A 57215-nucleotide genomic window follows, 5' to 3' on the forward strand; every position below is an offset into this window, starting at 1 on the left:
TTCCACCGCGGCCGGAACAAGTATGTCGCACGGCAACGTCAGCATCTCCATTGAATCCAAAGCGAGCTCGCTGGAATAGCCGTTCAAGCTGCCTCGCGAGGCTGCATGTCTGACCAGCTCGGGGATGTCGAGGCCCGCAGGCCGGTAGAGCGCGCCGGTGTGATCGCTTACCGCGATCACGTTGACTCCCATATTGTGCAGCTCGAGTGCGGCGATCGAACCGACATTGCCGAATCCTTGTACAACTGCGGTTGCGCCATCGAGACGGATATTGCGTTCATCTGCAGAACGACGGACCAAATGAGCGACACCTCGCCCTGTGGCTTCGCGACGTCCCAATGTCCCGCCGGCGCTGACGGGTTTTCCCGTCACGATTTCCGTGACTGTTTGCCCCTGATACATCGAGTACGTGTCCATGAACCAGGCCATGATCTGCTCGTTGGTCCCCATGTCGGGCGCCATCACATCTGTATGCGGACTAACGAATGGAATCATTTCCTGCATGTAACGGCGCGAAAGCGCTTCAAGTTCGTGCTTGGACAGACTTGACGGGTCGACGCTAATTCCTCCCTTCGCGCCGCCATATGGCAATCCGACTAGCGCGCACTTCCAGCTCATCCAGATGGCCAGTGCCGCGACTTCACCGAGATCAACGCTCTTGGCGAACCGCGTGCCACCTTTCGTGGGGCCCAGCGTTAGGTGATGCTGCACACGATAGCCCTCGAAGACCGCCGTCGTGCCGTCGTCGCGATGTATCGGACATGAGACCGTCACCGCTCGCTTCGGCATCAATAGCCGAGCTCTCGCGTCCTGCGGTATAGATAGATAATCTGCGATGACTTCAAATTGCTTCGCGGCCATGTCAAAGACCGGCCCACCGTATACGGTCACGTTCGCTCCTTAGCGTGAAGTTACATACATGTTGGGGGAAGACGCGGCGTCTGCGTTGTAGTTTCCGAACAACCTCATTCGGCGATGCGATGGACCCACTCTCTATTGCGATCGCAGCCGTCGGTCACGCGCGCGACAGCGCGCCAGCTGCAACGCTCCAACAGCCAGCAGATGCGTCTGAGACCACCGGTTGGCGCCTGTGTGTCAACTTGCACCCGCCTTGCGCTTTCAATGGAATTCCTTCGCAGGCCATTCGACGCTCGAGAATTGAGATAGAGGCAAAGCGTTAGCAGACTGACACCAAACTGCTCGATAGGCGACAACAATCTGCGTCAGCGACGCCTCAGACTTGTGTGAGTTTTACATTGTTCACGTTCGTCATTTGGGGGCGCACTGAGAATGCCACCGCGTAGGCTATTCCGCCTCCGCGTTTGCACGTTAGCTTGATCGATTGCGCTCATGCAAACTTCGTACGGAACGGACCAATCTGTGCTCTTCAAGTCTCTGACGGCGCCAATTTTGCCCGTGGACCAAGCTTCGTCAGTCTCAATGGCGAAGTCTTACAATCATACCTAGACGTTTGATGCTCTTGCAATCGACGAGAGATTTTGCAAACAGAGTTTTGTCTTGTCGGGAATGACGATTCTTGATTCTTGCCGTCGCCGTTGTTTTCAGGTTGACGATGCATCTGAAAGCGGTTCCAGCAATTAAATTCGTCGAACGGCTTGAAGCGCAGTTGCCTCGCAACAGAGCTACGCGCGTTGCTGGCTCGAGCCGAGCTTGGTTTGTAGACGACAGAGGCCATAGCCAATCCGGCTCGACGTTTGTCCCCTCGATGCACAACAGGCGTAATAGTATCTCCTCTTGTCTGCGGTGCCGGAACATGATGACGCTTGCTTCGCAGGGAACGAACAAAAAGCCGCCGCTGCTTCAAATGCGAAACATCCCAGTAACGTCTCCCTCGCTACCCTCCCCGGCATTCTCTATGAATCTGGGCGGCGGGTGAATAAGCTTCGCCACGTAAGATGTACGCACACTCAGTGAAATGGCCCACTTCGAGACCTCGGTGTCGACGATGATCTCCGCGCGATTGAGATGCGCGCCGTGGTTCTTGCTACGACGCGCGCTTTGGCTTGCGCTTGTCGCCGGCCTTCGCCAATCCGACGTTACCCGCCCGTCGAATACAAAGGCTGGCGGAGAACGATCATGACTGCAGGGGGCGCTGAGAGCGACAATTGCTGCCTTGCTGTCCGGCTGGCTACCCTGCCAATCTTGAGCGCATTATTCCTGCGGTTTCTTGGGAATGGCGCAGTTTTTGGCAGGTCAGCCGATTACGTCGTCTTGCGGCAAGCCATGTAGCTTGCGAAACTCTGTGAGATTGAGGAGTAGGCCTTCCGCGTTTGCTCGCGGACCGATGCCTTAGAAGAAAACATCCCCCCGGCACGCGAGCCACTTCAAAATTGCAGTACAATTTTTTGGATTGAAATGCGTGGACTCCTAATCCTTTTTGCGACCGTAGTAATTGTGTTGGCGACACGCGGCCAGCACCAATCCGGCTTCGTGCCGCGTCCGACCGCAGCCCTGCCCCCGGTGAACGTGCCATAACGAAGGCTCAGCTCAAGCTGTAGCTGACGCTGTGGATGTTTTTCAAACGTGTGGCAGCTGCCACCGTTTCCCGCGGGGTCAGTTCGCTAAGCGCTGGAGCAGCTCCGCGCCAGCTAATGCCACGGAACGATCAACAGCTATGCCTCCTCCAGCCGTTGAGATGTTGCAGAACTGGGCCGGCTATTCGGAGGATCCTATGCGATAGGAGCGCGCAGAAATCACGTCGGCGATGAGGACCATTTCGTGGTCCGCTCACTGCGACGTCATGACTGCCATGCAGCAGGGTCATCGCTCGGATTAAAGGCGATCGAGGCATCGCAGTTGCCGCCCACGCCGATGTTTGAACGCGATATCGCGCCGGGAACATGCTTGTGATTCGTACCAGACTCGATTTATGGTAGATCACACCGAGCCGATATGATCGATTCAGCTAAAGTCCTGACGCGTAGCGCCGATGGCATCACAACGCCGCTGAGGCACGCGACCTTCCGGCGCATCTGGTTCGCGAGCCTCCTCTCCAATCTCGGCATCTTGATTCAAGGTGTTGGCGCAGCCTGGGCGATGACGCAGATGGCGCCCGCGGCCGACAAAGTTGCGCTGGTGCAGACCGCGCTGTTGCTTCCAGTGATGCTGATTTCGATGCCAGCCGGTGCGATCGCTGATATGTATGATCGCCGGATCGTCGCGCTGTTCTCGCTCGGTATTGCGTTTGCCGGCGCAACCGCCCTCACGGTAGTTGCCTGGCTGGGGCTGGTCACACCAAATCTCCTCCTTGCGCTCTGCTTCGTCGTCGGCAGCGGCATGGCGCTGATGGGGCCGGCCTGGCAATCGTCGGTCAGCGAACAGGTGCCCTCTGACGCCTTGGTGCCTGCAGCCGTCGCGCTAAACAGCGTCAGTTACAATATCGCGCGCAGCGTGGGTCCGGCGATTGGCGGGGTCGTGGTAGCAACCGCGGGCGCAGTCGCAGCATTCTCGCTAAACACGTTGCTTTATCTGCCGCTGATGGTCGCGTTGTTCCTATGGAAACGCATCAGCGCGCCCTCGCGGCTGCCGCCTGAAGGGCTGAACCGCGCCATGGTGTCCGGTGTGCGCTACATCACCAATTCGCCGTCGATCAAGATCGTGCTGGCCCGCGCCATGGTGACCGGCGTCGTCGGCGGCGCGATCACTGCTCTAATGCCGCTCGTAGTGCGCGACCTTTTGCATGGCGACGCCCAAACGTACGGCATCATGCTTGGCGCCTTTGGCGTGGGAGCGGTCGTTGGCGCGCTGAGCATCACCGAACTCCGAAAGCGCATGAGCGGTGAGGCTGCGATCCGCACCTGCGCGCTGTCCATGAGCGCGGCGGTCGCGGCGGTCGCGCTCAGCCGTCAACCGGTGTTGACGGCGGCAGCACTGGTCCTGGCGGGAGCCGTGTGGATGGTGGCGTGGGCCGTATTCAACATTGGCGTGCAGCTGTCGGCACCGCGCTGGGTGGCCGGACGCTCACTTGCCGCCTATCAGGCGGCGAGTTCAGGCGGGATTGCCGTCGGCAGCTGGGGTTGGGGCCATCTGACCGACGCGGCCGGGGTCGAAACCGCGCTGCTGGTGTCGGCCACCATGATGCTCGCCTCACCACTCATCGGCCATTGGCTGCCCATGCCTCGCATCGGCGCGCGGGGCGAGGAGTCTGAGCCGCTCGCCGATCCCGAGGTACGGCTCGCCTTGACCGGTCGCAGCGGGCCGCTCGTCGTTGAGATCGAATACCGGGTTGCACAGGAGAATGCACGGGCGTTTCATCATGTCATGCAGGACGTGCAGTTGTCCCGCCAGCGCAACGGCGCCTATGGCTGGTCGATTGCGCGCGACATTGCCGATCCTGAATTGTGGACCGAGCGCTATCACTGTCCGACCTGGTTCGACTACTTGCGCTGGCGTAACCGCTCGACCCAGTCGGAGCGCGCACTGGATCAGCAGGCCATCCGCTTTCACATCGGCCCCGCCCCGGTTCGTGTCCGCCGCATGCTGGAGAGGCCATTCGGCTCGGTACGCTGGAAGGACGACACGCCAGACAACGCGACCGCCGAAATGCTGCCGGAGGTCCCAAGTACCAAGGGCAGTAGGGAGCCGGCTGCCCAGATGACCCAGCGTGCGGGGACGTACCGGAAAGCCGCAAGCGGTTCGAAATGACAGATGCCCAAATTAGCCGCGGGTTTGACGTCGATCGGTGCACCATACGACAGCTGATTCAACCCTAATGTCGCCGATGCCAATGGCGGGAAGCAGGGACTGACTGATGTCAGTCGTCGGCATGATCTGCTACCGCTATCGCGCTGGCTAATGTTCGACGCGACATGTCATAAGGATTTGCCAACCATGCAGGCTTACCGATCTGGTCGCTAACCAATCGAAAATTGTTCTGGCACACTTTCCCGCCGGGATCGAATGGGGAGATTCGAACATGTCCGGGTTGGCCGTTATGGAAAACGTGCGCCGCTACCGCGCAATAGCTTCGCTGTGCCGTCAGGCGGCGACATTTCGACCGATTCAACGAATCTCGTTGCTAACGCAGGCCGAGGAATGGGAGCGACGAGCGGTTGTCGAGATCGAAGGATATTTTGGCGCTTTAAACGGATGTGGATCTGAGATGGGAGGGCCCAGCCAGCTCTCGTCAGACTTCCCTGGCCCGATTTAGGGTCGCTCGGGATCGCCAATCTCGAGCACGTCCGCGTACGTCCCTAACCAGCGGCCCAAGGCACATGGGTAATGCTTGAGAAATGGCGGAAACACCAGCAATACAAAGCAATGCTTTGGTGTTCCGGAAACCCGAACGCGGCGTCCATCAGGTCGCAAGTGATGCTCATGAAGTCAAGTCGGACCATAAACGAGCAGGTCGTCGGAATCCTGTAGGGAAGCAGGAGGCGGGCCCGAGCACGGCCATCCTGATCAGCTTGGGTGCGCTTGGCCGATCGCGCGAGGCCCACAAGCGGCGCATCGAGTGCCAGTGCAACGGCGAGACGCGTCCGTCATGCGCGGGCCACCTTCGAGCTGAGCGAACGGGGAGATACGAAATTCGCGCGTGAGTTGGCCGGCCATTCAGGCGTCGCTATGAAAAAGGCAAGCCCGCTGCTCAGGTGGGAGCCCCTTGCACAGTCAAACGTTTAGGAAAATCTTTGCTTCGCCGACGCTTCAGCTGCGGCCCTCATGATGCGGTCAAACGCTTCCAACGGTGTGCGACCTTTTTCAAACTCGTCTCGACAATGCTCTGGATGGAGCTCGAATTGCGAATACACTTGCTCGATCTCGAAACGGAGCTGGCGTAGCCATTCTTTGAAGGCTTCTTCAGACATACAGCTTCGGCTCTACGGTATTTCACTGCTCAACCCGGGCTTAGCGCACAGTCTAACTGCTCGCAACCCTTGAAGATAGAACGGTATCCTGATGCAACCGTGCTGGTTTTCAGCAGCGGCGTGCTTAAAGGATCAAGTTGCAGATCGACGAATCGCGACCATCGGACTGCACATGAAGTTCAAGGCACCCACCGATGCGCTGGCTCCGAGTTGCCGGACGGCAGACGTGACATGGATTCAGCGACCGCCTAACGCTGCTTCGATCTCGTCTTGGTTGCCGTCCCATCGAGCCAATTCAATGTGGCGTTTATCCTTATGAGCAGGCGGGCAATTTCGTCTTGCTCATGCAAACCGGGCTCCATTTGCAGCCGCTCCAATAGCTGCTGCTTTTGCGCAAGGAGTTCAGCAAGTGTCCGCGTCATTACGATCTCTCGTTTAGGGACAAATGGCCACTTCTACAACTAGCGGGCTCATTGTCAGTTCCGGCTCCGCACGACCAGATTGACCGCCTCTCGCGTCCGGTGAGGCCAGCGATAAAAGCTGTCCCTTTCGGTGGCTGCGGGCAGCATAATTTTCGCATTCTTCGGCGCTTGCGCTGCGAGTCGCGGGTTGATTCGCCTCCCTTCCCGCCAATTCGCCCAACTGCCTGTTGAAAGGAGGTGTCCATTTATCTGCGGCAACTGCTTATGAAGAACACTTGATCTGCGAGCGGCGCGAATAAGAGATGGCTATTTTATTGACCATCAACACCACCTATCAGATAGTTGAATAGAGGACGGGAATTGCAACAATGAGCACCGACGATACGTTGGCAGCTGCACGTTTCACTATGTGGTGGTTCACGCCCGATAGGCAACGCGCGGGCCGAACGCATCAGACGTTAGGATTGATCAGCGGATCAGCTTGCTTCACCGTCATCTGATGAACGGCATGCTGTGAATACTACGGTAGTTGCCGCTCTGAAGTAGCTTGCGCTAAGGACTTGGATAAAGTTCGCGGCTCTTTTTCTACGTGATCACCATGAGATTCGAATGACTGCTCTTACCCCTTGGTCGAGATGGATTACTGCCACACTGATCGGTGCACTCATTCTCGTGTCGCCGGCCGCGTCTGCCGGTCCAACGCTCGACAGAATCAAATCACATGGCGTCATCAAAGTCGGTGTGGGCACCACGCCCGGCTTTTTTGCACCGGACGACAATGGCAGGTGGCAAGGGTTCTTCATTGACTATGGGCGCGCGTTGGCAATTGCGGTCTTCGGTGATGCCAATAAGGTCGAGTTCACGAGTTCGTCGCCGCAGCAACGGCTTCCGGCGCTTCAATCCGGCGAGTTCGATATCCTGCTATCCGGCGTGACCGTTACGATCACACGCGCATTCAAGCTCGGATTCCATTTCGGGCCGACTATCTTCTATGATGGACAGGGGATTCTGGTTCGCAAGGATAGTGGGGTGACATCGGCATCTCAGCTGGACGGCGCGACCATCGGTATCCAGAGCGGCACGACGGGCGAGTTGAATATTGCCGATTTTTTCCGCAAGAACGGGCACAAGTTTACCCCCGTCACTGTCGAGGATACCAGTGAGTTTGTCGCGGCACTCGAGTCCGGCCGCGTTGACGCCATCACACAGGATTCGTCGGCTCTTGCTGGACAGCTCGCGCAGCTGAAAAAGCCGAACGACTACGTCCTGTTGCCGGAGCGACTTTCGAAGGAGCCGTTGGCGCCAGCAGTAGCAAGTGGCGACGACCGTTGGCTTGAGATCGTCAACTGGACGGTGAATGCGACGATTCAGGCCGAAGAATGGGGGATCACCTCGCAGAATATCGACAGCTTCTTAAAGTCAGAGGATCCTGCGGTCCAGCGCTTCCTCGGCGTCGATCCGTCGCTTGCGCAGGCGATTGGCCTTGATCCGAAATGGGCCTACAACATCATCAAGGCGGTCGGCAATTACGGCGAGATCTTCGATCGTCATCTCAAGCCACTTGGTTGGGAGCGTGGCCACAACAAGCTCTGGACCAACGGAGGCCTGTTGTACTCCCCGCCGTTTCGCTGATATGCGTCCGTGATGATCGTCGCGCCGAAGACCGCGAGCGTGGCGAGGACGCGCTCCCTCCGGCGCCAGGTCTTTGGCTGGCTGGGTCCGAGTCCCTGGTTGCAGCTTGTGATCTTGGTTGGCGTGGCCGCAATCCTGATTGTGCTCGGATCCAACATCGCGACCACCATGGCGCGGACCGGGGTAACGCCGGGCTTCGGATTCCTGGAAAACGCCGCCAATTTTGAGATCGGTGAGGGGATGATCGCCTTCCACGCCGGCGATAGCTATGCGCGGGCGATTTTAGTTGGCCTTTTGAATACGGCCAAGATTGCGTTGCTGGGATGTGGCTTCGCCACGGTCCTTGGTGTCGCGCTCGGGGTGATGCGGCTTTCGGGCAATCTGATGCTGTCTGGTCTCGTACGTTGGTATGTCGAGATCGTTCGCAACACTCCATTGTTATTGCAGCTGTTCTTCTGGATCGCGCTTGCCCATGCCCTGCCCTCGCCGCGTCGCGCTGTCACATTGCTCGACGCGGTCTTCCTGACCAACCGCGGCGTATATGTGCCGGGAATCGTCATACGAGAGTTCTCGCTCTTAGCGATGCTGGTTTTGGCCGCCGTGGCCGGGATCTGGATCTGGCTGGTATGGCGCGGTTGGCGCAACAAGCGCACAGGGCTGCTGGCGCCGCTGCCGGTATCCCTGGTGGGTATTCTTGTGCTTGGCGCAACGTTCACTGCCAGCGGCACGCGGATCGGCCTCGAAGTGCCGGCGATCAGCGGGTTCAACATTCGGGGCGGCGTCAGCCTGACGCCCGAGTTTGCGGCACTCCTGGTTGGATTGACCGTGAAGTTTTCAGCGATCATCGCGGAGATCGTCCGCGCCGGCATCCTGTCGGTGCGTCAAGAACAATGGGACGCCGCGCGTGCGTTGGGACTGCACCGCGGCAAGATCATGCGGCTGGTCGTCCTGCCGCAAGCCCTGCGCGTCATCACGCCATTGGCCACCTCGAGCTATCTGGACCTCATCAAGGATTCCAGCCTTGCCGTTGCGATCGGCTATCCGGATGTCATGAACATCGTCAACACCACCGCCAATACCACCGGGCAGGCATTCGAAGCGCTGCTGATCGTCGTTCTCCTCTATCTCACCTTGAACCTCGCGGTGTCGGCATTGATGAGTGTCTACAACACCAGAGTGGCGTTGCGCGGAGAGACGTCAAAATGACTGCACTCGAGGCTGCCAAAAAGCCTCAGAACTCTCGTCCACGGCTCTGGAGGAGGCTACGAACAGGCTTGTTCGGCACCTGGCTGAACTCGATCATCACGGTCATCGTGACTCTGGGGGTCGTCAGGATTGTCACACCGCTATTGCGCTGGCTGGTGCTTGATGCAACTTGGCACGGGACTTCCGCCGACTGCCTGGCGCAGGACGGCGCCTGCTGGGCATTCATCACAGCTAAGTTCCGCTTCATCGTTTTTGCATTTTATCCGGCTGACCTCGATTGGCGTCCGGGCGTTGCGTGCCTCTTGATCGCGTCCTTGCTAGCCGTCACGGCCGTGCCGCGCTTCTGGCGGCGCGAACTCGCAGTTGGCTGGCCGGCGGTAATCCTACTCTGCTGGCTATTGATGAGCGGTATACCGGGTGAGGCGCGGATTTCCTCCAACCAGTGGGGCGGGCTGCCGGTGACGTTGCTGGTCTGGATGGCCTGCTTTGCCGTATCGCTGCCGTTGGCAATCCTGCTGGCACTCGGCCGGCGATCCAGGCTGCGCGCTCTGCGGCTGCTCACGATCGGCTATATCGAGTTCATGCGGGCTATTCCGATGGTGGCGATACTCTATTTCGCGACGCTGATCTTGCCCATGGCGCTACCAGCTGGTCTTTCGACCGACAAGCTGCCGCGAGCGATGATCATGGTTACGCTATTCTGGACGGCCTATACCGCGGAGGTCATACGCGGCGGTCTGCAGGCCGTTCCGACCGGACAGGAAGAGGCCGCAGCTTCACTCGGACTGAGTTATTGGCGGTCGATGCGGCTGGTGATCTTGCCGCAGGCGTTGCGGATGGTGATCCCCGGGCTGGTCAACCAGGCCATCGGCTTCCTGCTCGCGACGTCCCTTCTTGCCGTTATCGGCATCGTCGACATTCTCAACGCCGCCAAGGCGGCGGCGGCCGACCCCAACTGGCTTGGGTTTTACAAGGAGGCGTTTCTTCTGGTGGCCGTGATCTATTTCGTGATCGGCTATGGCGGCTCGCGCTACAGCCTGTGGCTCGAGCAGCGCCTTGGTCGCGTCCGTTCGCCTTGAAGGCAGCGCGGTTCGGCCTGCCGCCGGTCCGAACGATCTTCTCCGGACAAAAGATCCGCCGATGTCTTTGCCCTGGCGCTGATTGCAGTCGAGCTCGTGCTTGGCGAGCCGCCTCAGTGGGGTGGCCGTGGCCAATCACGTTGCACAGCCGGAATAGACTACCGTGCGGCGCATGCCACGCTCAGCGTCGACGACGTCTTATACAAGGTCTTTCAGCGGAAGCAGCGTCCAAAAACCTCAAAGCGCCGTTCTACCCTCTCCCCTTCCTGACCAGAGCTAGCTAGCCATCCCGAGCGGGCTTAGACGTGGCAGCGACGCGGCGCTGTCCGGGCGCCGTAGGAGATTGAGCACGTGACGCTTCAGATGCACGAACTCGCTCTCGGTAACAAGCTCTGAGTTCCGTGGCCGGCCAAATGGCAAGCGGATATCATCGATCACGCGTCCCGGCCTTGCACTCATGACGATGATCCGATCAGCCAGGAACAGCGCTTCCTCGATATCGTGCGTGACGAACATGGTCGTCGTCGGGATCTTGGTCCAGATGTCCAGCAGCACCTCCTGCATCAGGATGCGCGTTTGGGCATCCAGCGCACCGAATGGCTCATCCATCAGCAGGACTCGCGGCTGATTGATGAGCGCCCGGGCAATCTCGACCCGCTGCTGCATGCCACCGGAAAGCTGTGAGGGATAGAAGCTTTCGAAGCCCTCAAGACCGACCAGTTTCAGAAATTCATCCGCAGTACGCCGCCGCTCGGCCTTGGCGATGCCGCGCATCTTCAGCCCGAACGCGACGTTGTCGCGCACCCGTTTCCAGGGAAACAGCGTGTGCTGCTGGAAGACCATTCCCCGATCGGGACTTGGACCGAGGATCGGCCGCTCGTCGACCGCTAATCGTCCCCGCGTCACCTGCAAATGTCCCGCAAGCGCTCCGAGCAGGGTCGACTTGCCGCAGCCGGACGGACCGAGGACGCAGACGAGTTCGCCCGGTGCAACTGTGATGTCGAGATCGCGGACTGCCTCGAAGGTCTCCGCCCCCTCGCCGAGTGAGATCGAGACTTGGCGGACGTCGATCCGGCCCACCATCTGTGCTGTGATGTCGGACAGGCGCACGTTCATCTCGTCGCCGCCGGACGCCGCCATGGCATCAAATATTGCCCAAGTGTCGTCAGGAGCCAGCTGCTACCCATGCCGAGCAGACCAATGACCAGCATGCCGACGATAATGTCGGCATAATTCTGCAGCGTGTAGGCCTCCCATGTGTAGTAGCCGATTCCAAACTGGCCTGAGATCATCTCCGCGGTGACGAGACAGAACCAGGAGGTGCCCATACCGATGGCAAGGCCAGTCACGATGCTCGGCGCCGCACCCGGCAGCACGATTTCGCACAGGATTGCGGCTGGCGAACCACCGAGACTTTGAGCGGAGGCAATCAACCTGCGATCGATGTTGACGACGCCATGCACGGTGTTCAGGATGATCGGAAACAGCGCGCCGATAAAGGTGATGAAGATCATCGACAATTCGGACGACGGGAAGATCAGGATCGACAGCGGTATCCATGCGACCGCTGGAATCGGCCGCAACAGCTCGAGCGGCGGTAGCAGGAGATCGCTGGCGGCGCGCGACCGGCCGATCGCGAAGCCAAGGGCTATTCCGGTCACCGCCGCGGCCAGATAGCCCGCGAACACCCGCCACAGGCTGCTCGTGACATGCGCCAGGAGTTTTGGCGATTTCAAGAAAACGATCGCCGCCTGTACGACCTCGGTCGGTGGCGGCACGTTGCGAAACGTCACGACGCCAAAATTCACATGCTCCGCCGAGGCAAGCTGCCAAAGCGCGATGCAGGCAAGGATCGAGAAGCTGCCCACGAGCCAGCGCAATGCCTGCCGCCTTTTCGCGCTGCGCCGCGGTACCATGGCTTACCGGCTCGCGACGAGCGAATCGCGCGCGCCGGCGTAATCGACCACCTGGCCGCCGTGCGCTTTCACCCACTTCTCCGCACCTTCCTTGAGCAAGAAAGCGCTGAGTTCCCCCTTGGGGGTACGCACGAACCAGGCCTGATTTGCGAACAGCTTGATGCCGCTCGCGCGGTCCTGCACATAGACGACACGGATCGCCTTACCCTCCTTCTCCAATGCCGCCAGCGCCTGCAGGGCATTCTCCGGCGCGCTATAGTGCCGCACCTGAGGCTCGTCCTTGATCCAGATCTGCGCCACCCGGGTGAAATCGGTGATTTCTGCTCCGGTCGCAGCATCCTTGGCCTTTAGGGGAAGCTGGGCGTAGTTCTTCAACTCAGCATCGTCGTCGCGACCAGCCTGCGCGAGTGCGATGCGGATGAACTTGTCGGTCACGAACTGAGTGATGTCGAGGTCGCTGTCGGCGCGCTTCAGGTGTTTCAGCGTCTTGATCGATGTCGCGACTGCCTGTCGGTATTCGGGCTTCCAGGTCACGTCGCGGGTCTGCAGGCCGAGCGGCCCATGAAACAAATAGACCACCTCCGCTTCGATTCCTGTCACATTCGCGATCAGCTCGCTGTATTTCTCCGGCTCTTGCGCGATCAGCCGATCTGCTTCAAGGGCTGCGAGGAGATAGGCGACGACGATCTCAGGGTACTTTTCCGCATATTCGGCATCGACGAGAGAACCATGGAAGGTCGGCGCATTCGCCTGCGAGCCGTCAAAAATCTTGCGCGCGAAACCGCGCCAAGGAAATAGCTCAGCAAATGGCACAAAGTCCGCGTGGGCCTCGATCTTGTTCGCCTGCAAGGCGGGACCGGCCACTTCCGGCGCTTGGGTGATGATATTGACGTCAGTTTCAGGACTCCACCCTTGGGCCTCGATGGCGCGAAGCAGCATGCCGTGGGAGGTCGATGCGAAGGGAACGGAGATCGTTTTGCCCTTCAGATCAGCAATCGACTGTGCTGACGAGCTTGCCGGCACCACGATGCCATTGCCGCTGCCTTTGGTGCTGCCCGACAAGACGCTGATGAACAGGCTGCGGCGACCGGCCTTCTGGAAGGCGACGCCGTTGAGCGATCCAGGAAAATCCGCCATCGCCCCGAAATCGAGCTTGCCGGCGACCATCTCGTTGGTCAGCGGCGCGCCACTGGTGAAATTCTTCCACTGGATATCGTAGGTGACGTCTTTGTACTTGCCGTCATGGGGCAGGAATTTCTCAAGGAGCTTTAGCTCGCGGATCAGAAGGCCGCCGGTTGCGCAATTGATCGTCGTATCCTGCGTCCCAACCGCAACCCGAATAGTTTCGGCGCGCGATACGCCCATCATGCCAATCGCCGCAACGGCGACAGCAGCGGTCATCCTCAGAGTCTGACTCATAAATCACCCAACCTTAGCTGCAGCCGCGAGTCTGCGGGTCAGGAGCCTGATGTGTGCAATCAGCAGCCAGGCAGCTTCGGTTGCCACCGTCGCCTCGAAGTCCTTGGCGAGGCGGCGGCATCTGCCGAACCAAGCGAATGTGCGTTCAACCACCCACCGCCTCGGCAGAAGCTGGAAGCCTTTGACGCCTTGAGGCCGCTCGACGATCTCGACAGTCCATGGACCGCAGTCTGAGAGCGCGTCGAGGAGTTGATTTCCGCGGTAGATCCGGTCGGCAAAGACGTGGCGCAGCCGGGGGAAGTTCATCCGCACGTTCTTCAGCAGCGGTACGGCGCCATGGCAGTCCTGAACGTTGGCGGGATGAACATGAACCCCAAGGAGGAGGCCATTGGTATCCGTCACAATGTGCCGCTTGCGGCCGTAGATGCGCTTGCCTGCATCGTAGCCGCGCGGTCCACCAGCTTGGGTGGTTGGCGCACTTTGACTGTCGATCACGGCTGCCGTCGGCTTCGGTGTCCGTCCAAGCTTTTTTCGCGCCCGGCGGACAAGCACGCTGACAATCCTCTGCCACCGGCCTGTATCCCGCCATCTATAAAAATAGCCCTGCACCGTCGAATAGGGCGGGAACTCCTGCGGCAACGCCCGCCACTGGCAGCCGGTCGAAACGATATAGAGGATCGCTTCGATCACACGACGCAGCTCCGTCTTACGCGGCCGGCCGCGCCGGTTCGCTCGCGGCAACAGGCGTCTGATCACCGCCCACTCCGCATCGGTCATATCGCTTGCATAACGCAGATCGTCCCGCCGATATTGCTCCCGAGTGATCTTGGTCCAGGGCATCGTGCTCTCCCTCGAATCTTTGCAAATCCGATGGAATCACACCCCACTGAGATCACTCACCCATTTTTCAGTCAGGCTCTCAGGAGTTTGGACGAGATCATTGGCCCTCTCTTTCGATTGCGCGCGGCCGGTAGCCTGCCCCCGGCACCTCAGGAGCGAACCCTGGAACTGATGCGGCGGCCTATGAAGCAATTAGTTGCGTTGCGGCCTGCTCGGCTCGCGATGTCTCTATTTGGTCTCAGTGCGCGAATGGGGTGCGTTGAATTTCTTTCTCGTTGCATCGCGATGGGAAGATGAATCATTTCCTCGGCAACGCATTTTTCGGATCAGTTTGCTAAGTGCATTTCAGCACCATCAAAGATGTGGACTTTGCGTTTTCGTCCGCCTTAGCTACGCGCGCACCGCAGGGCGAACCGATAGCAATGACCGCATTCAAGGACGCTTTTGACTCCAAGACTGAAAACCCGATTGCGCGAAGTCGCGCTACGGCTCAGCTGGACTGGCCCGCCAAGCTGAGCGCTGCCGCGACATCTGCCCCTCGCCTGGCAGACAATGAAATTGCGCTGTTCATGAGCGAAAGCATCGATGGCCTTAACCTGGGAGCGCATTTTCTTGACCGCCTGTCGAGCGAGGAAAAAGCACAGGTGCTGGCCACGGGGCGAGCCGTTTTCGTCCCGCAGGGCGAGATGGTGTTCAGCCAAGGCGAATACCATGATGGGATTTTCATCATCAGGCGCGGGCAGGTCCGGGTCTACTACACGGCCCCTTCAGGCCGGGAGATCACCCTCGCCTACTGGACGGCTGGACATTTTATCGGAGGGCCAGAGATCTCGGGCTTCGGTGCGCACATGTGGTCCGGCGTGGCTATTAAGGACTGCGAGATCACCGCATTGTCCCGCCGCACATTGCAAACGCTCCTTCTGCAGATCCCATCTTTCGCACTGGCCATGATCGATGGGCTGATCGCGAAGGGAAAATGCTACTCCTCAATGGCGCAGATGCTGGGGACGCGCTCCGTGATCGAGAGGCTGGCGCAATATCTGTTGAACCTGGCTGCACTCTACGGAACTGCAGATGGCAATACAGTTCTGATAGCCCGCAAGGTGACGCATGACCAGATCGCCGCAATGGTCGGCTCCACGCGGCAATGGGTCACGATGATGCTCAAGCGCTTTCAGAACAAGAACATCATCTGCATCGACGGCAGCAGCATCCGTATCAATCGGCTCGATCTGCTCAAGAAGATCCTGTTCAAGGATTAAGGCGCGCCTCGATCTGTTGGAGCGCCCAGTTCACCGTTTTCCTCACGTCCGGATCATAATCCCGGGCGCGCGCAACCAGCGCGTCGCGGGCGCAGGGATCGGCGATTTCACCAAGCGCGGCGGCGGCATCCTTGCGGAGCGACGGCAACTCGTCATCGAGGAAGGGAGCGATGGCGCCCACCGCCCCCCGGAACCGGAGCTTGCCCAGGCTTTGCAACGCCTTCTGACGGACCTGCCAATAGCTGTCGTTCAACGCGACGGTGAGCGCGGCCGCGCCCGGGCCCTGACCGATCCGCCCGATCGTCTCGGCGGCGACCGCCCTCACCTGCCATTCGCTATCCGAAAGCGCGGCGGCGGCCGCCGCCTGAGCGGCGGCCTCGTTCCGGGCAAAGGATAGGGCGTCAACCGCGGCAAGCCTTACATCGGGATGTCCGTCCTTGGTCGCATGGATCAGCGAGGGCAGTGCCTCGATGAGTTTGAGATAGCCGATTACGCCGACCGCCTGGACGCGCACCCCAGGATCATGGTCATCGAGTGCCGCAATGGCCGGTCCGAGCGATGCGCCGACCTGGAGCGCTTTCAAAGCGCGAAGAATCGCCGCCCGCACGAAGCTGGACGAATGGTCCAACAGCGGCAGCAGGGTGGCGCTGGCCGCGGGGGTGCGGAGCTCAGCAAGGCTGCCCGCAGCCGCCTTTGCGACTTCGACATCAGCATCGACCAGGACGCGGACCAGAGCCTCGGCGACCTTGACCCCATCGAAGTCTCCCAACGCACGCGCGGCCTGGAGCCTGACCCTCGAATCGGTGTCGGCCGCCGCTCGTGCCAGCAGAGGCACGGTTGCATCCGTGGACGTCTCCACGAGGTCGATGACCGCGAGTCGACGGACCGCCGGGTCAGGGCTTTGCAGTCGGTCCGAGATTTCGTCGAGATCGCCGAAAGACTCGAATGGATCGAATGCCGTCATGTCAGCGCAACAGATAGGGAATGTTGACGGTCACGGCGCCGGTCGGACAATCGGCCTCGCAGGGCATGCAGTACCAGCATTCGTCATACTTCATGTAGGCTTTGCCGGTGAGATCGCTGATCCTGAGCACATCGAGCGGGCAGACGTCGACGCAAACTGTGCAGCCCTTGTCGGCGATGCACTTGGTCTCATCGATGACAACCGGAACGGTTGTGGGCGTGTAAGCAATCGGCATATGGAATCCATCTTTTAGGCGTGCTGGCGGATGCGCTGGCGGTCGTAAGCCGACCGCTCGGATTCGTCGATCGGGACGATATAAGGTGCAATTGCCCGCTTCTCCGCGGTCATGCGCCCGTTCTGCTTGCGCAGGATCGCATGGCAGAACCATTCGTCGTCGTTCTTCCCGGGATAGTCGACGCGGTGGTGGTAGAGGCCCCAGCGGCTCTCGGTGCGGAACAACGAGGCGAACGCCGCCATCTCGGCGCAATCGAGAATCGAGGCAACCTCCAGCGAGCGCATCAGCTCGTGCGCATCGCGGACCACCATCGCATGTTCCATGTCGTCGCGGATTTCGGCGAAGCGCGCTTGGGCGAGCTTCATCTTCGCGGTCACCTTTGGCGGCTGAAGATAGTCGTTCACGAAGCGGCGCGTCTTGTATTCGAGCTGGTTCGGCGGAATTCCGTCCTCCCGCTTCGTCGGCGCCAGCACACGGTCGCGCTCCTGTGAGACATCGCCGGAATCATAGTCGGGAAGATCGATATTGGCCGCGAATTCGGCAGCGTAGTCCCCGGCAACCGCACCGTTGGTAAAGGCGCCGAGCATGTAATTGTGCGGCACACTCGCCATGTCGCCGGCCGCATAGAGGCCAGGCACCGTGGTGCGCGCGAACTCGTCGACATAGACGCCGGATGCGCTATGGCCCGAGCAGAACCCAATTTCGGAGATATGCATTTCGATCATACGCTCGCGGTAATTGGTACCGCGATTGTCATGAAAGCGCCCGCGCGACGGCCGCTCGACATTGTGCAGCACGGCCTCGATCTTGCCGATAGTGTCGCTATGCAGATGATTGAGCTTCAGGAACACTGGGCCCTTGCCGGATTGCAGCTCATTGTAGAACTCCTGCATCATCTGGCCGGACCAGTAGTCGCACTCGATGAAGCGGTTGCCCTCGCTGTTGGTGGTGTAGGCTCCGAACGGACCGGCCACGTAGGCGCAAGCGGGGCCGTTGTAGTCCTTGATCAGTGGATTGATCTGGTAGCATTCGAGATTCGCCAGGCCTGCCCCGGCGTGGTAGGCCATCGCGTAGCCGTCGCCGGAATTGGTGGCATTCTCGTAAGTACCCCAGAGATAGCCTGACTGTGGCAGGCCAAGCCGCCCCGCCGCACCTGCGCAGAGAATCACGGTCTTTGCGCGCAACACGAGGAATTCGGCGCTGCGCGTATTGACCGCGATCGCGCCCGCAATCTCGCCGTCGCGCCCGGTTAGCAGACGCGTTGCCATATAGCGGTTGGAGATCAGTACCTTTTCGCGGCGCAACTGCCGGTACAGTGCTTTCTTGACGGTATCGCCATTCGGCATCGGCAGCACATAGGAGCCGAGATGATGCACCTTCTTGACGTCGAAATCGCCATTCTCGTTCTTCTGGAACTTGATGCCGAAACGATCGAGCTCCTGGATGATGTCGAAGCAGCGTGAGGCGTACTTGTAGACCGGCGCCTGGTCGCAGATGCCGTCGTTGGCGATCGTGATTTCCTTGGTGTATTGCTCGGGCGTGGCGTAACCGGGAATGACCGCATTGTTGAGGCCGTCCATGCCCATCGCGATCGCGCCGGAGCGCTTGACGTTCGCCTTTTCCAACAGGACGACGCGCGCCGCGGGATTTTTTCGCTTGGCCTTGTACGCCGCCATCGGCCCGGCCGTCCCGCCGCCGATCACCAGGACGTCGCAGGCAATTTCCATCAGTCCGTCTTTGATCTCGTCCATGTCGCGACCTCAGGCTGGCTGCTGTTCTGCGAGTTCCCGCAGATAGGACCAGGGGTAGATGCCTCGGTCGTGCCCGTCGGAGAACGACAGCCGCAAGGCGTAATTGCCGACTGGCTCGATGCCGGCGACATGAAGGCCCGGCGCAATCACGAGCTCGATGCCGTCCACCTGCCGGCGGATTTCGCTGGCCGCGCGGCTCGCCCGGCGTAGCGTCTCCACGCCGAGCAGGTGGGTTCCGCGGTCCGGCCAGGTCAACGCCAGCGCAGTTGAATTGTCCCGCAACTCGACCTGAATTGGTTGCACGTTTTACCTCACATTCTCACGCTTACGGCTTTTACGCTGGCTTGGCCGGCCGCCGCCCGCAATAAATTGCTTTCGCCTTCCGTCAGCGCAGGACCCGACCGGCCCTGTTCGACTGATCCACCCTTCGTTCGGCCTCCCCGGCACCGTACCAAGGCAGCCGGCGACGTACGCTGCGTTCGAGCAGGAGATCGGCCGTGAACCCCATCGCGCCGTGCACGATCAAGCCGACGACTATCTGATCGACTCGAAATGGCTGTTGCGACATTTGGGCTCACGAGCGGAAATGAGCCGACGAACCTTCATCCGGCGTTTCGAAGATGGGACGGGCAGTTCACCGGCCATGGTAGGTCGCGCAGGCGCGCGCGGCGATGGCTCGCGGCCTTCTGGAGGTAACGCAGCCGGCGCCGCGCACTACCGGGCGTCCTTGCGTGCATCCGGCACCTAAGGCCGGAGTAGAGTAGCGACATCGCCCCAGCACCTAGAAACCAAAGATATCCAAGATAACGGACATTTATCCGCTATAGCGCCCAATTCGCTGGTTTTGGCTCCCGCCGATTCCAGTTTCTTGGAGAAAAGAGAAGGAGATAAAAGTTTCATTATTTGTGAATTGTACAGATCATTCTATCCCCTAGACCGAAGCAACTAAGTTCTTTCCTACTCTGGAATTGGGAGTCCGAAGATGAATGCCGCGATGCAGATGATGCCGATGCCCATGATGATGGGCGGCATGATGAACCCGATGATGTCCGGCGGCATGATGCCGATGGGCATGTCGATGATGGGTATGCCGATGATGATGGGCTGCCAGGTGAAGTGCACCATGACGCCCGCCGGTATGGCCTGCGAAATGACGCCGACCGACCCATCAATGAAGGACATGTTCATGAAGTGCTGTGAAAGCATGACGAACATGATGCAGATGGGAATGCCCATGATGGTGTGCTGCGGCGGCATGATGATGATGTGCATGCCGATGAAGACAGCGGCCTGACCCGACAGACCTGTTCAGAAGCTCTGGGCCGGACACTGTCCGGCCCTTTTTGTTGCGCCGGCGCAACGGTTTGACACCAAGGCGTCCGCGCGAATTCTTGTAAACGTGCGGAACGTCTGCATCGAACAGGATCGCATCTCCTTCGGTGAGCGTCATTGGCTTGTCGAGGCCGACCGTAATCTCCACCACCCCTTGCGCGACGAAAAGATTTTCGCGCGTGCCCGTCGCGCGGGGCTCTGCTGTCTCACGGTGGAGGGGCGCGATTCGCAGCTCGTAGAACTCGACCTTCCTGTTGTCGTCGAACGGAAACAGCGCCCGCGACGTGAATTGGCCTTGGCTCGAGGAAAGAAGCTTCGCATCGCTCCGCCTGAGAACCACCGGACCACGCGAGATCTCCGCCTGCAAGAGATTGGCAAAGGGAACGCGAAGCGCGTTGGCAACCTTCCATAACAGGGCGATGGTCGGTACGCTCTTTCCGGTCTCAATTTGCCCGAGCATCGCGCGGCTGACGCCGGACTGTTTGGCAAGCCGCTCCAGCGAATGGCCTCGACTGGTTCGCAGGCGCCGCAGATTGCGGCCGACGACGGCCGGCAGATCCATATCGGTCAGCGATGGAGCATCCGCGTCCGACGATGGCGCGACACTGCTACCGGTCACGAAGCGTCCCATTGCGAGGCCGCGCCCGTGGCTGGCCCAACCGGCACCCAGAACCAGATCGGCCAGAACCAGAACTGCTGAAGCGCGATGCCCCCGACGGCGACCGGGCTCGCCGCGGTGTGCCGAGCGAATTCCCTTGGGTCAGCCTGCCGCTCACGACGGCGCGCCCTGTAGGTGTTCAGATCGATAATGTTCGCCGAATTGCCGTTATCCATAACCTATCGCGTCCACTTCCTTGAAATGTCATGCATGGTAGCCGCAGTCCCTGGCCCGGCAAGCTGCCGCGAAATAAAACAACAAATGTTCCGTAGAAACGACCTGACGGAGCAAAGCGTTCTCACATGCCCCGTCGATGCATCCTTTCCAATATCGGTCGTTATCGATCAGGATCTCGGCAGAGCGAGACGGCGCGTGGCTTGCCGCGGATGGCGCCGATATAGATGAACCGGCCCAGTGATTCCGCGGTTACGACCCGCATTATGCACCGCGAGCGCTCCATTGACAGCAGCAAGCAGATAGGTTTGCAGAAGCTGCACCACGCCCTCTGAACCCGCGCCGCGATACCACGCTCATCTCTGATCTCCGGTGCATCCGTCGAAAGCGTACAAACTACATGCCAACGGTTGAGCCAAGCGGACCGGGCCGGTAAGCAGACAATCGCGTGGGACGCACAACCGTAACCGCCATTCGGCCGTGCGCCCACGCGATCATCCGTTCCGAACGTCTGGCCGGCGCTACCCGACTTGCGCGTTCAGCACTCTCCCGCCGCCTCGGGAGTCGGAATTCAAAATCCAACGCTTGGCGCCTCCACCATCAGCGCCTCGCATCTGGCACCTATTTAACGGCCGCTCACCGGTGAACGTAGGGAAACGCATATCGATCGGCCAAGTATCGGAGGATGCGCTCGGACGAGTCGATAAAGCGCCATCCATTGGCGATGCTAGCGTCCTCGGGCACCGGCTGGCTCTGGTCGAAGACCAGAACCGGAAGCGATTGATGCTGCTCTCCCACAATATCGATGATCACGTTCCGTGGCTTCGGAAACGGCAAGCGATGGATTTCAATCTGCGTGGCTAAACCTGGAAACGACGCGAGAAGCCCCTCAATTGCGTTGCAGTGCGGACAGATGAAAAATCGACCAGGCCGCGCCGGATCTGTGAATCCGGGCTTGAGGAGGAAGAGCCGGTCGCCACTCATGTCTGTTCACCTGTGATTGTAAGGCGGCTGCTTAGGCTCTGCTTCATGTCGACGGCTCGATGATTCATCGCTCCAGCGTTAGCATTCTGCATTTTCAACGTCGCACGATCGTAAGGCCGAACACTTGCTAGTCAATGAAATGAAATCTGCGTTGTTGGTCGACAGGCGTAACGTTCGCTTCGGCGGCAATGTTTGCGCTAGAATGAACGCGATTAGACCCGCGGTCCGCCGCCTGCCCTTCGTACGAAGAGGTCGCGTTGGGGCATAATGCGGAGGCGTTGCCGCCGCGGACCCTAACAGGGGGCGAAGCACAACGGGCAGCGTTGACGCGCGCATCCGCGATTGCTTCTGAACGAGTCGTTCGGCGCGCTGCATGCGCTGGGCCGAATTCATGTGCACGGGCCCGTGGGCGTCTTTGCCTTCGCCACTCCGCCGCCGTGCTGCTGGTTACGCACGACGGCGATGAGGCGATCTCCCTCGCCAGTCCGATCATCGTTCTCATCGGACGGATGCGCCGCAACCGGGTTTGACCTCGGTGCATCGTCTGTGAAGAGCATGCCGCTCCGCCGGAATTGAAGTCGCGCCCAGTTTTGTGTCCCGGTTCAGGATGCCGGCAACAGCGCTTGGTGGTCAGCTCTTTTGGATTGGCAAGCCGCCACCGCTGATCGCCGCGGGCACAACCGGGGCGTCAATGTCATGCTCACCTGGAAAGCCCGGCTTGACGATCGCGCAAACACCTGTCGCCAAGATCCGTTCCGCAACCCTCGTTCGTGTAACCGTCTAAAAAGGCAAAGACCTCGCCGAACAGAACACGGCGAGGCCCCTCTTTGCGCGATTGGACCCGGGGAGCTACCGAGCATCCGAATATTAACACGACGCCAGGTCACGTCTAGGGCAAGTCGATCTCGTTGCGGGGTCGGATAATTGTCGCCCGTAGACTGATTCGCTGCTTCGCGCCAAGGTCGCTGGTTCACAAATCGTCTCTGCTATCCCCACCAATCAAAACATACGTTCTACGCGAGTCGTGTGCGCTGAATGAAGCTACTAGACTCTATTCTTGCAATCGCCGTTGTGTTCAACGTGCACCGGAGCGTGATACTCTAATGTCCTGGTTCTTGACTGTATTGGTGGCAAATTGAATTACCTCGCTTCGCTACTCTCGCTACTTTCGTAGACGCCTCTCCTTCGATCAACGGCGGTGCGCGGTCGACGTCTTGTTACGACATGACGTTCTAGACCAGACCATAAGCGCTCCCCTTCCCACGAGTTGCCGAACTGCAAGGGACGGGCGGCTCTGCACAAGCTGTCTTCGATTTTAAAGAACTGCTGCGCTCGCAGGTATCCTTATGGGCGACACTCAAACGCGGGTCGACAACTACTCTCCGGCGACACGACGCCGCTCCGCGAACAGTGCCCGTGCCGCGCGTTCCGCATCGCGCGCAGAACGAAACTCACGGCCCTCGAGGCGATCGAAGATTCGATCGGAAGAGAAGAAGTGATAGCTGCGCCTTTCTTTTGTGACGATGCCTGCGGTGTAGCTTTCGATTTCGATGATATAGGCGTTGGACATGCTGGCTCAATCGCCGGTCTTTGCGGCGCTCCCGTCTGACGATGTGATCTTGATTTAACTACAGATGGATCAACGACAGGCGTCGGTCGCCGCGGAGAAGCAACGCCGCAGCCAGTGCTTGCGCACATCCCCGGTGGCGGGTGTTTGAGCCATTCTCATGCCTATAGCCTTTGGCAGAGCGATCTCTGCCTGACGAATATCCAACGATTTCGCCAAACCGTCAATGAAATGGCTCTTCATATTTGGCCCTCGCAACGCGCCTGTCCGTCTCCTCGGGCGGCAAACGATGGAATGCCACAAGCCGCGTGAAAAGGTCGCAGCACAGCATCGCGAACGTCGACAGCATCGACATGCGATCCAGGCGCCGGTTCCTAACGTTCCTGCACTTCCGCACTCCTTGTTTGAAGAAAATTACTCTCTTCAACGTGTCAGCGCAATTTACGCGCCAGGATCGGGAACGAGGCGGGCGTCGTTGCATTGATTTCGGTGCCAACGGGGGTGCCGTCTCATGCGCGATTTTGCGAAAAGGCATGCGATCATCATCGGCGGCGGCGCAAGCGGCGTGTTGCTCGCCTATCAGCTTCTGCAAAACCGGGAGTTGGGATTTCGTGTCACACTGATCGAGCGACGGCTCGCGATCGGCCGTGGTCCCGCCTATCACACCAGCAATCCCGAACACGTCCTGAATGTCCGCGCCGCCAACATGAGTGCGCTGCCGGAGGATCCGGAGCATTTCTGGCGCTGGCTTTCGAACCGCCGAGAGGGGCCGCAGTGTCCTGATCCGTATTGTTTCGTGCCGCGGCGGACTTATGGCGATTATCTTGCAAGCCTTGTCACACCGTTCACGTCGTCCGAAGGTGGAGCCCGTCGCCTGACCATTGTGCATGGCCAATGCGTGGATGTCGTCGAAGGCACTGCGGGCGTCACCGTGACACTTGACAGCAGTTCATCCCATACTGGCGATGTCGCCGTCCTGGCCACCGGAAATGAGAGCCCGGTTGCCAGATTCCCCTGCGACGCCGATCCCTGGGCAGCGCCGTCCACATCTGTCGATGGGGATGCAACGGTGCTGATTCTCGGCACGGGGCTTACGATGGTCGACTACCTATTGTCCTTGCTGCGAGGCGGTCATCGGGGCCAGATTGTCGCAATGTCGCGACGCGGCCTTTTGGCCAGAGCTCATCGCCGCACGGATCCGGCTCGAATCGACGAAAGCGACGTTCCCTTCGGGGCGAGCGCCAGCCAGTTGCTGCGGTGGCTACGCGTCCGCATCGAAGCGCAGATGGCCGCGGGGGGCGATTGGCGCAGCGTAATAGATGCCCTCAGACCGCATACGCAACGGCTCTGGCAGGAGCTCCCGCTCGCCTCCAGGCGGCGATTCCTCGAGCACGCACGCGCCTGGTGGGACATCCACCGCCATCGTACGGCGCCCGAGGTTGAGATGCGCCTCACCCAGGTGCTCGCATCGGGGCGCCTCTCGCTGGTGGCTGCGAAGATCACCGGCATCGAGCCGAATGCTTCCGGCGCGCTGGTTCGCTATCGCCGGCGAGGCCAACAGGATACCGCCAGCCTCCAGGTCGGCTTGATCGTCGATTGCACGGGCATTGTGAAGGACCCCCGGGCGACCGACAATCCTGTGATCCAGTGCCTGTTCGAGCATGGCCTGGCACGCGCGGACGCCCTGCAGATCGGGATCGACATCGCAAATGATTGCGCCGTGATCAACCGGAACGGCATTGCTTCGCGGCGGCTGTTCGCTGTGGGCCCACTCACCCGCGCTGCTTTCTGGGAGATCGTCGCGATTCCTGACATCCGCAACCAGTGCGCCAAACTGGCACCACGTCTAGCGGCCGTCTGCGATCTGATAGTCGTCGCCGCACCAGACTTACCGGCGCTGAATGGAGAAGCGTCGCCACTGGCAGCAGACGATGCCGGGAACAATGCTGTAAGGATCAGCTATTGAACCCGATGCGAATGAGCGCGGACAGTCAGTCCCTCTGCATGAAGTGCTTGGCCTTGGGGGCAACTTGATCATTTCGATTGAATGGTCTTCAGCCGAGCAACGTCCGAGCCCGCTATTCATACGCGGGTGATGATGCCCCCGCCGCAATGCTCCCAATGGCGAACTGCAAGGCATGATTCCGCCGTCGGCGTGGTGAGGCCAAGGTTGGGCGCCTGGCGATGCCAAAAAAACGCAAAAGGCAATGAAATACCGAGGAATTGCCCGGCTAGGAGAGTGATATCCCGTTGGACCCGACTGATGAGAACAATGCGATCGCAGATATGCTTTGCCGCGCGGCCCCAGTTCGAACCCGGCTATGGGTCGCGATGCAACCTACCTGCTGGGGCGCCAGCAGGTTCAGGATTGATCTCAGGCGTTCCTACGTGAGCCGTGGGCGAGCAGCTTACTTGAGCTCTTGACAGCACAAGTCGTTTGCCTGACTCGTATCCAAGCTTTCCTGATGACATAGGAAAGCCGTATGCCATCCAAGGGCGACAATGACGACCGACGAGAAATTGGCCCAGCTGCGCGCTAGCAGGAATAGCATCGCCCGCTATCGCCGGCTGCTCCGGACGGGACGCGTGGAAGTCGAGCGACAAGCGATAGAACTCCGCCTCGCTAACACGATCAGTCCTGTTGTCATCTGCTCCGTAAGAGGCTCATGAGCGAGTTGCAGAAACTGCCTCTGGCCGAGGCTATCCGACTTCGCTGGGTCATGCGAGACATACGCGCACGGCGCTTTGTCACCAGCCCGTTACATGCGGCCGACGTCCAGGCACTTACCGAGATGGGCTACGTAGAAACCCGGGATGGATTTCCCGCGTTAACGGCTGCGGCGTTGAATGAGATCTGAAACAAGAATAGCCGTGCCGAATGTTTTGCGTTGGATATGCGTCAGTGCGCAATCCATCATCGGCTACTCAACTCGTTGATACCGCTGATTCCACGTGATCGTTGGCCGCAGCTCCACGATTGCCGGTCAAACGATCCGGCACGGCCGCTATGCCGTCAGCCAGCACATCGCCAAGCGACTGATGCCAGCCAAGCACCGCCAGCTTGAAGACCTCGACACGCAAGGAACGGTGAAGCTGTCCCAAGCGTCTGTCGTTCACCACACCGGCACGATGAAGCGGCCGTATTTCTTGGTGATATAGTCCTTCACCTCCGGCGAACGATAGATCGCGACGAAGCGCGAGAGCCGCGGGTCATCCTTTCGGTCGGTCCGCGCCACGAACTGCAGCGCGTAGCGCGGATCGCCAAATCCATCGGCGATCAGCAGGCTTTCGGGATCGCCGCCCGAGGCAATCAGATAGTTGATGCTGACCTGCGCGAGCTCGACGTCGTCGAGGATCCGCGGAAGCTGCGGCGCCTCGATCTCCAGGAATTTCAGATTCTTGGGGTTTTCAACAATATCACGAACGCTGGCTTTATCGCCCGCCCCCTCACGCAGCTTGATCAGGCCCGCCTTCTCGAACAGCAGCAATCCACGCGCTTCATTCACGGGATCGTTGACCACCGCAGCACGCGTTCCGGAATGAACCTCGCTAATCTTGGCGATCTTCTTTGAATACAAACCGACAGGGAGCACATAGGTGGGAGCGATCGGTGTAAACGTATAGCCGCGCGCCGCGATGGCGTTATTCAGGAACGGCGTGTGCTGGAACAGGTTGGCATCGATATCCCCGCTTTGCAGCGCCTCATTCGGCGTCACCCAGTCGGAAAACTCGATGACCTTGACGTCAAGTCCCTGCTCCCTGGCGCGTGCGGCTGCAAACTGCAGGATATCGGCAACCGGTCCGCCCGACGTGCCGACTTTCAGCCGCTCGGCAGCCTCGCCCGGCCGAGCGAACCCAACGGCGAACACGGCGCCCGCCGCGACCATCGCAAGCAGGAAGCGCCGGTGATAACCACCGATTTCGATACCGCCTTTCATCCAAGTCTCCCTTCTTTATGTGGCAGGCGGCGGGGCCGTCCGTCGCCGACATCGATTTCGCGACCACGCCGATGGGATGCCCCCAGTGTGGGGTTCAGGCAAGCGCGCCGATCGGCCGAACAGTTTTTGACGCAGGGTCCCTTCGCGATACGACGTCTTGTAGACGCCGCGCTCCTGCAGGATCGGTACGACCAGATCGACGAAATCCTCCAATCCATCCGGCGCCACGACCCGGCTGAGGTTGAAACCGTCGATCCCGGTGTCCTCGACCCAGCCCTGGAACTCGTCCGCCACTTCCTCCGCCGACCCGACAAACGGCTTTGTCCGGCTGCCGAGCCCCATTTCGCCAAGCAGTTTTCGGAGCGTCCATTGCTCGCTTGAACGCGTGGTCAGCGCCTCCAAAATCGACTGCATCGCATTGGTATGCTCGTGCTGGAGCGGCGCATCGAGATCCTCTTTCGCGTAATCGATCCCAACCGAACTTGCGAAATGTGCGAGAGCTCCCTCGACGCTGCCGTAATGCTTGTAGTCGGCGAATTTCTCTTCCGCCTCCTTGCGCGTGCGCCCGACCACAATCGCGCGACTTGCGAAGACGACGATATCCTCCGGACTGCGACCGTTCCTGACCGCTTGTGCCCGCACGTCCTTGACCAGCGCGCGCACGTTGTCCTTGGTCAAAGTCGCCAGAAAGATGCACTCGGCGTGCCGGGCCGCGAAAGCCCGGCCCCGGGTCGAAACGCCAGCCTGGAAAAGAACCGGCGTACGCTGCGGCGAAGGTTCGCTGAGGTGGATGGCATTGAAACGGTGACGCCGCCCGATATGGTTGATCGCATGAACTTTCGCCGGATCCGCGTAGATGCGGTTGACCCGGTCGGCGACAACAGCGTCGTCTTCCCAACTTCCCTCGAGAAGCTTGTACATCGCCTCCATGTAGTCGTCGGCAAGATCATACCGGTCATCATGCTCGATCTGCCGCTCAAGTCCCATCGCCCGTGCGGCGCTGTCGAGATAGCCGGTGACGACGTTCCATCCTGCCCTGCCCTTGGTGAGGTGATCGAGCGTCGATAGCCGGCGGGCGAACAGATAGGGCGTCTCATAAGTTGCGTTCGACGTGACGCCGAAGCTGATATTCCTGGTCACCGCCGCCATGACCGGAACAACAAGCAGCGGATCATTAATCGGAATTTGTACCGCGCCGCGAATCGAGGCCGCCGGCGAGCCGTCATAGACGTCGTAAACGCCGATAATGTCCGCGAGGAAGATCGAGTCAAACAGGCCGCGCTCGGCCGTCCTCGCCAAATGCTGCCAATACTCGATATCTGTGTAACACGGCGACTGATCGCGGGGATGAGACCACATCCCGTGCTGGATGTGGCCGACGCTATTCATGTCGAAGGCGTTGAGCCGGATCTCTTTTGGCATAACCCGCTCACCGATGGCGCAGGCGCCGGTTGACCCGACGAGCCAGATAGTCACCGGCGGTTTGTACCGTCTGGACCAGCGCGATCAGAACGACCACCACTGCGCGCATCATTTCCGGCATGAAGCGCTGCTAACCATAGCGGATGCCGAGATCGCCAACGCCGCCACCGCCCACGGCTCCAACCATCGCAGAGTAGCTGAGCGGGCTCACGACTACGAGGGCCGACAGCTTTTCGGCGCGTCCTGTCATGGATCACTCTCCGCAAGTCCAATGTCGCGCGGCGCAGTATTGGCGCCGCATCGCACAACATCGCGTGAGGCCATACGTCTGGCAATTTCAGATAGTTGCGCCGATGTGGGCGAAACTTCCCTTGGCATGCGCGGCAAAAGAAGATTCGTGTGGCGGCATACGCGCCATTTTCTTTGATCGCAGAACGCAGAAGCACTCTTTGCATCCGCGGCGCGATTCGGGCCGAATCTTCTTTTCGCTGCACGGCTTCGGCCGCTTGTCTCGAGGCCGCGCGCTATCTCGTTGAACTCACTCGTCCTGCAGAAGAAGCGCGGCGACGATGGCGGATGCAATGTCGGAACCGCAATTTCGGCCTGGCGAGCGTGCTCGAGCACAAGGCGCGCATGAGCATGCTACGGAATAGTACCACAGCTCGCCCCTGCGCGATCATTTTGGTCTCGCAAAGCTGCGAACCGCTTTGCCAGGTCCCGACCGGCCGCGGCTTCGGTCTGAGATCGCGCCGCCGGCTCGGCCGTCCGCGCGGTTTGTGCCCGCGGCACCCGCGGGATGACCTCCAGGGCAAACCGGCGCATCTCCGCCTTAAAGGGCTGAAACGGCAGCATGAACAATTCGATTCCCGCGTTGTGGAAGCAGCGAATGCGCGCCGCCACCTCGTCATACCTGCCGACGAGACCGGCGGCCGTTCCGCCATTGGTGCCGACACAGCGCGTCTTCTGCATTGTCTGCATCATGACGACCTTTGGATCGGTATTTTGGCAGGATCGCCTTCATCGGCACATCCTTTGCCGCGCAAGGGCCAGCAAGCGCTCGTGCTCGGCATGCGCTTGCTCACGGGCCACGACGAAGACAGCGAGCCCGAACCGCAGCGGCAGCGCGCCGGGAACGCGGATGTGCCGCCACATCTGCCACCAGCCCGGCGACATCAGCCAGCAGCTGCCCATTGATGAGCCAGACATCACCATGGTCGGCGACCAATGCGCGGGCGGGCTCAGATTCGCCTCCGACATAGATAGTGGGCCGCTGCCGGTAGAGGCTCGTCGGCCGCAGCACATAGTCGAGCACCTCGAAATGCCTGCCACTGTAGGTGAGCCGCTCCCCCTCCATCAGCCCGTGACACCACCGAAATCCATTCACGGCCGTAGGCGTCGCGCTTGTCATGATCGGCAAAGCCGATGCCCGCTTTCTCAAGCTCGGGACGATTCCAGGCGTTGACCAGATTGATCGCCAAGCGGCCGCGACTGATGTTTTCGATGCCTAGCGCTATCTTGGCGAGCACGACGGGGATGATAGAGGTACGGTTTGATTGCCGCAATGATCTCGATCCGGCTCGTCAGTGCCGCGATCACAGCTGCCGCACTCCACGCCTCGAGCTGATCGAACTCCTCGATATGCGGGTTGATCGAGTGCTGGGCGATCAGGGTCGCGCATAGCCGAGTTCCTCTGCAGCAAGGACCAGACCGCGAGTGCGCTCCCATGACGCACGATAGGGCTCATCGGGATCTTGGTATGCGCCGCGCGAACCGTGCACGACCGCCTAAATGCCAAGCGAGGAGACGTTGCTGTCATGGAGCCTCTGTTCGCGCCCTTGCTTCGTGAGTGCTTGCGTCGTTTCGCGCGAACACAGGTTGTTTTGACCTCCGGACGCATCAAGTTCAAGCACAACCGCATCAGAAAGATGTTCTTTGCCGCGTGGGCACGCGCGGAGAAATCAGAACGCTTCGGAACCAATGACAATTGAAAAACCGCTCTATTTCTGTTTGCCGCATTTCGTGGGACAATTTCACGCGTGTGATGACGATTGCTGTTGGCAGCAGAGCAGCGAGTGCCGGCTCACGCGCCTGTTTGCTGCACAGCATAATCGACGTGCGGTTCACGGGCTCCAATGACCCGACAGAATGAACAGGACTCGACTCAGCCTTGAGCAATATCGAGCAAACCCTCTCAGGAGCTAAATTTGATCAGGCGCGGACGGACGCCTCACAGCGCCCGCCCGCTACGCTAGGCAAGCTTAACCTGCTGGTGAGTTCGCGATTCGCGGCGACAGCCTGCTGTTTGACGTCGGCGGGGCATCGGCGACCAAGAAAGTGACCAATTTGGACCGCCACTGGCGCAATGCCCGCACGCTCTCGTCGCACAATCCGACCACTTACAAGGTGCGCTCGATCGGCCAGTACGAAATCAATGCTACACCGCTGCCTGCCAAAGGCTACTTCTAGAGGAAGCCCAAGCAGCCGGTATCCGCTGATACCCAGGGAGAGACGGATGGGACGGCCAGATATTCACCTCGCGAGTGGAAGTCACGAGATCGAAGATCAGTTTCGCGCCGTGATGCGGCGCCTTGCCGGCGGGGTCAGCATCATCACCGCCGGACGCGACAACAATATAACAGGGATGACCGTTACTTCGCTGACGTCGCTGAGCGCAACTCCGCCCCGCCTGCTCGTCAGCGTGAGCCGCCAGGCGTCGTCGTTTGGCCCGATCGAACGCCACCGCGTGTTCGGCGTGAATATCCTTGGATCGAACCAGCAGGAGCTGGCGAGCCGGTTCAGCAATGGAAAGCTCAAGGGAGCGCAGCGTTTCGAGAGGATCCCATGGTCGGCAGGATCGTCTGGCGTGCCCCTGCTTGGCAATGCTCTTGCCTCGATGGAGTGCCAGGTTGAGGAAATCATCGAACGCTATTCGCACGGAATCATCATCGGCAGTCTTTTGAGCTTCGATCTGTCGCCTCGCCTCTCCGGGCTGGTTTACTGGAATGGTCAGTACATCGAGATCAACCACGAGCTTGACCTCGATCTCCTCGCGGAAATCAGCATTCCCCTGGCCCATGTCAGGTGAACGGGTCAACTAGCCACAACTGATGGGATTGTTGCGGCATGAAGCACGAAAGTTTCCAAGCACTGTCCGACGACGGCGTGCGCAACCCGGCTCATCCCGTGCAGAACTGCTGGCATCTCGCGCCGGTTGTTGCCGCGCTGCGCGTCTCCCGGGTGGAGACCCGCAGCATCCGCCGCATGGCGAGGCACGCCGGCCACCATCACGTGATGCCCTTCAGGCGATCCTGGATGGCCTGACCGAAGCGCTATTCCCGCGTCCTTATGGTCCGTTCGAACCCGACGGCGAGAATATCGACTTCTTCGTCGGCAACCGTCCGAGCACCGCTCTCGACCGGCTCTGTGACCAAGTCCACCACGCCGCGCTCTTCATTGGCGAGGACCTCACGCCCTGCTTCCGGCACGATGCAATCGATCTGACGCGCAAATTTGCCTCGCAGCTCCGGGACGTGCGCGGGCTCATCATCAGCGATCTCCGCACCGCCTTCGTGGGCGATCCCGCGGCCAGGAACTTTCCAGAGATCCTGATTGGTTACCCCGGGGATGAGCGCAATCATCCACCACCGTCTGACTCACATCGTCCATCAGCTTGGCCACGGTTGATTGCAAGGCTATGGCGGAGATCGCGCACGCCAGGACCGGCGTCGACATTCATCCCGGAGCCAGCATCGGCTCCGGCTTCTTCATGGATCACGGCACCGGTGTCGTCATCGGCGAGACCGCGATCATCGGCGACAATGTGCGCATTTATCAAGCGGTCACCCTTGGCGCACGGCATTTTCCGATCGACGACGAAGGCACTTTGATCAAGGGCGACGCCCGGCACCCGATCGTGGAGGACGATGTCGTGATCCACGCCGGTGCCGTCATCCTTGGCCGGATCACGGTCGGCCGGGGCTCGACGATCGGTAGCAATGTCTGGCTGACCCATGACGTGCCTTCGAACAGTATCGTGACGCAGGCCACCGCTCGCAACAGGCCACGCTAGTAACCTTGGGGCTGACCATATCTGATGGGACTCGAGTTCCGTGTTCACAGGTGATGCAGAGCGTACGACCACAGCGGCAGCGTCAAGAACGAAAGGCATATGCCAAGCCCGACCATCAGCGATACCAAGGGCGGGTTGAGACCATGCTGCACGGCGACGATCGCACCGCCGATTTGCGGCCCCATCGCGGCTTCGAACAACGTCACCCGTGTGGTTTCGTCCACCGACCTTAAGATGCCGCAGTACAGCAGTGCCAGCACGACGGGCGCAAGAAGCAGCTTGAACCCGAGGCCCGCCGCGAGCGCGGTCACAAGACCGTTGCTTTGATCAAACCTCAGTTGCAACCCTACGGACACGAGAGCCAGCGGCGCGAGCGTGTCGCCCAATCGCTTTAAGGCGTCGACGACCCAGCTGGGGAGCTCAAGCGGCATCAGAGCGAAGGCGACCACCAACGCAATGAGCGGTGGGAACAGGACAATCCGCTTGAGGATGGCAGCCTTCGATTCCTTGCCTGCGGAATAAATGGCTGCAACGGTGATGCCCAACGTGCTTAGCACGAGATAGGTCCCGAGCTGGTCGATCAAGATGCCGGTTGCCATGCTCGGGGCGCCAAAAAACGCCTCGATCATTGGCAGGCCAACAAAAGACGTATTGGCAAGACCTCCGGCAAGCATCAGTGCGCCGGTCGTTTCCCGCGAAAACTTCAAGCGGCCAGAAAGCGCCCAGAAGAACCAGACTCCCAAACCGAACATCAACCAAGGCATCGCAATGCTAAACAGCAGCGAAGTCCGTAGCTGGACACTATGGATTTGCAGAACGATAAGCGCGGGCAGGGATATGTGAATGATAAAGGCGTTCAGCGCGAAATGGCCATTCTCCGGGATCTTCTTGGCAACACGCAGCGCAATTCCAAGTAGCAAGCAGAAGAAGAGTAGAATGATGTTGTTCATTGCATCTACTCCGGACGCCCGCCGCTGGTTGACGAGGTCGATGCAGCGGCCGTCACGTTAAGTGCCGAATACAAAAGGTGCCCACCATTGAAGACCAGAAACACCGCAAAGAGCCCTGCCAGGACACGGGCCGGTAGCCAATGCGCAGCCGCCACACCAATACGAACGGTCACGAGCGTTCCGGCGACGAGCGCCGCCAAGGCAGGCAAGTTGATGTAGCCAAGCATCCAGTGACCGAGCGGCACATTGCGACCCTCCCAGGCATAAGCGAGAGTCCCCGCCAGACTGACGGGGAGACCGATCGCGGCCGAAGTGCCGATCGCATTCTTCGGCTCCATGCCGGCCGCCTTGAAATAAGGTGTGAATAGAGTTCCGCCGCCGATCCCGGCGAGAGCCGCAATGCCACCGAAAGCCAGGCTGAACAATCTCAGTGAGGAACCACGCCGCGCCACCGTTTGCAGCGCGCCGATCTTTGATACGTCGGTCACCATCAACGCAGCCGCAAACAGCTGAAAGCACGCCACAAACACCAGTAACGGGATCGCGGGTGCTTCGGAAGCGAGTGCGCTGCCCAACGCGACGCCGATCACCACCCAAGGCGTCGTTCGACGGATGACATCGGTTGAGGTGCTGCCGCGGCAATAATGGCCATATGCGCTTTGTGCCGCCGAAAACACAATTGCCGCCATAGACGTTCCAAGCGCCATCGCGACAGCGTGCTGCGGGTCAGTCCCCGTCGTCTTGAATGCGTAGACCAGCACCGGGACCATGATCAATCCCCCGCCGATGCCGAACAGACCGGCGAAGAACCCCGCAGCTATCCCACTCAATCCGAACACAGCCAGAGTAAACTCAGCTCCCACTGCGTCCTCCTCCTGCGTTTGACGGGACTGACCGCGGCGCGGCTTGCCGCTGGAACAGCGACCGCTTGGCTATCACGCGCAAACCTCGGAAGAGTACGCTGCGGCAATTGAGCGACGATTTGGAGGACGATCGTGCTGCCACAATGCTCGCAAACCAGTGAGCCGCATCCTCGGAGCGCCGACGCTGAGCGCTCCCCCACACTTCGGCGAAATTGTTGCCTCTAAAATCATCCTGCACGACCGCGATTCCTTGAAAGATTCGATGACGTCAATTTGTACTACAAATAGGCTTCCATCAGCTTGGCCGAATTCGACCCCGCAAAGTGATTCCGATAATCCTTCGACCGCGACGCATTCGCGCGCCGTCACGTGCGTCCATGTAACGAATGGATCGATCGAGGCAATGTCTAACGTTGCTGGCGTCACGACGGCCCCGTCGGCAGATTCACTATCATTTGCTAGGGGAATGCCGCCATCGCTATGAAGTCGTCAGGAGTCGCTCCCGGCGAGAACGCGTCAAGGTATATCGCGATCAGAAGCATGATCGACATCATCGCGTAGCCCGCCAGGATTGCGAGGTCGTAGCTAGAGCATTTTCCACATGATGTGGATCATCTGGTGTATCCAGCATGCCTAAAGTAGTTGGCACACATCTGCGGCGCAAACGACTTGACGAGTTTGCCGATGAGTTTGAGCAGGGCTTGGACCGTGCGGGTGGCGCCTTTGCGCAGCGCAGCTTTCAACCGGGAGAAGGCCTGTTCGATCGGATTGAGGTCGGGCGAGTAGGCCGGCAGATAACGCACGCGGGCGCCGACAGCCTCGATCGCCTCGCGGACACCGGCGATCTTGTGAGTGCGCAAGTTGTCCATGAAGACGATGTCGCCCTTGCGCAAGGTCGGCGCCAGGACTTGCTCGACATAAGCCAGGAACGAGGGCCCATCCATTGCACCGTCGATGACATAGGGCGCCGTGAGGCCATCGATGCGCAGCGCGGCGACAAGCGTCAGCGTCTTCCAGTGACCATGGGGCACGCCAGAGACGAGGCGCTCACCGCGAGGAGAGCGCCCATAGTGCCGGACCATCTTCGTCGTGACCGCAGTCTCGTCGATAAAGATGAGGCGCGGTGCACGCAGCTTGGGCTGCTCGGCTTTCAGCGCGGCACGCTCGGCAGCGACGTCAGGTCGATCCTGCTCGGCGGCGTGCAGTGTTTTTTTTGAAGGTGATGCTGTGACGGTCGAAGAAACGCCAGATCGAACCGATGCCGGCCTTTTGCTTTCTCTGAGAGCGCAGACGCGCGCGGATCTCCTCGAGCGTCAGGTCCGGCTCCGCGGCGATCAGCTCGATCAGCCACTGCTTGTGCTGCTCCAACGGCGAGCGGCTGTGCCCGGTGCCGGGCTTGGCCTCAACGTTTCCGGTCTTCCTCCAACGATCCATCCATCGGATCGTAGTCGAAGCGCCGAGATTGAGAATGCGCGCAGCCTCACGTGCGCTTTCGCCGGACTCAACAAGCTCAACCGCACGCACCCTGAGGTCCTTGGAGTATCCCTTCGCCATCGCATGCCCCGCATGTTGTCGCGGGCAACACCGAATCTGATTTGCGTGCCCGTGGGAATCCCCTTTGACTGTTCCGATTCACCTCAACTGAAAACCGCTCTAGTGTCGTCGACTTGCTTGGGCCGAACTGGCTGACGTTTTGGTTGCTGCACGATTTCCATCGTCCTGTTTCCAATATGGTCGATGCGATTCCGGCACATCATTAAATACATGCGGTGACGACCGAGCAGGTGTGACGCTGTTCACATCGGCCAACAATTAAAGAGGTAACTCCCCTTCTTCGCTGATAACTGTCAGCAAGAGCCTACACCGTCGGGATCGTCCTTTTCAAACGGCACCAATGAGGGCTTGACGTCCCTGTCTTCCAAACGCATTTCGCGGGGCGACGGGCCACCTTCAACGGCAGAGGAACACTCACTATAGCGTTCGCGTGACATATAAAAGATGACCAACCTGATTGAATCGTTTCCGGCGGTTTCTCGTAAAGTGCAGGCTTGGCGTCTACACTCAAGGCGGTACAGTCACATTGCTGGCCGCCGAGACATTCCTAACACTATATCTCGCGCGGCCTCATCGTACGTTGTGTACGAACCTGATACGACGTGGCCATAGTCGGCCACTAGAAGTCGCACCGGGAGAAGACCGGGTGAAGGAAGAAACGCGCGCGCGCGGGCAATCATCCAGCTTGACCTCTCTGAACGGTCCGCCGATCGCCATTCTCGTTGATGTTCCCCGATCCCGCATTTTGTATAAGTACACTCGATAACCATTGCGGTTCTCCATCAGCGCATGGCCTATGTAGCTCAGCTTGGCCGGCTGGCCGTCAGCCTTCGATACCATCAATGCGCATGCCATCAATGAATTCATGATGCGCTTGCAGTGCGTCGCCAAGGCTCTTGGCAGCGGACACAACCTTGCTAGCACTGCTACATAATCCTTTCGGCGCTGTTCGTTGGCCACTTTGCTGTAGGTGGCACGCTCCTTTTCTATCTCAACCAGCAGCAGCTTGCGCGCGCCTCTATCTGCGCGCCCACTTCGCGCATCTCGGCAGCACCATACCAATTCCCTGGCGGCATAGGCGGGCCGGCTCTTCTGGCGATTGCTCGGGTAACAGCGAACCCAGCAGATCGGCTGCGCCCTGATGGCGCAACTTCGGCTGCGGTTTATGGCGCGGCTGCTGAGCCTGCCACGTTGCGATATGTTTGTTTTGCTCTACGGTCAGTTCTCGGCCGCGTTGACCGATCTCCTCGATCTGCGCAACTAGCTCGCGGTCCTTCCGCAGTCGATCCGCATAGCGCTTGTGAGTCTTGCTAATAACTTCGATAACGTCAGGCATTTGTATTCTCCAATAATACGCGTGGCGCGTTATGCAGCATGAGCCGCGATACGAGTTCCGAGAAGGCGGCCGATTTCCGTGTCGGCCTCCCTCGGCGTGTAGTTCCGAAACTCAAGCGCTATAGCTGCGAGCACAGATCCGGGCACGCTGATAGATTTAGCCGAGGAGTCTTCGGGCATTCGCGCGCCAAACGTCATGTCGTTCATGATTATCCCTCGCGCCGACATCAGCCTGACAACTCAACCGCACGACGGGCCAGGGTCTGCAGTCGCTTCCACCAACTCTAAATCAATTAGCGGTACGACGCTGTCATGAGCAACAGAGAGACCGAGAATTCCCCACCAGCGATCCATGCAGGCCTTGGCGCGTGGCTGGTGCGCGGCAACCGGGTGCAGGAGCCCAGTAGATCGCACGAACCGGTGCGAGAATATCTACCGAGCCGGACTTCCGAGCCTCCCCGGCGACCGCTACCTGTTCGCAGTCAAAAGGCCGGTTGAGAGTGAAGTCGTGGCCGCCGTCACGGATTGCGTCCAACAACTGCCGGCTCAATCGTTCCAAATACGATCGCCACAAGACCTCGGTAACGCGCCGACCGCACGCAATGAACCAAACCGCTGCAGAGAAGACACACCCCGGTCGGTAGCTGGCTCTTTGTACGGCTTGTATATTTGCAGCGAGCAAATGCTCGCCGAATCTCATAGCCATCACGCAAGTCGCGTTCGCCTTTTGTTGAAAGGTGTAGGCGGTACAGTATCGGTTCGACTCGAACGTGAACTCGGTATGCCAACCGCCCAGCGTTTTCCGTAGTTAAGCGGCAGAGGGCTCGGACAATCCGAGAGAACGATGGTGGGCGATTCATCTCTTACATTGAGCGCTGATAACCGGCTTTATGTAATCGGCGATATCCACGGTCGCTCGGATCTACTCGATAAGATCGCTGATCTCATCAGACAGGACCTCGCCGATCGCCCGGTCGCCGATGCGTTCACGATAACGCTGGGAGACTACGTTGACCGTGGCCCAGACTCGCGGGGCGTCCTCGACCGGCTTACGCGAAACACGTTTCCTACGCCGTACGTCCCGCTGAAAGGCAACCATGAAGAGATGCTCCAGCTGTTCCTGGTGGACCCGGAGATCGGCGCCGACTGGAGACGCTGGGGTGGGCTCGAGACCATTCAGTCCTATGGCGTGTCAGCCAGCACGCTCATGATCGGAAAGGGATTCGAGCAGACATCCAGGGCGTTTCGCGCCGCGGTACCGGACGAGCATCTTGCGTTTATCTCATCGTTGAAGCTCTCGATCTCCGTTGGCAAATACTTTCTATGCCACGCTGGCGTGCGGCCAGGTATCCCGCTCGACCAACAGCGGCCGACCGATCTGCTCTGGATTCGAGACGAATTCCTGAGCAGTAAGACGGATTTTGGCAAGATCGTCGTTCATGGGCACGCACCTGTCGAGGAGCCTGAGGTACGTCCCAATCGAATCAACGTGGACACAGGTGCATTTACGACCGGTTGCTTGAGCTGCCTTGTGTTGGAACGTGACGCTCAGAGGTATCTGCAGGCGAGGTAGGGAGGAGCGGTACAGGGAGTCCCAATGGTATCTTCCGGAGCAGTGGATGCGTTTGATGACTGGGCCGGACCAGACCACCACTTAGGCAGTATCTGCAGCAATTGACCCCACGGGCACGCGCCCGCCTGCTTGCCGAACTGGAGAGGCTGCATCAGTTGGGCGAAGAAATTCCATATTCGAAGCCGCTGATCGCGGCGCTGCGCGCCGAGTTCGACGACACCGGGGAGCCCTACCGGACTGATAAACGGTCGATGCCGAAATCAACAGCATCGCCACCGACCATCCTTGCCATTGCCGTAAAGTATGCGCTTGGCCCTTGCCGCCCAGAAAGGTGGCGCTGAAAACGTCATTGAGTCCACGAATGCGGCGCAACGTTGCGGCGGTGACGATGCTATCAGTCCCCCGTGGCGGGCCTACCTAGTTGATGCTTGGTACGCATGATGCGAACACTCGCCGTCATCATTCGTAAATCGCAAAGTATCGCCGCGCTAATTGCGATGTCGATTTGGCCGGAATGCTCGTCCTTTTGCGAAATGAAAAGCGGGCTGGCCGCCTAGCGCGACGCCTGCAAGCAATCATCCAGCCGCAATGGTTGCTGCAATCTGTGCTCCAAAGAATTTGTCCGTGCGCAAACAGCGCTGTGAGTACATATCAACCCCACCCGTCAAGTACGAACCTGTGGGCGGCCGCTCGCCGCAATTCTACACTTTCAGCCATGCCGAGCGCCGCAATTTGGTCTTAACGATTTCGGCATCGGTTCCAATCATGATGAGGGCAGCGACGTCATCGCCCTGATCCGCGGACCACAACTTGATACAGCCGAAAGCGCCATGATGAGTGCCGTTATCGATCGCGTAGCCAACCGGGTAAAGGATAGCTACGCCGCGTTTCGATTCGCTACCGGCTGGTTTTCCCGCCTCGCGCTAACGAAGGGTACGATTCGTACGCAAATTCTCATTTTCTGTCTTGCAATGAGCGCCATTGCGGCAGCCCTCGGAGGTTACGCCACACTTAGAGTCCGTCAAGCGGGCACCCTGGTTGAGAGAACCTTCGACGAATCGTTGATGTCGATCAACTATGCGCGTGCAGCGGCGGCGGACTTCGCGGCAATGCGCGTGACGTCTTTGCAGCGCCTCACCACGACGGATCCAGCCGACCGTGCAAGACTTGACGCCCATATCAACGCACTGGCGAAAACGCTCTCAGAAGATCTCGCAATAGCAACTGAGCGGTCGCAATCGGCACAAGCCGCAGGAGCAGCCGCCAAGGTCCAAGCGGCAGCCGACGCCTGGGTCGCGCTGCGTCGACGCGCACTCGAAGCATCCGCCGAGGACGGCGCAAAGTCCGAAACGAGCGCGACGAACGCTCCGCTAGTCGGCGACATCGATCAGTACTCTAAAACCGTGAACCAGCAGGTTGAACTGCTTGTCAACTACACCGCTGGCGACGGCTTTCTCTTCCGGCAGCGGGCCCTCGCCGCGGTCAATCGGGATGTGCAGCTAAACGTGGCGGGGTTGACGATTGCGCTCATCTTGTCTGGGTTATTCGCCTGGCTGTTGATGCGCCGGATCATCGGTCCTGTCGCCGTTGCTTCTAAATCGGCGAGGAGTATCGCCAGCGGTGATTTGAACGCAGTCATTCCCGAGGGCGGAAGCGATGAGCTAGGAACGCTGCTCACCGCGATAAAAGTCATGCGGGATAATATCAAGGCAATGGTTGATCGAGAGGTGGCGCAACGGCGTTCTGCACAGGCGCGGCTTACGGCCGCCCTTGAAAGCTCCCGGGAGGGCGTCGTGCTGTTGGATGGGAATGGTCAGCTCGCCTTGGCCAACTCTCGAGCGAACGAATTTATCCGCAGCTCGCCGGAGCTTCTGCAATCCAATTCCCTACGTCCCCGGATCGTGGCGGGCGGCGGCTCGGCGATGGCCGAATCGATCTCGGAAGCTGAAGATATCAGCCTCGATGGGTCAGCAGGGGAAGCCCAGCTTGCGGATGGACGATGGCTACGTGTCAGCCGCAGTCTCACGCAAGAGGGCGGCGTCATCGTTATCTACAGCGACATTACTGCCCTAAAAAGCCAGGAAGCAGCGCTGCATGCGACGAACCTACGGCTCGATGCGGCGCTGAAGAACATGTCACAGGGCCTGTGCCTTTACGATGGCGAATCCCGGTTGCAAGTCGTCAACCCGCGTTTTTGCGAAATCTATGACATTTCGCCGGAGCTCGTTCAACCGGGGACTACCTTCGAGAACATTCTCGCTTTGAGCGGTGCGGCAGGAACTCAAGGTGACCAAGCCGCTGCCGATTTGGATGCAGAACGCGCACGAGTTTTGGTCCAGCATGAGGCCGGCAAGTGTCTCCAGCAGCTCCGTGATGGACGTATCATCTCTATCGTTCGCCGCCCCACCTCTGACGGAGGCTGGCTCATGACTTGCGAAGATGTGACCGAGCAGCGGAGAGCCGAATCTCAGGTTGCGTTCATGGCGCGCCACGATGCGCTGACTAAGCTGCCCAATCGAATATTGTTCGGCGAACGAATTGAACAGGCTATTGCGCAGGCCGGTCGAGGTTCGAACTTTGCCGTGTTCTGCCTGGATCTCGATGGTTTCAAGCAGGTCAACGATACTTTGGGGCACCCGGTGGGTGACAAACTGCTCTGCGCGGTTGCCGACCGACTAAGTGCCTGCGTCCGGGAGATCGATACCGTTGCGCGTTTGGGCGGCGATGAGTTTGCGATCATACAATGCGGCATCCACGATTCGGGGGACGCCGAACGCCTCGCTCGCCGCGTGATAGATTGTGTCGGTGCGCCTTATGAACTGAGCGGGCATCGAGCCGTCATTGGATGCAGCGCGGGAATTTCGCTGGCGCCGTGTGATGGCGCGAGCGGCGAAAAGCTTTTGAAGAATGCCGATGTGGCGCTGTACCGCGCCAAGGCGGACGGACGGGGCACTTGGCGGTTTTTCGAGCCGGCCATGGACACACATTTGCAAAGACGCAGGGCCCTCGAACTCGATCTTCGCGAGGCAATGAATAACCATGAATTCGAGTTGCACTATCAGCCGCAATATGACTTGCGTCTCGACCGAATCGGCGGCTTCGAGGCATTGCTCCGCTGGCGTCACCCGACGAGGGGCCTCGTGCCACCCGACCAGTTCATTCCCATCGCGGAGGAAATTGGCCTCATTACGCCGCTCGGAGAATGGGTCCTTCGTCGCGCCTGCAAGCAAGCATCCACGTGGCCAAAGGAACTCAAGATCGCGGTCAACGTCTCTGCGGCCCAGTTTCGTGGGCAAGGCCTCGTCGAGGTCGTTGCAAACGCACTCGCTGCTTCAAAACTCCCGGCGTACCGGCTTGAACTCGAAATAACCGAATCCGTTCTGCTAGCAAACAACGCCGAGACATTGGCCGCGCTGCACAAGCTCAAGACATTGCGTTTGCGAATCGCGTTGGACGATTTTGGTACCGGATATTCCTCGCTGAGTTATCTGCGCAGCTTCCCTTTTGACAAGCTCAAGATCGATCGGTCATTCATACGGGAAGCGACTACGGCTGAAGAATCGAGGTTGATCGTCCGAGCGGTCATCAGCCTTGGGAAAAGCCTCGGCATGCGGACTATCGCCGAGGGAGTCGAAACGTTCGAGCAGCTCAACCTGGTTAAGGCGGAGGGCTGCAACGAGGCACAAGGGTTCCTGATTAGCCGTCCGGTGCCCGCGATTGAGGTTGCGCCAATGATCATCGGGTGGAGAAACGGCCTCGGGCAAAACGGCCACACCGCAAGAGCCAGCTAGCTGGTCGCGGCATCACAGGCTCTGCCGCCGCTCAATCGTCCCAAATACAAATACGATTGCCGCACGCACTCGAACATGTAAATGATGTTTCCGCTTCACAAGTTCAATGCTGCAACGCGCGCGGACATGCGGCGCAATGGTACCAACGCCATCCAACTTGTGAGACCCCTGTCGTCAGCCCGGGAACCAACTCGAAACTGGAAGAGACATGCGCCCGGAACGGCGCGACTGCCCGAGGACGCGGCGCGGCCGACCGCGCTTGACACCCTCAAAGGGTGGGCGGAACATTTCTCCATGTTTTCATGCCCTTGATCGATTTTCTTCGCATGGAATCGGGCGACGAATTCACGACGAGGCTGGAGCTGCTGTGCAATGCAGTACGATCGGATAGACGCGCGCATCCTCGAGATCGTGCAGAAGAACAACCGTCTGACGTCCGAGGTGATCGGCGAAATCGCGGGGCTTTCTGCTACTGCGTGCCAGCGGCGGTTGAAGAGGCTTCGCGCGGAAAAGATCATAGAGGCCGATATCTCAATCGTCTCGCCGAAAGCCGTGGGAAGACCAATCCAAATGCTCGTGTTGGTTACAATGGAGCGAGAGCGTTCGGACATAATCGATCAATTTAAGAAGGACATCAAATTGTCAGCTGATGTCGTCAACGGCTTCTATGTCACCGGCGAGGCTGATTTTATCTTATACGTCACCGCACCTACCATGGAGGACTATGAGCAGTTCACCAGGTGCTTCTTCTATAAGAACCCTGACATCAAATCTTTCAAGACAATGGTCGTCTTGGATCGGGTAAAAGCTGGGTTTGCTATTCCGGTTGAGACTCCTCCCTGCGATAGACCAACCAATCGTTGATCGATTGGCAAACGGCTGCCGCCCTTGAAGTCAGTATCGCTGACATCAATACGATGATCAGCTCCTCTTTTGCCACACGCTACGTCAACGACTTTCTTGATCGCGGCCACGGATCACTTTGCTCTGTAGCGGAGCCTTGCTCGCAGCAGCCGACTGATGCCACAGCTCAATGTCCACGAGGTCCGCTTCGATGCGAAGCGCTGCTTCACTGGATGTCGAATCGGACGCTGCCAAGATAGCGGTCGTCTTACTCGTTTAACTTCACTCGCATGTGACCGAACAGTCGCTTCAAGAGCCGACGCCGCCGGAGAGGATTACGTCCGCGAGTTGATGAAGCGGATGAGTAAGGACGTGCAGATTTCAAGGACGGCCGATTACACACTTTCTTGATTCCGTGTCGGAGCGCCCGTGTTCGTCACCACCGCCTGACGGCGCCGAGGCGTAGGGAAAGGCGCGATGCTTGCCAGAACGCGAGACCGCCGCGGCTGTCACGTTGCGGACGATGGTACAGATAGTTCGAACGTTGCCGCTGAGGAGCACGCAAGAGAAAGTAAATTGCACCTGATCGTGTTCGAGGACAACAGTATCGACCATCTGCTTCCATGCGCCCTCGACAGTTCATTTCGCAACATCCGCGTGTTCGAACGGAGACTGATCAATCAGACGCGCTCGCGTGAGATCAGACGTAAGTACAATTCGTGGCAGACAATTGCACTATGGTCTTAGTCGTCTCGCATGTCTCCTATGTCGTGCGGCGACTTTCTTGCCCAGCCGACGCGGGTTACCCGCGTCGCTGCTAATGCGAATCGCATGTGCACTATGTCGGTGACGCAGCGGTTTTGGTCGAAAGGCTTTCATGTTGACGAGCAAACGCAATTTGACGGCGCCGTTAGGGACTTCATCTGGGTCACTGTCGCGACTCGAGCCCGACTCTTGTTCGCATGTCTTGTCTGTGATGACACCCGTCCCGCAGATCACGCATCCATCCCGCAGCGCAGCTCATACGAGGGTTCGGTTTCTGCGCGATATCCTGTTCGCTGGCCTTCTGGCCATTACCTCTGTTGTGATGGCGGACCCATGTCTCGCACGTACACACATGGATCATGAAGGCGCAGATGGACAGCCCGCATCGGATCGATATTGCCTGCAAGGACCACCAAGGGGCTGGCCCGGCGAGTGCGAATATTCGACCTATCAGCAATGCAAAGCGAGCGCATCTGGCGTCGGAGGGCTTTGCGCAGAGAACCCGGAATACCTGTTTCGAGAGCAGCGACACAGCTACTAGGTGTCGTCAGTACCTGCTCGCACGCGCCTATTCTGAAACGAGAAAGTGAAAGTCCGTTTCGTACGGATTTCTTCAGCCCATCGTCGTGCCGCGATCGGCTCGGCGGTGGGGTCGCTTAAGAATCGCTACCGCGCGAGGTTCCAGACGGTCGCAACGTCAGTCTCAGAGGAAATGATGAGCGTCAATTTCAAGAACACGTTCCGGGAACGTGTATTCCGCGCCGATCCCAAGCAAGCGCACTCGTCATTGCGGACGCGGCATACAGAGATGCCGCGATCCGTCAATTCAGGCTCGATAGAGATGAAACGCGATGGGAGAGCTAAACTGAGGCGAACCTTACTGCTGGAAAGCGTCCTGATAAATCTAGGCCTCTGCCACGAGATCAGTTATCGTCGTTATGCCGACATACTCGGAGTCTCGCTGAACGACGTCTTGGTCCGGTACACGCGCCCACGTGACCCGAGCAGTTGCTTCGATTTCCGCAAGGGGGTGTGGTCCGGCAACGACCCGATCGAAATGGAGGTAATCCTGGACAGCCCGGCTTCGGAAGCTCAGCTTGCGCGGCTCAATGATATGGTTGATCGCTATTGTCCAGGCTTGGGCGAGCTTCGCAAGCTCGCGCCGATGGTGTCCTCGGTTCGCTTGGGGTCATTGAGCCTCGTTACCGCAGGGGCCATAGCCGAGTTAGAGGGTAAGTTCCGTCACGTGCATTGACCACATGAACGTATATCCGTCGCGCGTCGAGCGCAGACGTTGTAGTTATGTCTGATGTGCAGTTTGCCCTCCGGGCACGAATGATTCGAAGCAGTGGGAGGTTCTTGCAAACTGCGCCTCCGCCATCACAGAATCTGGTCGGCCCCAACGATTTCCGACCTACTCTCCCCTTCATAGAACAGCTCCAGGGACAACCAACCAAAGATTTGCCGATTTAGTCGCGCGCGATCACGTTCGATGGTCCGAATGGCGATGGCGTCGCGGAAGGTACGCTCGATCGGCTCGTTCGGATAGGCGTTTGGGAGATTCCTGCTTCGGTTGCGCGTTGTCGTGAATCTCAGAGCTGCGGTGGCCTTTTCGGCGGACCAATCACGATTCTCCCGCGCGAGCGGTTCACTAGCGTCAAGGCTCGTTTCCGTCCGCGTGGTGGTTCTTTTTAGTGGCGTTCAATAAGGAGCTATTTGCGGAAGACAGCGAAACTCGGAAGCTCGTTAGATCGCAAGAATATGGTACGGCGGGGACCATTGTGTTGTCGCGAGAAGGCATCCGCCAAGCGTGGACCCCGGGATTGTCCGTTCTGTACAAAAGTTGTGCGCCAATTTTGACTGCAATCGCTTATACCTCATCAAGCGATCGGTGCATTCACTCTCCCTGGTTTTTGGCCCCCCGCTTCGGCGGGGGTGTTTTTTTTGCGCCTATACTCCGCAACAATGTAGAGCTGCCAGTTCTTGAGCGAGGTTGATACCCGCTTCCATGGTGTCGACCGCTCCTTCCTTGATCGAGTTGTCGCGCGTGATTTAAGCGATCGACGAGCCCAAATGACCTCCAGCGCGCGTCGACCAAAACGAGCGGCCCCGTCTCGCGGGAGGCTTGGCGGGGTCGCCTGCTCCATGGGCTTCAAAGGGGTCCGCAAGCGAACGTAGTGCTTCTGTAATGGGCCTTTGTTCGTCAGGTCCCTCTCAACAAATATCATCACCAGGATCATGCTTCTGTCCGTGGTCGGCACGAAGACCGCCACACCATGCCATCAGATCCAGAGCCGGCAGGTCAATCTAGGACGCGTGATCTGCCGCAGCATTCACAGCACTACTCACGACCTTGCCAAGCCCTCGTCCCGGCGGCGGGACCTCAGGAGAACGTACCGTTTCCGGCTCGTTCCGAATCTTCTCTATCTCCTACGCAGCCGCAGCGGTTTTGCTCCAGCGGAGCTCGGTCGCGTCCACCCACATGCGATGCAGCACAACGCCCAACTTGCGAGCAAGGGCCACTTTGGCGCGCTTCATGCCGCGCCGTCGCGCAACCTCGAGTGCCCAGCACTTCAGGCTCGAGAAGCGTGTCGCACGCGTCAGCATGATGTGCGCCACTTCAAAGAGCGCGGTCCGCACCATGGCGTCGCCGACCTTGCTGACGCCTCCGTCCCGGTCGGTCTCACCGGACTGACATTTTTTAGGCGTGAGCCCGAACTAGGCGCCGATCGTACTGGATTTTCCAAACCGCGTCGGGTCATCCACCGCCGAGCGATATGTCAGGGCGACCAAAGCGCCGACGCCAGGCGTGCTCATCAATCGCCGGCAAACCTTGTCGGCCCGCGCGATCCTCAGCATCTCACGATGCAACCTGGTGAACTCGTTCCACAACGCCGTCCTCGCGGCGAGCATCGCGCCTATCACCATTTCCAGGGTCACATGCTCCGCTGTCAATTCCCGAATGCGCGCTTCAAACCGTCCACGGCTCACTTCGCCGACCTTCAGCCCGTAGCCACGCAAGATACCGCGGATGCTCAGCTCGACGTCGAGAAGCTTGCCCTGCAGAAGTTTTCGTCCAACAAGAAGAGCCCGGGTATCCTTGCAAGGCACCGATTTCGCGTGAACCGGACGATACCAGCCCATCCGCAGCAACTGAGCGATCCCGCGGGCATCCTTCCGGTCGGTCTTGGCGGTCATGGCCGAGAGTGCTGCTTTCAGATGCCGTGTCTCGAGCAACACTGCATCGCGGCCGGCGGCCACAAGTGCGGCATGCAGCCACTGTGACAACGGCCCGGCCTCGAGCCCAATGCGGCTGACAGGTAATCCCAATTCGTCGAAATAGCCAATAAGCACCTCAGGCTCGCTGGCGACCTTGACCTCGCGGACGACCTTGCCAGTCCCGTCAACAACGCAGATGCTGCTCTCTTTCAAAGAAACGTCGATCCCCGCATAATATAGTCCATGGCTGTTCCTCACTTGATGCCTGGAGCCGATCACTTGGAGTCCGTTTCAACATCATCATTCTGAGGGACAGCCACCAACCTGGCTAGGCTCGCGAAGGCCGGCCATTACGGCATCTAGATTGCCACCTGTCGTCCGATCTCCACCACCTGGTCGTTGGGAAGACTGAAGAAATCGCTGACATGTTGCGCGTTCCGCTCCATTGTTGCGAATAGACGCTCCTGCCAGCCGGGCAGGCCCATGCCGTCCTCACGTCGGATCACGGTCTCGTGGCCCACATAGTACGTCACGTCGGCAATCTCGATGGCGCATCCCAGCGATTTGCTTTGGGCGAGCAGCCCCGGGATATGGGGACGCTCCATGAAGCCGAACCGCGCCTCTGCACGCCAGAAGTTATGCGCAACCTCTTCAAGCGTTATCCGATTGTTGGGCTGAACCCACGGCACCGAGAGGATCTCCACGCGTACCACGAAGAGTTGTTCGTGCAGAGCGCGGTTATGCTTGACATGCCAAACCATGACCGGCGGCGTGCCGTGCTCGGTTCGGGTTAGGAATACTGCGGTGCCAGGCACCCGAGGCACGTTCCTTTCGGCAACCTCTGCCATAAATTGCGGGACCGGGATCAGCGCCTCGCGCAGCCGCGCAGAGACGGCGGCCGCCCCGCGATGCCATATCCACATGACACCATAGACTGACACGGCCAGGACGAGCGGCACATATCCCCCCTCTGCCACCTTTGTCAGATTGGCCAGAAAGAAGGCCGCTCAAGGAGCCTAAGCGGCGGATGCACGCAGCTGCCTTCGCTATCCCTCGACGCAGCCTGAAATTGCGCTAATCTCGCAACTCACGGGCAAGGAGCAACGATGCCGAGGAAGCTTCAACAGACCCATGCGGTAAGGCAAGCGGTTCTGCCGCGCCTACGTCGTGTGCAGGCTTGGCGCCAAAAACGACTGCAGCGCCTTCTCGCAGATCCTGATATCGCCGAGAATGATCGGATCGGCACAAGTCCATCAAGGCCGCGCGGCATTACATGGCCGTCTCTATGCGCGCGGAAGCCGTCCTACGCGGACTATCGAAGGTTAAGTCCAGCCGCTCCGCAAGAGGTGCCGGTAACCGTGTCTGCTCATCCACTTGGCGCGGGAGAGATGGCTCTCATAGGCGCGGCGGGCGCGCTCCGGCTCGCGTTTGGAATTGATGTGCAGCACGACCTCCGCGACTTCCCGCCAGTCGGCACCGTCCGCATCCGCATCCAACAGACGCATGTAGGTAACGACGTACTCGCGGTCATACGGGGTCAGGGTCGGATCGCTCGGTGCAGCGTCGAATGGAATAGTAGTCTCCCGGCTTAAGCTCGCAAGGATCGCTGGAGATTGTGGGCTTTTTATAGTGTTCCAGCTTCCCCATCGAGATTCTAACCTCTTTTAAAGCACTTGCTCGATCGCGTTGCGAGCGTTCCGATATGTCGACCATGCGGTGTGCTGATGGATCGTGTGTCGACTCAAATAGTTGGATTATAGCCAGTGGTTTAAATATCCGGGCGCAGACATGATCGGCACATGAAAGCTCGTGCTCTTATGGCCCTAAATGTGCGTCGAATCCGCGTGGAGCGCGGTATTTCGCAACAGAAGCTGGCACATGAGGCTGGGATTGACCGCTCCTACTTGGCGAGCCTCGAGCGGCAATCCAAAAACCCGACAATTGATATCCTTGATCGCATCGCCGACGCGCTGGGTGTTCATCCATTCGAATTAGTTGTTCAGCATTCCAAACGCGCCAAAGCTCCAAATACGTTGCATGAAGGTCGTAAGCGCGCGCCTCTTAAACCACCGAGGAGAGTTAAACCGCCGAGGACAGGATAGTTGATCGACACTTGGTCGCGTTCAGTTTCCGGCGAATGCCGCCTTGCGCGGTGTGATGGAGAATGCCAAAGGTCTCTGGGCCGGAAGTTGTCTCATAGGTTCCGCAGCCGTGCCTTGCTGACATGCTCGGCCGTATCGCCGCTCCTGCGGCTCATCGGATAAGCGCCGCGTGGGTGCGCTTTTGAGTTTGCCGCGCTCTCCCGTTTGGTTGGCCTATATGCAGATCATCCCTTTTTTACATTTTGCAGTCGTCTCAGGCAGGCTCTGGCTCGTGGGTTCGGTTGGCTTTGGCTGGGTTCAACAGCGGAATCACCTCTCTGCCGAACGCCGGCAATTCGTCAGTGAAATTCAGGAAGGCGCAGAGGATCATGTCGACGCCGATCGCCTCATAGGCCCGGATACGCTCCGCGATCAGCTCGGGAGGACCGAACAGACGGGTCTTGAAGCCGTCGTTGGGCTGAACCAGGTTGGCGTGGCTCGAATCTGCCCACATCCCGACCCTCTCCGCTGTCGACGCGCCAGCCTGCTTCACCTGGTCGGCGAAGGCCTGCACGATCTCGGGGTCGGCGCCGGCGATGATCGCTTCGAGCTGCTCGAGCGCTTCCCGCTCGGTCGGCCGCTGGATGATGAAGCCGTTGAGCCCGAACTTGACGGTGCGGCCTTCCGCCTTGGCGAGCGCGCGGACCTCGTCGATCTGGTGCTTGGCGCCCTCCACCGTGGTGCCATTGAGAAAATACCAATCCGAATATTTCGCGGCCATCCGGCGCGCGGCCTTGGAATTGCCGCCCTGGAAAATCTCCGGATGCGGTTGCGAGATCGGCCTCGGCTTCAACCAGGCGTCGTTGATGCTATAGAAGTCGCCCTTGAAGGTGAAACGGTCCTGTGTCCAGAGACCCTTGAGCACCTGGATGAACTCTTCCGAGCGGCGGTACCGTTCGTCATGTTCCAGCCAGGGCTCGCCGAAGGCGCGAAACTCGTCCTTGAACCAGCCAGTGAGGATGTTGATCGCAAACCGCCCCTTGGAATAGACGTCGATCGTGGCCCCCACCTTCGCGATCATGGCCGGGTGCCAGAAGCCGGTGTGAATCGCGCTGATGAGCTTCAGCCGCTCGGTCTGGGCGGAGAGCACTGCCGTGCAGGTGATGGCTTCCTGCTGCAACTCCCAGCCATGGCTCGCGATGAAGCGCGCTGGCGCCAGGCCATATTCGAAGCCGAGCTCTTCGGCCTCGCGCGCGAGGGAAGCATTGTAGTCGAGCGTCCAGTCGGTGCGCTGCGGAACGTCGCTGATGACGAAGCCGCCGCTGCCGAGCGGCATCCAATATCCAAAACGAATCGCCATGGCGCGCAGCCCCTGCTCATACAGTCGTGGTCTGGACCGGTTCCGCCGCCGTTCCGGCCGCTGCGGCACCGAGATAGAATTCGGCAACGTCGTCCCGCTCGGCCAGATCGGCCGCCGTGCCTGACGCAGCGACCTTGCCGTTCTCGAGAACGTAGCCGTGATCGGCAAATTGAAGAACAAGATGGGCGTTCTGCTCGGCCAGCAGAAAGCTGACACCCTCGTTCCTATTGAGATCACGGATGATGTGGAAGATCTCCTCCACGATGATCGGCGCCAAGCCCATCGAGGGCTCGTCAAGCAGCACGAGGGTCGGACGCGTCATCATCGCACGCCCGATCGCAACCATCTGCTGCTCACCGCCCGACGTCAGGCCGCAACGCACGCTGCGGCGCTGCCTGAGCCGCGGAAACCAGGTGTAGACACGCTCGAGATCGTCGGCGAGTTCACGGCGGCTGGGCCGGCGCACAAACCCGCCGCTGAGAAGGTTCTCCTCGACCGTGAGTTGAGGAAAGACGTGACGACCTTCGAGAACCTGGACCACTCCCCTGGCAACGAGGTCGGCCGGGCCGAGCGTTCCGGTGACCTCGCCGCGCCACGTGATTGCGCCGCGGCTCAAGTGACCGCGCTCGGACGCGAGCAGGTTCGAGATTGCCTTCAGCGTGGTGGTCTTCCCGGCGCCATTGGCGCCGAGAAGAGCAACGATTGATCCTTCTTCGACCCTGAGCGATACGCCGCGCAAGGCCAGGATCGCCTGACTGTAGAGGACCTCGATGTTATCGACTTCGAGAAACGGCGACATGGTCATGACGGTCCTTTTGGCGATCCTTCCGGGCAACATCAGTTGGTTGCATCGCGCGGCGTGATGCCCTTTTCCTTGGCGTAGGCGGCAGCGCGCTCATAGATCAGCGGCAGCAGCAGGTCCCGGTCGGATTTCACCCAACCGTTGGACACCACGTTCCACTTCTCACCGTCCCACTGCAGCACCTTGCCCGCACCACCGCCCTCGTGGTCCTTGGCCGAGAGCTTCAGCGGCTGCTGGAGACCGGTGGCGCCGATTTCCGCAAGGCGCTTCTCGGAGAGGTCGAGGTGTTCGAGGCCCCACTGCGCTTCCTCGCCGTTGATCGGCCGCACGCCGAAATGCGCCTGTGCGGTCCGGATCGCCTCCACCGCGACGATCGCCTCGTCCACGCCGGAATTGTAGTAGACCGAGCCGAAGCTCTTCGGGTCCTTGAGATCGCTGAGACCCTTGTCGAGAATGTACTTCTTGAGCTTCTGGTGGATCTCGAAATTCGCGCCGGCGGGGAATGGCGTGATCGCGAGATAGCCTTTGCCTACCGCGCCGGCGGGGCGAACGTCCTCCTCGGAGCCCGACCAGATGCCACCGATGATATGATCGACCGGAAAGCCCACCTTGGCGGCGGTCTTGATCGCAACCGGCGTCATGACGCCCCAACCTCGCAAGAACACCCAGTCAGGCTTGAGCTGGCGAATCTTGGCCCATTGCGCCGATTGTTCATTGCCCGGATGCGGCACCGGAATCTGGATGTCCTCGAAGCCATACGTCTTGGCAAGGTGGGCAAGCGGGACCTGGGTTTCCTTGCCGTAGGGCGAATCGTGATACACGGTCGCGATCTTGAGGCCCTTCAGCTTGTCCTTGCCGCCGACCTTCTCCGCGATGAAATTGACCGCCGAAGAAGCTTCGCTCCAGAAGCTGAAGACAACCGGGAAGCTGTACGGGAACACCCGCCCGTCGATCGCCTCGGTGCGGCCATAGGCGATCGTGACCAGCGGAATCTTGTCAGCCACCGATTTCTCGGTCAGCGCCTTCGAAATCGGATCGCCATGCGGCAGGAAGATCGGCACCGGCGAACCATTCTTGCCTGCCTTCACCCGTTCATAGCACTCGACGCCCTTCTCGACTTCCCAATTGGTCTCGCACTCGTCCCAGACCAGCTTGATGCCGTTGATGCCGCCTTCGACCTCGTTGATATAGCGAAAATAATCGATCTCGCCGGCCCAGACCGGAATGCCGCTCGACGCGTAGGCCCCGACGCGAAATGTCGCGAGCGGGAAGTATTGTGTTTTTGCGTCCTCCGCCGACGCAGTGGCACCGATGGCCGCCGACAGAACGAGGGCTGTCAGCCCGATCGCCCTGCTCATGATCCGCTTCTGCTTCCGTAAAGACATCTGCTTACCCTCCATTTGATGCAGAATTCTCGCTTGGCCGTGCGTGCGGCTCACACCCACGGATGATGTTTCGTTGCTTGCTAGCGGCCCAGCCGAGAAGCCAGCTGCGTCCATGCTCGCGACAGCAAGGCAGCGAGCCCTCTCGGCTCCTTGATCAGGAACCAGACGATCAGCGCGCCGAACAACGCCTTCTGAAGATTTTCAAGCTGCCCGGGATCGATCGCGCCACCGAACACGGTGCCTCCGACATGATCGAGCAGGATCGGCAGCAAGATCATGAAGGCGGCGCCCAGATAGTTGCCGCTGATGCTGCCCATACCGCCGATGATGATCGCAAACATCACCTGGAACGAACGATCCAGGTTGAAGCTGCGCGCATCGACCGTGCCGAGATAAGCAAAGGCCCAGAGCGCACCTGCGATCCCGATCACCAGCGAGCTCACGAAGAACGCCTTCAGCTTTCCGGCGGATACCGGAATGCCGATCACCGCAGCCGCGGTATCCATGTCGCGGATCGCCATCCAGGTCCGGCCGGTCTGGCTGCGGACCAGCCGTGTTGCGACGGCCGTCACGACGACGACGGTGGCGAGAGTCAGGAAATAGCGACCGGTCGGGCTCGAGAGATCATGACCGAAGATCGCAAGCCGTGGCGCCGAGATCGAGCTTGAGGTCGAATAGTTCGAGAACCAGCCATACTGATTGAACAACCATTCGAGCAGAAACTGCGTCGCCAGCGTCGATGCGACGAGGTAGAAACCCTTGATCCGCAGGCTTGGCAGCCCGGCGACGATGCCCACGAGCCCGGAGATGACGCCCCCGAGCAGCAGGCTGACCGGCAGCGGCAGCTCCGGCAGGCGCAGCAGCAGATTGTATGTCGCATAGGCACCGACCGACATGAACCCGCCGGTGCCGAGCGACGCCTGCCCGGCGTAGCCCATCAGCAGGTTCAGCCCCAGCGCGGTGAGCGACATGATCAGGAACGGAATCAGGACGGCATTGAGCCAGTAATCGTTGGCCACCAAGGGAATACCGACCAGTGCGGCAAGCAGCAGCACCGCCGAGCCGACGCGCAGCCGATCGCGCGTAACCCGGGCGGTGTCACCAGTGGCGCTGAACCCTTCGATGGCATCGGTGCCGATCGCAGACATGCATCAAATCCTTTCGATCGGCGCTTCGCCGAACAGGCCAGCCGGGCGGACCAGAAGGAAAGCGACCGCCAGCACATAGGCGAACCAGGTCGATACGCTGCCTCCCAGCAGGCTTCCGAGATAGATTTCAGCGAGGCTGTCGCCTGCGCCGACGATCAGCCCGCCGATAATCGCGCCCGCGATCGACGTAAATCCGCCGATGATGAGCACCGGCAACGCCTTGAGCACGACGAGGGTGAGTGCGAACTGCACGCCCTGGCGCGCGCCCCACAGCAGACCTGCAACCAGCGAGACGAAGCCCGCGACGCCCCACACGATCTGCCACAGCGTCTGGAGCCGGATCCCGATCGAGAGTGCGGCCTGAGGATCGTCGGCGATCGCACGCAGCGCGATCCCGACGCGCGTCTTGTTGAAGAAGATCGAGAGCGCGACCACGAGAATGCCGGCCGTGCCCGCCGCCGCGAGGTCGAACTGGCTGACCTGGACTCCGCCGATCTCGATCGGGGTATCGACGATGCCGAGATCGAGCTCGTGAACGCTCGCCCCCATCGCGATCTGCGCGACGCCCTCGATCACGAAGGATACGCCCAGCGTCGCCATGAACAGCGTGATCTGCGGCCGGTTGACCAACGGCCGCAACACGACGCGTTCCACCGCGATCCCGAGCACCACCATGACCGAAAGCGTGATCAGCGCGGCCAGCCAGAAATCGAGGCCCTTGTCGCGCAGGGTCACGAAGGTGAGCGCCGCACACAGCACCATCGAGCCTTGTGCGAAATTGAAAACGCCGGACGCCTTGAAGACCAGCACAAAGCCAATCGCAACCAGCGAGTACATGACGCCCGCAAGCAGGCCGCCGACCAGCGTTTCGACGAAGAAGCTCATCTGGACCTCAATGTGCCGTGCCGAGATAGGCGGCGACCACGTCCGGGTTCCGACGCACCTCCTCTGGCGAGCCATCGCCGACCTTGCGGCCATAATCGAGCACGACCACGTGATGCGAGAGCCCCATCACGACGCTCATGTCGTGCTCGATCAGCACGATGCTGGTGCCAAGGCTCGCGTTGGTCTCCAGGATGAAGCGGCTCATCTCGTGCTTTTCGTCCTGGTTCATCCCCGCCATCGGTTCGTCCAGCAGCAGCAGGCTCGGGCCACCGACCAGTGCCCGCGCGAGATCGACCCGCTTCTGAACGCCATAAGGAAGCGTCGCGACCACCCGGTCACGATGCTTGGTCAGGTCGAGAAAGGCGACGATCTCGTCGACCCGACGGTTGAACTCGCGCGACTCGCGCCGGTCGCGGCCTATGCCGAAGGCGTGCTCGACAATGCTGGCGCGGCAATGCCGGATCAGTCCGGCCAGTACGTTGTCGAGGACGCTGAGATGCCGGAACAGGGCATTGTGCTGGAAGGTCCGGCCAATGCCCAAATGCGCGGCTTGTGCCGGGCGAATCCGGACGAACTGCTCACCATTGAAGGTGATGCTGCCACCGTCGGCCCGATAGACCCCGTTAATGATGTTGAGCAGCGAGCTCTTGCCGGCCCCGTTCGGACCGATCAGCGCGCAGATCTCGCCTCGCTCCACATTGAAGCTCAGCGCATTCAGCGCCTTGATCCCCTTGAACGACAGCGAGACGTCATGCAGCTGTAGAATCGGTTCGGCCATTGCCCGTCACGCCTCGACGGGCTGACGCGCGGCCGAACCGGCCGCCTCGCGCTCGCGGCGCTTGACCGCCTGGATGTCGCGATAGCTTGCTGCCGGATGGCTCGCCGGCAGGTACGGGCCGTCTCCGAACAGCTTCTCCCGCAGAGTGCCAGGACGATAGCCGGTCGGATAGACGCCACGCTTCTGCAGCTCCGGAACCAGCAGATTGACGACGTCCTCGAAAGTCTCGGGCGTCACCGCATAGGCGAGATTGAATCCGTCGACGTCGGTCTCCTCCACCCACTGTTGCAGGATATCGGCCACCGTCGACGGCGAACCGACGAACACCGGACCGAGCCCGCCGATGCCGCCCCAGCGCGCCAGTTCCTCGATGGTCCAGGACTTGCTGCCGCTGGCGAGATGGTCGACCACGGAAACGATCGCATTCGTTTCGACCTTCCTGACCAGATCGGTCGGCGCGTACTGTCCGAAATCGATGCCGCTCCATCCCGACATGAACACCAGCGCGCCGTCATAGGAGGCGTATTGCTGATACTCCCTGAACTTTGCCTCCGCCTTCGCGTCGGTCTCGTCGACGATCACCGTGACCAGATTGTAGGTCAGGATCTTGCGCGGATCGCGACCGGCCTCAGCCGCGATCCGGCGCACCTCGGTGACGTAAGATTTCAGAACCGGCTTGATCGGGGCGGCGACGAAGACGCATTCGGCGTGCTGGGCCGCAAACGCTTTGCCGGCTCCCGACGCGCCGGCCTGGTAGAGCACCGGCGTCCGCTGCGGCGACGGCTCACAGAGATGATAGCCAGGCACATCAAAGTATCGTCCCTTGTGCGCGATCTCGTGCACCTTCGAAGGGTCGGTGAATATCCTCTTCCCGGCGTCGCGCAGGACGGCCCCCTCCTCCCAGCTCCCCTCCAGCAACTTGTAGAGCACCTCGGCATACTCGGCCGCCACCTCGTACCGATTATCGTGACGGCGTAGCCCGCCCTGGCCGATATTCTTCGCTCCGCTCTCCAGATACGAAGTCACGATGTTCCAGCCGACGCGGCCCTTGCTGTGATGATCCGCAGTCGAGAGCCTGCGCGCGAAAGTGTAGGGATGCTCAAATGAAGTCGACGCCGTGATGCCGATGCCGAGATGCTCGGTTGCGAGCGCAATGGGCGCGACCAGTTGCAAGGGATCGTTGACGGG

At 59.8% G+C, this 57215-nt stretch carries 53 protein-coding genes and 3 pseudogenes (2 of these 56 cut by a window edge); 19 read left to right on the forward strand and 37 right to left on the reverse strand.

Features of this window, described 5'->3' with window-relative positions; all coding sequences use genetic code 11:
* Positions 1-891 carry the 5' portion of a Glu/Leu/Phe/Val dehydrogenase gene (locus J2R78_RS41555; RefSeq protein WP_253610340.1) on the reverse strand. Its footprint begins 369 nt before the window's first position, so the window shows 891 of its 1260 coding nt (coding positions 1-891); the start codon lies at positions 889-891; the stop codon falls past the left edge of the window.
* 2022 nt (positions 892-2913) lie between these two features.
* On the opposite strand from J2R78_RS41555, the gene J2R78_RS41560 reads away from it, so the two are divergent.
* Together J2R78_RS41560 and J2R78_RS41565 are read left to right on the forward strand one after the other, a co-directional pair.
* Positions 2914-4665 carry an MFS transporter gene (locus J2R78_RS41560; RefSeq protein WP_253610339.1) on the forward strand — a complete coding sequence of 584 codons (1752 nt, stop codon included), beginning with the start codon at positions 2914-2916 and terminating at the stop codon, positions 4663-4665.
* A 271-nt stretch (positions 4666-4936) separates the two neighbouring features.
* The gene (locus J2R78_RS41565) at positions 4937-5170 is read left to right on the forward strand and encodes a hypothetical protein (RefSeq protein WP_253610338.1); all 234 of its coding nucleotides are present in this window, start codon (positions 4937-4939) and stop codon (positions 5168-5170) included.
* Positions 5171-5636: 466 nt separating this feature from the next.
* Here J2R78_RS41565 and J2R78_RS41570 read toward each other — a convergent pair whose 3' ends face one another.
* Entirely contained in the window at positions 5637-5825 is a 189-nt protein-coding gene (locus tag J2R78_RS41570; protein ID WP_253610337.1) for a hypothetical protein, read from the reverse strand.
* A gap of 248 nt (positions 5826-6073) precedes the next feature.
* On the reverse strand, positions 6074-6247 hold the full coding sequence (locus J2R78_RS41575; RefSeq protein WP_253610336.1) for a hypothetical protein: 174 nt from the start codon (positions 6245-6247) through the stop codon (positions 6074-6076).
* Between the two features lie 609 nt (positions 6248-6856).
* Here J2R78_RS41575 and J2R78_RS41580 point away from each other — a divergent pair.
* The 3 genes from J2R78_RS41580 (at position 6857) to J2R78_RS41590 (ending at position 10164) form a co-directional block, all read left to right on the forward strand.
* Positions 6857-7879: an amino acid ABC transporter substrate-binding protein gene (locus tag J2R78_RS41580; RefSeq protein ID WP_253610335.1), complete on the forward strand. Its 1023-nt coding sequence runs from the start codon at positions 6857-6859 to the stop codon at positions 7877-7879.
* A gap of 12 nt (positions 7880-7891) precedes the next feature.
* The gene (locus J2R78_RS41585; RefSeq protein ID WP_253610334.1) at positions 7892-9085 is read left to right on the forward strand and encodes an amino acid ABC transporter permease; all 1194 of its coding nucleotides are present in this window, start codon (positions 7892-7894) and stop codon (positions 9083-9085) included.
* A 68-nt stretch (positions 9086-9153) separates the two neighbouring features.
* The gene (locus tag J2R78_RS41590; protein ID WP_253610333.1) at positions 9154-10164 is read left to right on the forward strand and encodes an amino acid ABC transporter permease; all 1011 of its coding nucleotides are present in this window, start codon (positions 9154-9156) and stop codon (positions 10162-10164) included.
* Positions 10165-10440: 276 nt separating this feature from the next.
* On the opposite strand, the gene J2R78_RS41595 is transcribed toward J2R78_RS41590, so the two are convergent.
* Genes J2R78_RS41595 through J2R78_RS41610 form a run of 4 tightly spaced genes read right to left on the reverse strand, consistent with a single transcriptional unit; the run spans position 10441 to position 14339 of the window.
* Positions 10441-11280, reverse strand: coding sequence for an ABC transporter ATP-binding protein (locus J2R78_RS41595; RefSeq protein ID WP_253610627.1), 840 nt, complete (start codon positions 11278-11280; stop codon positions 10441-10443).
* On the reverse strand, positions 11277-12080 hold the full coding sequence (locus J2R78_RS41600; RefSeq protein WP_253610332.1) for an ABC transporter permease: 804 nt from the start codon (positions 12078-12080) through the stop codon (positions 11277-11279). Before J2R78_RS41600 ends, J2R78_RS41595 begins: the two co-directional genes overlap by 4 nt.
* Before the next feature lie 3 nt (positions 12081-12083).
* Entirely contained in the window at positions 12084-13481 is a 1398-nt protein-coding gene (locus J2R78_RS41605) for an ABC transporter substrate-binding protein (RefSeq protein ID WP_253610331.1), read from the reverse strand.
* Between the two features lie 21 nt (positions 13482-13502).
* A complete protein-coding gene (locus J2R78_RS41610) occupies positions 13503-14339 on the reverse strand; it encodes an IS5 family transposase (protein WP_076824982.1) in 837 nt (278 codons plus the stop codon).
* Positions 14340-14908: 569 nt separating this feature from the next.
* Here J2R78_RS41610 and J2R78_RS41615 point away from each other — a divergent pair.
* A complete protein-coding gene (locus J2R78_RS41615) occupies positions 14909-15601 on the forward strand; it encodes a Crp/Fnr family transcriptional regulator (RefSeq protein WP_253610625.1) in 693 nt (230 codons plus the stop codon).
* Here the strand turns inward: J2R78_RS41615 and J2R78_RS41620 are convergent.
* The 10 genes from J2R78_RS41620 to J2R78_RS41665 form a co-directional block, all read right to left on the reverse strand.
* Positions 15591-16565: a HEAT repeat domain-containing protein gene (locus J2R78_RS41620; RefSeq protein ID WP_253610330.1), complete on the reverse strand. Its 975-nt coding sequence runs from the start codon at positions 16563-16565 to the stop codon at positions 15591-15593. The genes J2R78_RS41615 and J2R78_RS41620 overlap by 11 nt on opposite strands.
* 1 nt (position 16566) lies before the next feature.
* Complete coding sequence (locus J2R78_RS41625; RefSeq protein ID WP_253610329.1) at positions 16567-16800, reverse strand: ferredoxin family protein; 234 nt, start codon at positions 16798-16800, stop codon at positions 16567-16569.
* 14 nt (positions 16801-16814) lie between these two features.
* Positions 16815-18551 (reverse strand): fumarate reductase/succinate dehydrogenase flavoprotein subunit, encoded by a 1737-nt coding sequence (locus J2R78_RS41630; protein WP_253610328.1) that lies wholly within the window; start codon positions 18549-18551, stop codon positions 16815-16817.
* A 9-nt stretch (positions 18552-18560) separates the two neighbouring features.
* A complete protein-coding gene (locus tag J2R78_RS41635) occupies positions 18561-18854 on the reverse strand; it encodes a gamma-butyrobetaine hydroxylase-like domain-containing protein (RefSeq protein ID WP_253610327.1) in 294 nt (97 codons plus the stop codon).
* Between the two features lie 654 nt (positions 18855-19508).
* Positions 19509-19739 (reverse strand): hypothetical protein, encoded by a 231-nt coding sequence (locus J2R78_RS41640; protein ID WP_253610326.1) that lies wholly within the window; start codon positions 19737-19739, stop codon positions 19509-19511.
* A complete protein-coding gene (locus J2R78_RS41645; protein ID WP_253610325.1) occupies positions 19720-20514 on the reverse strand; it encodes a helix-turn-helix domain-containing protein in 795 nt (264 codons plus the stop codon). Before J2R78_RS41645 ends, J2R78_RS41640 begins: the two co-directional genes overlap by 20 nt.
* A complete protein-coding gene (locus tag J2R78_RS41650; RefSeq protein ID WP_253610324.1) occupies positions 20499-20717 on the reverse strand; it encodes a hypothetical protein in 219 nt (72 codons plus the stop codon). The genes J2R78_RS41645 and J2R78_RS41650 overlap by 16 nt, the downstream gene beginning before the upstream one ends.
* A 634-nt stretch (positions 20718-21351) precedes the next feature.
* Positions 21352-21699: a DUF3088 domain-containing protein gene (locus J2R78_RS41655; RefSeq protein WP_253610323.1), complete on the reverse strand. Its 348-nt coding sequence runs from the start codon at positions 21697-21699 to the stop codon at positions 21352-21354.
* A 1375-nt stretch (positions 21700-23074) separates the two neighbouring features.
* Positions 23075-23269, reverse strand: coding sequence for a hypothetical protein (locus J2R78_RS41660; RefSeq protein ID WP_253610322.1), 195 nt, complete (start codon positions 23267-23269; stop codon positions 23075-23077).
* 69 nt (positions 23270-23338) lie between these two features.
* Positions 23339-23509 (reverse strand): hypothetical protein, encoded by a 171-nt coding sequence (locus J2R78_RS41665; RefSeq protein ID WP_253610321.1) that lies wholly within the window; start codon positions 23507-23509, stop codon positions 23339-23341.
* 268 nt (positions 23510-23777) lie between these two features.
* Between J2R78_RS41665 and J2R78_RS41670 the strand changes: the two genes are divergently transcribed.
* Together J2R78_RS41670 and J2R78_RS41675 are read left to right on the forward strand one after the other, a co-directional pair.
* A complete protein-coding gene (locus J2R78_RS41670) occupies positions 23778-25232 on the forward strand; it encodes an FAD/NAD(P)-binding protein (RefSeq protein WP_253610320.1) in 1455 nt (484 codons plus the stop codon).
* A gap of 700 nt (positions 25233-25932) precedes the next feature.
* Positions 25933-26124, forward strand: coding sequence for a hypothetical protein (locus J2R78_RS41675; protein WP_253610319.1), 192 nt, complete (start codon positions 25933-25935; stop codon positions 26122-26124).
* A 67-nt stretch (positions 26125-26191) separates the two neighbouring features.
* On the opposite strand, the gene J2R78_RS41680 is transcribed toward J2R78_RS41675, so the two are convergent.
* From J2R78_RS41680 to J2R78_RS41700, 5 genes and pseudogenes are all read right to left on the reverse strand, one after another.
* The gene (locus J2R78_RS41680) at positions 26192-26368 is read right to left on the reverse strand and encodes a hypothetical protein (RefSeq protein WP_253610317.1); all 177 of its coding nucleotides are present in this window, start codon (positions 26366-26368) and stop codon (positions 26192-26194) included.
* A gap of 11 nt (positions 26369-26379) precedes the next feature.
* Positions 26380-27204 (reverse strand): MetQ/NlpA family ABC transporter substrate-binding protein, encoded by an 825-nt coding sequence (locus tag J2R78_RS41685; RefSeq protein WP_253610316.1) that lies wholly within the window; start codon positions 27202-27204, stop codon positions 26380-26382.
* A 15-nt stretch (positions 27205-27219) separates the two neighbouring features.
* On the reverse strand, positions 27220-28626 hold the full coding sequence (locus tag J2R78_RS41690; RefSeq protein ID WP_253610315.1) for an LLM class flavin-dependent oxidoreductase: 1407 nt from the start codon (positions 28624-28626) through the stop codon (positions 27220-27222).
* A gap of 7 nt (positions 28627-28633) precedes the next feature.
* Positions 28634-28846 (reverse strand): annotated as a pseudogene (locus J2R78_RS41695) (DL-methionine transporter permease subunit); the annotation flags it as partial.
* 530 nt (positions 28847-29376) lie between these two features.
* Positions 29377-30404 (reverse strand): annotated as a pseudogene (locus J2R78_RS41700) (LLM class flavin-dependent oxidoreductase); the annotation flags it as partial.
* Between the two features lie 36 nt (positions 30405-30440).
* On the opposite strand from J2R78_RS41700, the gene J2R78_RS41705 reads away from it, so the two are divergent.
* From J2R78_RS41705 to J2R78_RS41720, 4 genes are all read left to right on the forward strand, one after another.
* Positions 30441-30614 carry a hypothetical protein gene (locus J2R78_RS41705; protein WP_253610314.1) on the forward strand — a complete coding sequence of 58 codons (174 nt, stop codon included), beginning with the start codon at positions 30441-30443 and terminating at the stop codon, positions 30612-30614.
* Positions 30615-30906: 292 nt separating this feature from the next.
* On the forward strand, positions 30907-31092 hold the full coding sequence (locus tag J2R78_RS41710; RefSeq protein WP_375167188.1) for a hypothetical protein: 186 nt from the start codon (positions 30907-30909) through the stop codon (positions 31090-31092).
* Between the two features lie 46 nt (positions 31093-31138).
* Entirely contained in the window at positions 31139-31711 is a 573-nt protein-coding gene (locus J2R78_RS41715) for a flavin reductase family protein (RefSeq protein WP_253610313.1), read from the forward strand.
* Positions 31712-31749: 38 nt separating this feature from the next.
* Positions 31750-31947: a hypothetical protein gene (locus tag J2R78_RS41720; protein ID WP_253610312.1), complete on the forward strand. Its 198-nt coding sequence runs from the start codon at positions 31750-31752 to the stop codon at positions 31945-31947.
* 8 nt (positions 31948-31955) lie between these two features.
* Here the strand turns inward: J2R78_RS41720 and J2R78_RS41725 are convergent, their stop codons facing one another.
* Entirely contained in the window at positions 31956-32264 is a 309-nt protein-coding gene (locus tag J2R78_RS41725) for a hypothetical protein (protein WP_253610311.1), read from the reverse strand.
* A gap of 56 nt (positions 32265-32320) precedes the next feature.
* Here J2R78_RS41725 and J2R78_RS41730 point away from each other — a divergent pair, with 56 nt between their 5' ends.
* Positions 32321-32695 carry a serine O-acetyltransferase gene (locus J2R78_RS41730; RefSeq protein ID WP_253610309.1) on the forward strand — a complete coding sequence of 125 codons (375 nt, stop codon included), beginning with the start codon at positions 32321-32323 and terminating at the stop codon, positions 32693-32695.
* 44 nt (positions 32696-32739) lie between these two features.
* Here J2R78_RS41730 and J2R78_RS41735 read toward each other — a convergent pair whose 3' ends face one another.
* From J2R78_RS41735 to J2R78_RS41750, 4 genes are all read right to left on the reverse strand, one after another.
* A complete protein-coding gene (locus tag J2R78_RS41735; protein WP_253610307.1) occupies positions 32740-33645 on the reverse strand; it encodes an AEC family transporter in 906 nt (301 codons plus the stop codon).
* A gap of 5 nt (positions 33646-33650) precedes the next feature.
* On the reverse strand, positions 33651-34508 hold the full coding sequence (locus tag J2R78_RS41740) for a TSUP family transporter (RefSeq protein ID WP_253610305.1): 858 nt from the start codon (positions 34506-34508) through the stop codon (positions 33651-33653).
* 611 nt (positions 34509-35119) lie between these two features.
* A protein-coding gene (locus tag J2R78_RS41745) for an IS630 family transposase (RefSeq protein WP_141343507.1) occupies positions 35120-36062 on the reverse strand; the annotation gives its coding sequence in 2 pieces (ribosomal slippage) (positions 35120-35722 and positions 35724-36062; 942 coding nt in all).
* 1018 nt (positions 36063-37080) lie between these two features.
* Entirely contained in the window at positions 37081-37398 is a 318-nt protein-coding gene (locus tag J2R78_RS41750; RefSeq protein ID WP_253610303.1) for a hypothetical protein, read from the reverse strand.
* A gap of 843 nt (positions 37399-38241) precedes the next feature.
* On the opposite strand from J2R78_RS41750, the gene J2R78_RS41755 reads away from it, so the two are divergent.
* The 5 genes from J2R78_RS41755 (at position 38242) to J2R78_RS41775 (ending at position 45624) form a co-directional block, all read left to right on the forward strand.
* Positions 38242-38970 carry a metallophosphoesterase family protein gene (locus J2R78_RS41755; RefSeq protein WP_253610302.1) on the forward strand — a complete coding sequence of 243 codons (729 nt, stop codon included), beginning with the start codon at positions 38242-38244 and terminating at the stop codon, positions 38968-38970.
* Positions 38971-39800: 830 nt separating this feature from the next.
* The gene (locus J2R78_RS41760) at positions 39801-42761 is read left to right on the forward strand and encodes an EAL domain-containing protein (protein ID WP_253610300.1); all 2961 of its coding nucleotides are present in this window, start codon (positions 39801-39803) and stop codon (positions 42759-42761) included.
* Positions 42762-43133: 372 nt separating this feature from the next.
* Positions 43134-43625 (forward strand): Lrp/AsnC family transcriptional regulator, encoded by a 492-nt coding sequence (locus J2R78_RS41765; RefSeq protein ID WP_253610298.1) that lies wholly within the window; start codon positions 43134-43136, stop codon positions 43623-43625.
* A 1096-nt stretch (positions 43626-44721) separates the two neighbouring features.
* Complete coding sequence (locus J2R78_RS41770; protein WP_256559077.1) at positions 44722-44910, forward strand: DUF3551 domain-containing protein; 189 nt, start codon at positions 44722-44724, stop codon at positions 44908-44910.
* A gap of 174 nt (positions 44911-45084) precedes the next feature.
* Entirely contained in the window at positions 45085-45624 is a 540-nt protein-coding gene (locus J2R78_RS41775; RefSeq protein WP_253636049.1) for a hypothetical protein, read from the forward strand.
* 1175 nt (positions 45625-46799) lie between these two features.
* On the opposite strand, the pseudogene J2R78_RS41780 reads toward J2R78_RS41775, so the two are convergent.
* From J2R78_RS41780 to J2R78_RS41790, 3 genes and pseudogenes are all read right to left on the reverse strand, one after another.
* Positions 46800-47846, reverse strand: a pseudogene (locus tag J2R78_RS41780) (IS110 family transposase).
* A 101-nt stretch (positions 47847-47947) separates the two neighbouring features.
* Positions 47948-48583, reverse strand: a complete 636-nt coding sequence (locus J2R78_RS41785) for a KUP/HAK/KT family potassium transporter (protein WP_256559112.1) — start codon at positions 48581-48583, stop codon at positions 47948-47950.
* Positions 48584-48910: 327 nt separating this feature from the next.
* Positions 48911-49162 (reverse strand): DNA -binding domain-containing protein, encoded by a 252-nt coding sequence (locus J2R78_RS41790; RefSeq protein WP_253610623.1) that lies wholly within the window; start codon positions 49160-49162, stop codon positions 48911-48913.
* A gap of 225 nt (positions 49163-49387) precedes the next feature.
* Between J2R78_RS41790 and J2R78_RS41795 the strand changes: the two genes are divergently transcribed.
* Complete coding sequence (locus J2R78_RS41795) at positions 49388-49690, forward strand: helix-turn-helix domain-containing protein (protein WP_253610290.1); 303 nt, start codon at positions 49388-49390, stop codon at positions 49688-49690.
* 253 nt (positions 49691-49943) lie between these two features.
* Here J2R78_RS41795 and sfnG read toward each other — a convergent pair whose 3' ends face one another.
* The 7 genes from sfnG to J2R78_RS41830 form a co-directional block, all read right to left on the reverse strand.
* The gene (sfnG, locus tag J2R78_RS41800) at positions 49944-51029 is read right to left on the reverse strand and encodes a dimethylsulfone monooxygenase SfnG (RefSeq protein ID WP_253610288.1); all 1086 of its coding nucleotides are present in this window, start codon (positions 51027-51029) and stop codon (positions 49944-49946) included.
* Positions 51030-51045: 16 nt separating this feature from the next.
* Positions 51046-51834, reverse strand: coding sequence for an ABC transporter ATP-binding protein (locus J2R78_RS41805; RefSeq protein ID WP_253610283.1), 789 nt, complete (start codon positions 51832-51834; stop codon positions 51046-51048).
* 32 nt (positions 51835-51866) lie between these two features.
* On the reverse strand, positions 51867-53216 hold the full coding sequence (locus J2R78_RS41810; protein WP_375167149.1) for an ABC transporter substrate-binding protein: 1350 nt from the start codon (positions 53214-53216) through the stop codon (positions 51867-51869).
* An 80-nt stretch (positions 53217-53296) separates the two neighbouring features.
* On the reverse strand, positions 53297-54364 hold the full coding sequence (locus J2R78_RS41815; protein ID WP_253610282.1) for a branched-chain amino acid ABC transporter permease: 1068 nt from the start codon (positions 54362-54364) through the stop codon (positions 53297-53299).
* A 3-nt stretch (positions 54365-54367) separates the two neighbouring features.
* Positions 54368-55249 (reverse strand): branched-chain amino acid ABC transporter permease, encoded by an 882-nt coding sequence (locus J2R78_RS41820; RefSeq protein ID WP_253610281.1) that lies wholly within the window; start codon positions 55247-55249, stop codon positions 54368-54370.
* A 7-nt stretch (positions 55250-55256) separates the two neighbouring features.
* On the reverse strand, positions 55257-56027 hold the full coding sequence (locus J2R78_RS41825) for an ABC transporter ATP-binding protein (protein WP_253610279.1): 771 nt from the start codon (positions 56025-56027) through the stop codon (positions 55257-55259).
* 6 nt (positions 56028-56033) lie between these two features.
* Positions 56034-57215 carry the 3' portion of an LLM class flavin-dependent oxidoreductase gene (locus tag J2R78_RS41830; protein WP_253610277.1) on the reverse strand. Its footprint extends 240 nt past the window's final position, so only the last 1182 of its 1422 coding nucleotides appear in the window; the start codon falls outside the window, past its right edge; its stop codon occupies positions 56034-56036.

Source organism: Bradyrhizobium sp. USDA 4538 (assembly GCF_024171045.1).
Taxonomy (GTDB): Bacteria; Pseudomonadota; Alphaproteobacteria; order Rhizobiales; family Xanthobacteraceae; genus Bradyrhizobium; species Bradyrhizobium australafricanum.

Excerpts from the sequence above, each read along its gene's own strand:
- J2R78_RS41560 (WP_253610339.1), top strand. The coding sequence starts at position 2,914 with ATGATCGATTCAGCTAAAGTCCTGACGCGTAGCGCCGATGGCATCACA.
- J2R78_RS41565 (WP_253610338.1), top strand. The coding sequence starts at position 4,937 with ATGTCCGGGTTGGCCGTTATGGAAAACGTGCGCCGCTACCGCGCAATA.
- J2R78_RS41570 (WP_253610337.1), bottom strand. The coding sequence starts at position 5,825 with ATGTCTGAAGAAGCCTTCAAAGAATGGCTACGCCAGCTCCGTTTCGAG.
- J2R78_RS41575 (WP_253610336.1), bottom strand. The coding sequence starts at position 6,247 with ATGACGCGGACACTTGCTGAACTCCTTGCGCAAAAGCAGCAGCTATTG.
- J2R78_RS41580 (WP_253610335.1), top strand. The coding sequence starts at position 6,857 with ATGACTGCTCTTACCCCTTGGTCGAGATGGATTACTGCCACACTGATC.
- J2R78_RS41585 (WP_253610334.1), top strand. The coding sequence starts at position 7,892 with ATGATCGTCGCGCCGAAGACCGCGAGCGTGGCGAGGACGCGCTCCCTC.
- J2R78_RS41595 (WP_253610627.1), bottom strand. The coding sequence starts at position 11,280 with ATGAACGTGCGCCTGTCCGACATCACAGCACAGATGGTGGGCCGGATC.
- J2R78_RS41600 (WP_253610332.1), bottom strand. The coding sequence starts at position 12,080 with ATGGTACCGCGGCGCAGCGCGAAAAGGCGGCAGGCATTGCGCTGGCTC.
- J2R78_RS41605 (WP_253610331.1), bottom strand. The coding sequence starts at position 13,481 with ATGACCGCTGCTGTCGCCGTTGCGGCGATTGGCATGATGGGCGTATCG.
- J2R78_RS41610 (WP_076824982.1), bottom strand. The coding sequence starts at position 14,339 with ATGCCCTGGACCAAGATCACTCGGGAGCAATATCGGCGGGACGATCTG.
- J2R78_RS41615 (WP_253610625.1), top strand. The coding sequence starts at position 14,909 with ATGAGCGAAAGCATCGATGGCCTTAACCTGGGAGCGCATTTTCTTGAC.
- J2R78_RS41620 (WP_253610330.1), bottom strand. The coding sequence starts at position 16,565 with ATGACGGCATTCGATCCATTCGAGTCTTTCGGCGATCTCGACGAAATC.
- J2R78_RS41625 (WP_253610329.1), bottom strand. The coding sequence starts at position 16,800 with ATGCCGATTGCTTACACGCCCACAACCGTTCCGGTTGTCATCGATGAG.
- J2R78_RS41630 (WP_253610328.1), bottom strand. The coding sequence starts at position 18,551 with ATGGACGAGATCAAAGACGGACTGATGGAAATTGCCTGCGACGTCCTG.
- J2R78_RS41640 (WP_253610326.1), bottom strand. The coding sequence starts at position 19,739 with ATGAACATGTCCTTCATTGATGGGTCGGTCGGCGTCATTTCGCAGGCC.
- J2R78_RS41645 (WP_253610325.1), bottom strand. The coding sequence starts at position 20,514 with ATGGGACGCTTCGTGACCGGTAGCAGTGTCGCGCCATCGTCGGACGCG.
- J2R78_RS41650 (WP_253610324.1), bottom strand. The coding sequence starts at position 20,717 with ATGGATAACGGCAATTCGGCGAACATTATCGATCTGAACACCTACAGG.
- J2R78_RS41655 (WP_253610323.1), bottom strand. The coding sequence starts at position 21,699 with ATGAGTGGCGACCGGCTCTTCCTCCTCAAGCCCGGATTCACAGATCCG.
- J2R78_RS41660 (WP_253610322.1), bottom strand. The coding sequence starts at position 23,269 with ATGTCCAACGCCTATATCATCGAAATCGAAAGCTACACCGCAGGCATC.
- J2R78_RS41665 (WP_253610321.1), bottom strand. The coding sequence starts at position 23,509 with ATGAAGAGCCATTTCATTGACGGTTTGGCGAAATCGTTGGATATTCGT.
- J2R78_RS41670 (WP_253610320.1), top strand. The coding sequence starts at position 23,778 with ATGCGCGATTTTGCGAAAAGGCATGCGATCATCATCGGCGGCGGCGCA.
- J2R78_RS41675 (WP_253610319.1), top strand. The coding sequence starts at position 25,933 with ATGAGCGAGTTGCAGAAACTGCCTCTGGCCGAGGCTATCCGACTTCGC.
- J2R78_RS41685 (WP_253610316.1), bottom strand. The coding sequence starts at position 27,204 with ATGAAAGGCGGTATCGAAATCGGTGGTTATCACCGGCGCTTCCTGCTT.
- J2R78_RS41690 (WP_253610315.1), bottom strand. The coding sequence starts at position 28,626 with ATGCCAAAAGAGATCCGGCTCAACGCCTTCGACATGAATAGCGTCGGC.
- J2R78_RS41705 (WP_253610314.1), top strand. The coding sequence starts at position 30,441 with ATGGAGCCTCTGTTCGCGCCCTTGCTTCGTGAGTGCTTGCGTCGTTTC.
- J2R78_RS41715 (WP_253610313.1), top strand. The coding sequence starts at position 31,139 with ATGGGACGGCCAGATATTCACCTCGCGAGTGGAAGTCACGAGATCGAA.
- J2R78_RS41720 (WP_253610312.1), top strand. The coding sequence starts at position 31,750 with ATGAAGCACGAAAGTTTCCAAGCACTGTCCGACGACGGCGTGCGCAAC.
- J2R78_RS41725 (WP_253610311.1), bottom strand. The coding sequence starts at position 32,264 with ATGATTGCGCTCATCCCCGGGGTAACCAATCAGGATCTCTGGAAAGTT.
- J2R78_RS41730 (WP_253610309.1), top strand. The coding sequence starts at position 32,321 with ATGGCGGAGATCGCGCACGCCAGGACCGGCGTCGACATTCATCCCGGA.
- J2R78_RS41735 (WP_253610307.1), bottom strand. The coding sequence starts at position 33,645 with ATGAACAACATCATTCTACTCTTCTTCTGCTTGCTACTTGGAATTGCG.
- J2R78_RS41750 (WP_253610303.1), bottom strand. The coding sequence starts at position 37,398 with ATGCCTGACGTTATCGAAGTTATTAGCAAGACTCACAAGCGCTATGCG.
- J2R78_RS41755 (WP_253610302.1), top strand. The coding sequence starts at position 38,242 with ATGGTGGGCGATTCATCTCTTACATTGAGCGCTGATAACCGGCTTTAT.
- J2R78_RS41760 (WP_253610300.1), top strand. The coding sequence starts at position 39,801 with ATGATGAGTGCCGTTATCGATCGCGTAGCCAACCGGGTAAAGGATAGC.
- J2R78_RS41765 (WP_253610298.1), top strand. The coding sequence starts at position 43,134 with ATGCAGTACGATCGGATAGACGCGCGCATCCTCGAGATCGTGCAGAAG.
- J2R78_RS41770 (WP_256559077.1), top strand. The coding sequence starts at position 44,722 with ATGGATCATGAAGGCGCAGATGGACAGCCCGCATCGGATCGATATTGC.
- J2R78_RS41775 (WP_253636049.1), top strand. The coding sequence starts at position 45,085 with ATGAGCGTCAATTTCAAGAACACGTTCCGGGAACGTGTATTCCGCGCC.
- J2R78_RS41795 (WP_253610290.1), top strand. The coding sequence starts at position 49,388 with ATGAAAGCTCGTGCTCTTATGGCCCTAAATGTGCGTCGAATCCGCGTG.
- sfnG (WP_253610288.1), bottom strand. The coding sequence starts at position 51,029 with ATGGCGATTCGTTTTGGATATTGGATGCCGCTCGGCAGCGGCGGCTTC.
- J2R78_RS41805 (WP_253610283.1), bottom strand. The coding sequence starts at position 51,834 with ATGACCATGTCGCCGTTTCTCGAAGTCGATAACATCGAGGTCCTCTAC.
- J2R78_RS41810 (WP_375167149.1), bottom strand. The coding sequence starts at position 53,216 with ATGTCTTTACGGAAGCAGAAGCGGATCATGAGCAGGGCGATCGGGCTG.
- J2R78_RS41815 (WP_253610282.1), bottom strand. The coding sequence starts at position 54,364 with ATGTCTGCGATCGGCACCGATGCCATCGAAGGGTTCAGCGCCACTGGT.
- J2R78_RS41820 (WP_253610281.1), bottom strand. The coding sequence starts at position 55,249 with ATGAGCTTCTTCGTCGAAACGCTGGTCGGCGGCCTGCTTGCGGGCGTC.
- J2R78_RS41825 (WP_253610279.1), bottom strand. The coding sequence starts at position 56,027 with ATGGCCGAACCGATTCTACAGCTGCATGACGTCTCGCTGTCGTTCAAG.